This window comes from Veillonella montpellierensis (assembly GCF_947090115.1).
GTDB classification, from domain to species: domain Bacteria; phylum Bacillota; class Negativicutes; order Veillonellales; family Veillonellaceae; genus Veillonella; species Veillonella montpellierensis.
In genome coordinates this window covers 1-57,671 of sequence record NZ_CAMUMS010000005.1, presented here as the reverse complement: position 1 = coordinate 57,671, position 57,671 = coordinate 1, and the positions used below count along the sequence as shown (strand labels likewise).

General features: G+C 34.7%; 57 protein-coding genes (1 of these 57 running past the window's edge). 3 read left to right on the top strand and 54 right to left on the bottom strand.

Annotated elements, in window-relative coordinates:
• The 8 genes from ybaK to P6940_RS03595 form a co-directional block, all read right to left on the bottom strand.
• On the bottom strand, positions 1–293 hold the 5' portion of the coding sequence (gene ybaK / locus P6940_RS03630; protein WP_028256976.1) for a Cys-tRNA(Pro) deacylase. Its footprint begins 193 nt before the window's first position; the window shows 293 of its 486 coding nt (coding positions 1–293); it begins with the start codon at positions 291–293; its stop codon lies beyond the left edge, outside the window.
• Positions 294–373: 80 nt separating this feature from the next.
• Positions 374–1,372: a nucleoid-associated protein gene (locus P6940_RS03625; RefSeq protein WP_277293225.1), complete on the bottom strand. Its 999-nt coding sequence runs from the start codon at positions 1,370–1,372 to the stop codon at positions 374–376.
• A 10-nt stretch (positions 1,373–1,382) separates the two neighbouring features.
• The gene (locus P6940_RS03620) at positions 1,383–2,654 is read right to left on the bottom strand and encodes an AMP-binding protein (protein ID WP_277293224.1); all 1,272 of its coding nucleotides are present in this window, start codon (positions 2,652–2,654) and stop codon (positions 1,383–1,385) included.
• A gap of 129 nt (positions 2,655–2,783) precedes the next feature.
• On the bottom strand, positions 2,784–3,914 hold the full coding sequence (locus P6940_RS03615) for a thiolase family protein (protein WP_277293223.1): 1,131 nt from the start codon (positions 3,912–3,914) through the stop codon (positions 2,784–2,786).
• Between the two features lie 51 nt (positions 3,915–3,965).
• Positions 3,966–4,238 (bottom strand): DUF3343 domain-containing protein, encoded by a 273-nt coding sequence (locus P6940_RS03610; protein ID WP_051211928.1) that lies wholly within the window; start codon positions 4,236–4,238, stop codon positions 3,966–3,968.
• Positions 4,225–4,992 (bottom strand): sulfurtransferase-like selenium metabolism protein YedF, encoded by a 768-nt coding sequence (yedF, locus tag P6940_RS03605; protein ID WP_277293222.1) that lies wholly within the window; start codon positions 4,990–4,992, stop codon positions 4,225–4,227. Before yedF ends, P6940_RS03610 begins: the two co-directional genes overlap by 14 nt.
• A 415-nt stretch (positions 4,993–5,407) precedes the next feature.
• Positions 5,408–6,439, bottom strand: a complete 1,032-nt coding sequence (gene selD / locus P6940_RS03600) for a selenide, water dikinase SelD (RefSeq protein WP_277293221.1) — start codon at positions 6,437–6,439, stop codon at positions 5,408–5,410.
• 3 nt (positions 6,440–6,442) lie between these two features.
• Positions 6,443–6,646 (bottom strand): DUF951 domain-containing protein, encoded by a 204-nt coding sequence (locus P6940_RS03595; protein WP_028256983.1) that lies wholly within the window; start codon positions 6,644–6,646, stop codon positions 6,443–6,445.
• A gap of 1,054 nt (positions 6,647–7,700) precedes the next feature.
• On the opposite strand from P6940_RS03595, the gene rbr reads away from it, so the two are divergent.
• Positions 7,701–8,246 (top strand): rubrerythrin, encoded by a 546-nt coding sequence (gene rbr / locus P6940_RS03590; protein WP_038151249.1) that lies wholly within the window; start codon positions 7,701–7,703, stop codon positions 8,244–8,246.
• A gap of 345 nt (positions 8,247–8,591) precedes the next feature.
• Here the strand turns inward: rbr and P6940_RS03585 are convergent, their stop codons facing one another.
• The 3 genes from P6940_RS03585 to modA are packed head-to-tail and all read right to left on the bottom strand — an operon-like array spanning position 8,592 to position 10,727.
• Entirely contained in the window at positions 8,592–9,224 is a 633-nt protein-coding gene (locus P6940_RS03585) for an ATP-binding cassette domain-containing protein (protein WP_038151250.1), read from the bottom strand.
• 15 nt (positions 9,225–9,239) lie between these two features.
• On the bottom strand, positions 9,240–9,902 hold the full coding sequence (modB, locus tag P6940_RS03580; protein ID WP_277288140.1) for a molybdate ABC transporter permease subunit: 663 nt from the start codon (positions 9,900–9,902) through the stop codon (positions 9,240–9,242).
• 30 nt (positions 9,903–9,932) lie between these two features.
• Positions 9,933–10,727 (bottom strand): molybdate ABC transporter substrate-binding protein, encoded by a 795-nt coding sequence (gene modA / locus P6940_RS03575; RefSeq protein ID WP_028256987.1) that lies wholly within the window; start codon positions 10,725–10,727, stop codon positions 9,933–9,935.
• Between the two features lie 284 nt (positions 10,728–11,011).
• Here modA and P6940_RS03570 point away from each other — a divergent pair, with 284 nt between their 5' ends.
• The gene (locus tag P6940_RS03570; RefSeq protein WP_028256988.1) at positions 11,012–11,989 is read left to right on the top strand and encodes an AEC family transporter; all 978 of its coding nucleotides are present in this window, start codon (positions 11,012–11,014) and stop codon (positions 11,987–11,989) included.
• Between the two features lie 365 nt (positions 11,990–12,354).
• On the opposite strand, the gene P6940_RS03565 is transcribed toward P6940_RS03570, so the two are convergent.
• The 38 genes from P6940_RS03565 to P6940_RS03380 all read right to left on the bottom strand — a co-directional run bounded on the left by P6940_RS03565 (position 12,355) and on the right by P6940_RS03380 (position 51,085).
• Positions 12,355–12,651, bottom strand: coding sequence for an ArsR/SmtB family transcription factor (locus tag P6940_RS03565; protein WP_028256989.1), 297 nt, complete (start codon positions 12,649–12,651; stop codon positions 12,355–12,357).
• Between the two features lie 278 nt (positions 12,652–12,929).
• Positions 12,930–13,580, bottom strand: coding sequence for a hypothetical protein (locus P6940_RS03560; protein ID WP_277293220.1), 651 nt, complete (start codon positions 13,578–13,580; stop codon positions 12,930–12,932).
• The gene (locus tag P6940_RS03555) at positions 13,577–14,950 is read right to left on the bottom strand and encodes a DUF2157 domain-containing protein (protein ID WP_277293219.1); all 1,374 of its coding nucleotides are present in this window, start codon (positions 14,948–14,950) and stop codon (positions 13,577–13,579) included. The genes P6940_RS03560 and P6940_RS03555 overlap by 4 nt, the downstream gene beginning before the upstream one ends.
• A gap of 61 nt (positions 14,951–15,011) precedes the next feature.
• The gene (locus P6940_RS03550; RefSeq protein ID WP_028256991.1) at positions 15,012–15,458 is read right to left on the bottom strand and encodes a universal stress protein; all 447 of its coding nucleotides are present in this window, start codon (positions 15,456–15,458) and stop codon (positions 15,012–15,014) included.
• A gap of 202 nt (positions 15,459–15,660) precedes the next feature.
• Entirely contained in the window at positions 15,661–16,419 is a 759-nt protein-coding gene (locus P6940_RS03545) for an amino acid ABC transporter ATP-binding protein (RefSeq protein ID WP_028256992.1), read from the bottom strand.
• A 190-nt stretch (positions 16,420–16,609) separates the two neighbouring features.
• Positions 16,610–17,287: an amino acid ABC transporter permease gene (locus P6940_RS03540; protein ID WP_028256993.1), complete on the bottom strand. Its 678-nt coding sequence runs from the start codon at positions 17,285–17,287 to the stop codon at positions 16,610–16,612.
• 110 nt (positions 17,288–17,397) lie between these two features.
• Positions 17,398–18,192, bottom strand: coding sequence for an amino acid ABC transporter substrate-binding protein (locus P6940_RS03535; protein WP_038151261.1), 795 nt, complete (start codon positions 18,190–18,192; stop codon positions 17,398–17,400).
• Between the two features lie 163 nt (positions 18,193–18,355).
• Positions 18,356–18,841 (bottom strand): hypothetical protein, encoded by a 486-nt coding sequence (locus P6940_RS03530; protein ID WP_277288576.1) that lies wholly within the window; start codon positions 18,839–18,841, stop codon positions 18,356–18,358.
• A 475-nt stretch (positions 18,842–19,316) separates the two neighbouring features.
• On the bottom strand, positions 19,317–20,306 hold the full coding sequence (gene trpS, locus P6940_RS03525) for a tryptophan--tRNA ligase (protein ID WP_038151264.1): 990 nt from the start codon (positions 20,304–20,306) through the stop codon (positions 19,317–19,319).
• Positions 20,307–20,504: 198 nt separating this feature from the next.
• The gene (gene glmS / locus P6940_RS03520) at positions 20,505–22,337 is read right to left on the bottom strand and encodes a glutamine--fructose-6-phosphate transaminase (isomerizing) (protein WP_277293218.1); all 1,833 of its coding nucleotides are present in this window, start codon (positions 22,335–22,337) and stop codon (positions 20,505–20,507) included.
• Positions 22,338–23,476: 1,139 nt separating this feature from the next.
• Positions 23,477–24,208: a YebC/PmpR family DNA-binding transcriptional regulator gene (locus tag P6940_RS03515; RefSeq protein WP_277293217.1), complete on the bottom strand. Its 732-nt coding sequence runs from the start codon at positions 24,206–24,208 to the stop codon at positions 23,477–23,479.
• 10 nt (positions 24,209–24,218) lie between these two features.
• Positions 24,219–24,794, bottom strand: a complete 576-nt coding sequence (locus P6940_RS03510; RefSeq protein WP_277293216.1) for an RNA methyltransferase — start codon at positions 24,792–24,794, stop codon at positions 24,219–24,221.
• A 146-nt stretch (positions 24,795–24,940) separates the two neighbouring features.
• Positions 24,941–25,672 carry a tRNA (guanosine(37)-N1)-methyltransferase TrmD gene (trmD, locus tag P6940_RS03505; RefSeq protein ID WP_277293215.1) on the bottom strand — a complete coding sequence of 244 codons (732 nt, stop codon included), beginning with the start codon at positions 25,670–25,672 and terminating at the stop codon, positions 24,941–24,943.
• A 180-nt stretch (positions 25,673–25,852) separates the two neighbouring features.
• On the bottom strand, positions 25,853–26,347 hold the full coding sequence (gene rimM, locus P6940_RS03500; protein WP_028257002.1) for a ribosome maturation factor RimM: 495 nt from the start codon (positions 26,345–26,347) through the stop codon (positions 25,853–25,855).
• Positions 26,348–26,349: 2 nt separating this feature from the next.
• On the bottom strand, positions 26,350–26,757 hold the full coding sequence (locus P6940_RS03495; protein ID WP_028257003.1) for a YlqD family protein: 408 nt from the start codon (positions 26,755–26,757) through the stop codon (positions 26,350–26,352).
• A gap of 12 nt (positions 26,758–26,769) precedes the next feature.
• The gene (locus tag P6940_RS03490) at positions 26,770–26,997 is read right to left on the bottom strand and encodes a KH domain-containing protein (RefSeq protein ID WP_028257004.1); all 228 of its coding nucleotides are present in this window, start codon (positions 26,995–26,997) and stop codon (positions 26,770–26,772) included.
• Between the two features lie 22 nt (positions 26,998–27,019).
• Entirely contained in the window at positions 27,020–27,283 is a 264-nt protein-coding gene (gene rpsP / locus P6940_RS03485; RefSeq protein ID WP_028257005.1) for a 30S ribosomal protein S16, read from the bottom strand.
• A gap of 56 nt (positions 27,284–27,339) precedes the next feature.
• Positions 27,340–28,695, bottom strand: coding sequence for a signal recognition particle protein (gene ffh, locus P6940_RS03480; protein ID WP_028257006.1), 1,356 nt, complete (start codon positions 28,693–28,695; stop codon positions 27,340–27,342).
• 1 nt (position 28,696) lies between these two features.
• A complete protein-coding gene (gene ylxM, locus P6940_RS03475) occupies positions 28,697–29,020 on the bottom strand; it encodes a YlxM family DNA-binding protein (protein ID WP_277288345.1) in 324 nt (107 codons plus the stop codon).
• A 148-nt stretch (positions 29,021–29,168) separates the two neighbouring features.
• Complete coding sequence (locus tag P6940_RS03470) at positions 29,169–29,963, bottom strand: ABC transporter ATP-binding protein (protein WP_028257008.1); 795 nt, start codon at positions 29,961–29,963, stop codon at positions 29,169–29,171.
• Between the two features lie 11 nt (positions 29,964–29,974).
• On the bottom strand, positions 29,975–30,844 hold the full coding sequence (locus P6940_RS03465) for an ABC transporter permease (protein ID WP_028257009.1): 870 nt from the start codon (positions 30,842–30,844) through the stop codon (positions 29,975–29,977).
• A 109-nt stretch (positions 30,845–30,953) separates the two neighbouring features.
• The gene (locus P6940_RS03460; protein ID WP_038151280.1) at positions 30,954–31,928 is read right to left on the bottom strand and encodes an ABC transporter substrate-binding protein; all 975 of its coding nucleotides are present in this window, start codon (positions 31,926–31,928) and stop codon (positions 30,954–30,956) included.
• Positions 31,929–32,085: 157 nt separating this feature from the next.
• Entirely contained in the window at positions 32,086–32,454 is a 369-nt protein-coding gene (locus P6940_RS03455) for a Spx/MgsR family RNA polymerase-binding regulatory protein (protein ID WP_028257011.1), read from the bottom strand.
• A 13-nt stretch (positions 32,455–32,467) separates the two neighbouring features.
• Complete coding sequence (locus P6940_RS03450) at positions 32,468–32,815, bottom strand: hypothetical protein (RefSeq protein WP_277293214.1); 348 nt, start codon at positions 32,813–32,815, stop codon at positions 32,468–32,470.
• Positions 32,815–34,212: an aminopeptidase gene (locus P6940_RS03445; RefSeq protein WP_277293213.1), complete on the bottom strand. Its 1,398-nt coding sequence runs from the start codon at positions 34,210–34,212 to the stop codon at positions 32,815–32,817. The genes P6940_RS03450 and P6940_RS03445 overlap by 1 nt, the downstream gene beginning before the upstream one ends.
• Before the next feature lie 15 nt (positions 34,213–34,227).
• The gene (locus tag P6940_RS03440; RefSeq protein ID WP_277293212.1) at positions 34,228–35,202 is read right to left on the bottom strand and encodes a 3'-5' exonuclease; all 975 of its coding nucleotides are present in this window, start codon (positions 35,200–35,202) and stop codon (positions 34,228–34,230) included.
• Complete coding sequence (locus P6940_RS03435; protein WP_277293269.1) at positions 35,202–36,242, bottom strand: glycosyltransferase family 9 protein; 1,041 nt, start codon at positions 36,240–36,242, stop codon at positions 35,202–35,204. The genes P6940_RS03440 and P6940_RS03435 overlap by 1 nt, the downstream gene beginning before the upstream one ends.
• Before the next feature lie 112 nt (positions 36,243–36,354).
• Positions 36,355–37,365, bottom strand: a complete 1,011-nt coding sequence (locus tag P6940_RS03430; RefSeq protein ID WP_277293211.1) for a glycosyltransferase family 9 protein — start codon at positions 37,363–37,365, stop codon at positions 36,355–36,357.
• Positions 37,352–37,873, bottom strand: coding sequence for a D-glycero-alpha-D-manno-heptose-1,7-bisphosphate 7-phosphatase (locus tag P6940_RS03425; RefSeq protein WP_277293210.1), 522 nt, complete (start codon positions 37,871–37,873; stop codon positions 37,352–37,354). The genes P6940_RS03430 and P6940_RS03425 overlap by 14 nt, the downstream gene beginning before the upstream one ends.
• Positions 37,874–38,038: 165 nt before the next feature.
• Positions 38,039–39,004 (bottom strand): ADP-glyceromanno-heptose 6-epimerase, encoded by a 966-nt coding sequence (gene rfaD, locus P6940_RS03420; RefSeq protein WP_277293209.1) that lies wholly within the window; start codon positions 39,002–39,004, stop codon positions 38,039–38,041.
• A complete protein-coding gene (gene rfaE1, locus P6940_RS03415) occupies positions 39,001–40,482 on the bottom strand; it encodes a D-glycero-beta-D-manno-heptose-7-phosphate kinase (RefSeq protein ID WP_277293208.1) in 1,482 nt (493 codons plus the stop codon). Before rfaE1 ends, rfaD begins: the two co-directional genes overlap by 4 nt.
• Positions 40,475–41,050, bottom strand: coding sequence for a D-sedoheptulose 7-phosphate isomerase (gene gmhA, locus P6940_RS03410; protein ID WP_028257020.1), 576 nt, complete (start codon positions 41,048–41,050; stop codon positions 40,475–40,477). Before gmhA ends, rfaE1 begins: the two co-directional genes overlap by 8 nt.
• 121 nt (positions 41,051–41,171) lie before the next feature.
• Entirely contained in the window at positions 41,172–41,630 is a 459-nt protein-coding gene (gene nrdR, locus P6940_RS03405) for a transcriptional regulator NrdR (RefSeq protein ID WP_028257021.1), read from the bottom strand.
• Positions 41,631–41,862: 232 nt separating this feature from the next.
• A complete protein-coding gene (locus P6940_RS03400; RefSeq protein ID WP_277293207.1) occupies positions 41,863–45,312 on the bottom strand; it encodes a pyruvate carboxylase in 3,450 nt (1,149 codons plus the stop codon).
• Positions 45,313–46,206: 894 nt separating this feature from the next.
• Positions 46,207–47,535 carry a M18 family aminopeptidase gene (locus P6940_RS03395; RefSeq protein ID WP_277293206.1) on the bottom strand — a complete coding sequence of 443 codons (1,329 nt, stop codon included), beginning with the start codon at positions 47,533–47,535 and terminating at the stop codon, positions 46,207–46,209.
• Positions 47,536–48,120: 585 nt separating this feature from the next.
• The gene (locus tag P6940_RS03390; RefSeq protein ID WP_038151301.1) at positions 48,121–48,960 is read right to left on the bottom strand and encodes an Mrp/NBP35 family ATP-binding protein; all 840 of its coding nucleotides are present in this window, start codon (positions 48,958–48,960) and stop codon (positions 48,121–48,123) included.
• Positions 48,961–49,112: 152 nt separating this feature from the next.
• Entirely contained in the window at positions 49,113–50,306 is a 1,194-nt protein-coding gene (locus P6940_RS03385; protein ID WP_277293205.1) for a PLP-dependent aminotransferase family protein, read from the bottom strand.
• 62 nt (positions 50,307–50,368) lie between these two features.
• Complete coding sequence (locus tag P6940_RS03380; protein ID WP_277293204.1) at positions 50,369–51,085, bottom strand: TVP38/TMEM64 family protein; 717 nt, start codon at positions 51,083–51,085, stop codon at positions 50,369–50,371.
• Positions 51,086–51,188: 103 nt separating this feature from the next.
• On the opposite strand from P6940_RS03380, the gene P6940_RS03375 reads away from it, so the two are divergent.
• Positions 51,189–51,578, top strand: coding sequence for a thioesterase family protein (locus tag P6940_RS03375; RefSeq protein ID WP_277293203.1), 390 nt, complete (start codon positions 51,189–51,191; stop codon positions 51,576–51,578).
• Positions 51,579–51,745: 167 nt separating this feature from the next.
• On the opposite strand, the gene P6940_RS03370 is transcribed toward P6940_RS03375, so the two are convergent.
• The 5 genes from P6940_RS03370 to nhaA all read right to left on the bottom strand — a co-directional run bounded on the left by P6940_RS03370 (position 51,746) and on the right by nhaA (position 57,073).
• Positions 51,746–52,771, bottom strand: coding sequence for a branched-chain amino acid aminotransferase (locus P6940_RS03370; RefSeq protein ID WP_277293202.1), 1,026 nt, complete (start codon positions 52,769–52,771; stop codon positions 51,746–51,748).
• Positions 52,772–53,002: 231 nt separating this feature from the next.
• Positions 53,003–53,929 (bottom strand): AEC family transporter, encoded by a 927-nt coding sequence (locus P6940_RS03365; RefSeq protein WP_277293201.1) that lies wholly within the window; start codon positions 53,927–53,929, stop codon positions 53,003–53,005.
• A 532-nt stretch (positions 53,930–54,461) separates the two neighbouring features.
• The gene (gene rpsO / locus P6940_RS03360) at positions 54,462–54,728 is read right to left on the bottom strand and encodes a 30S ribosomal protein S15 (RefSeq protein ID WP_038151311.1); all 267 of its coding nucleotides are present in this window, start codon (positions 54,726–54,728) and stop codon (positions 54,462–54,464) included.
• A 191-nt stretch (positions 54,729–54,919) separates the two neighbouring features.
• Complete coding sequence (locus tag P6940_RS03355) at positions 54,920–55,498, bottom strand: 3D domain-containing protein (RefSeq protein ID WP_028257032.1); 579 nt, start codon at positions 55,496–55,498, stop codon at positions 54,920–54,922.
• A 423-nt stretch (positions 55,499–55,921) separates the two neighbouring features.
• Entirely contained in the window at positions 55,922–57,073 is a 1,152-nt protein-coding gene (nhaA, locus tag P6940_RS03350; protein ID WP_038151313.1) for a Na+/H+ antiporter NhaA, read from the bottom strand.
• Positions 57,074–57,671: the final 598 nt, after the last annotated feature.

The window sequence follows — 57,671 nt, the reverse complement described above, 5'->3', positions numbered from 1 at the left end:
TTTTCTAGATCTTTAACATGCACTAAATCAATGGATTTATTACCACTCACACGAGCCGCATGTTTTAGATTCAGTTCTTCTGCTACAGGAATACAAAATACGACGGGCCCCGTTGTAGTGCCTATAGCTACTAACGTTTTAAATACTTGTTCCGTACGTAGTCCCAATGCTTCTGCTGCATGAACGCCTGTACCGTGTCCTTCTTCCCACTCATATTCTAATACTTCATAGGCAATGCCCTGTGTATCTAATATGCGCATGGCATTGGTTTTTTTATGTTTTTCCTTCTTCATACTTCTAACCTCACTTATCCAAAGTATACCGCTTCATTTCTATGAATGTATACAGTGTATACTGCTACTACCATATATAGCTATTTATTAATGATTTTATTAATATGTTTCAGCTCAATTCGTAACGTACCATCATCATTTGTCAAAATTTCAATAAATTCCTTATCCTGCATATAGCAAACAGGGAATGTAATCTCAATACCTGTATCTGTTTTTATTTTCTGATACGCTCCCTCTTTCGTGGCAAATTCTCTAGCTACAGGCAAAGGTCGCATCATATCGTGTTTTTCTAGTTCTGCTTTAGCTTCTGCTTGCTCCATTGGATGGTGAGCAAATACTCTATCAATAATATGTTCTGGTTGTAACGTATCAGATACTTCTGCATTTTTAGCAATCAATGTTTTAGCCATAGCCAAGGCTTCTACACCATCAGATTCATGAGCTTCACAAACTTTACCAATAATATGTTTTACTTTTTTTACCGTATCTTTCGTTGATTGATTCGTTCCAATCTGTAATAGCTTATCAGATAATAGATAACAAGATTCTCCATCATATGTGCCTTTAGGCTCAAAAATACGAACAGATAAATCAGCACGATCAATCGCCATAAAGGCTTGTAGTTTCTGTGATGGTGTTGGTAGCATAGCTTTATATAATACTAACTCTGCTCCTGTTTTACCATTTTCATCAGCGCGACGAATATGCGTATAGGCCGCATGCGCTTGACATACTAATACGCAAAAATAAGATTTTTCACCTTCCACTTCACATACAATAATATCTACTATGCTAGATTCTGTAGCCTGCTTCATATACTCAAACAACTGTTGTGATAGTTGATTCGACATTTCTAAAAATGACACTCGTCCCTCATTATAAGAAGACAATACTTGTGCCACACAGTTATGCATAGACAAAGACCCTGTTCTAACTGCAGGGTCTTTTAATGCTTTTACAACATGTGATGAAATATAATCTTGTATCTGTGTATCACTTATATCTAATTCTTTATCCGAATAGGCTGCCATCGATGCATGAAAATCAAAAATTTCTAATACAGCTTTATTAATTTGCATAACTATACTCCTACTTATGTTTTTTCTTTTCATTATACCATGATTGTAATGTTACTTTATCTATTTTGGCACAATCTGTTAAAGGAATATAAGGAACTATGTATATCGCCTGTGGTCGCTCAATAGGCGTTAATACGTCTTTGATACCTGTTTCTATTTCTTTTTGGGTAAATCCTTTTTTAATAACAATATATAAGACATACGTATCGCCTCGCAACGAATCATCGACGCGAATAGCAGCTGCTTGCTCTACCCCTAATACCTCATGAACCACCTGTTCAATAGAATCTATAAATAATTTATAGCCACCACGATTGATCATCGTTTCTTTACGTCCTTGCAAAATAATGCGACCACTGTTAGAAATAGTCCCCTTATCCCCTACTGTGTAAGGCATCGTAAGTCCTTCAACACCATAGGGAGTATCTATATATAGCAATCCTTCTCGCACCGTTACTGTCACTTGAGGAAATGGCTTGCCTACTGTACCAGGTTCATTTATCCAATCTTCATAATTGCACCAACTAATATAATTTAATTCTGACGCACCATAATATAAAATCCACTGTGCGTTAGGGTACAAAATAGTAATTTCTTTCATTAAATTAGAATCTAACATTTGTGACCCCGTTATAATCCAATGAACAGAGTCTAATGGATCATGTATATGTCGCACTAACAACTTAATCTTAGTCGGCAACATATACATGTGAGACACTTGATGCAATTTCATTAGGTAGTGCCACTGTTTTACCAAAGAACTATCAGAACTGATGATCATACCGCCCATCCAAAGGACTGACAAAATCATATTTGTATTGCCGGTAAAACTAAAACTACCTTGTACAAATATTTTTGTATAGTGATTTATATGAAAGACAGTATTTTGTGTGAAGAAATAATCTACCCAACTACGTTCCGATCGCCATAATACTTTAGGAATTCCTGTCGTTCCAGATGAAAGCACGGCAAAATCAGCTTCTTTAGGGATTTTCGTAATACTATGTTTCATCTGTTCTAACCGTTCTCTATTTAATTCTTTATGGCATACAACTGGATAGGCTCCCACTTTCAACAAGGCCAACCAATGAACTAGTTGTGACCATAGTTTTCGTTCTACTATAAGCGTTACTTCGCCTTTATTACTTATATATTGTTTAGCTAATGTATCAACTGCGTTAACAAGATCTTGATAGGTATACTTTCTATCATCAATGATACATGCATACGATGTAGGAGATGTTGCAGCCAATCGTACTAAACGATCATACAATATACTCATAGTTATCACATCCTCTACCTATTACCTATATCATACTACCTTTATGTACATACACTACGATATATCTTCTTTACTGGGTAACTCTCTAGTATATGACAAAAGCTAATAAGCACTAGAACTATCTATCAGTCATAGTATACTTATCTGCTCCATTCTCTCTAACAATATAGCAACACCTGTACCACCAGCACCTGCGATGGCACAAATAGCATATTTACCTTGACACGCTTGTAACGCTGCCATAGCATGCAATAGAATAATGGCTCCAGAAGCACCATAAGGATGTCCATACGCCAACGCACCACCTAATCGGTTATATTTGTCTAACTGATTAGGATACGTTCTAGCAAATAACACATCAATAACAGCAAATGCTTCATTCCACTCAATTACGTCTATATCATCCATAGACAGCTGTGTCCGATTTAATAATAATTCCGTACTTAGCCAAGCACCTTCTGGACTATACAGAGGGTTTCCTGCCCACGATTCTATATGAGCGATTCTAAATTCACTAGGTGTATCTGTGACTACTAAAAAAGCCGCACCATCGTGTGTTAAACAAGCATTGCCTGCTGTTACCTGTGTACCTTCACCTAATATAGGTTTCATACGATGTAAGAGCGATGCGCTCATGGTTTTTCTAATACATTCATCTATGCAATAACGTTGGTGTACAATCACTGGCAACACATACGGCTCTAATACACGTTTTTCTTTCGCCTCTTGTGCTAATCTATGCGATCGTAGCACGTGATACTTCATCTCTTCATCACTCACTGCATGCTTTTTTATTGTCCGTTCTGCGCCCCACAACATAGCATCTGAACTAATCTCATGCGGTGAAAATTGTGCCACATAATAATCTCCTTCACGTCTATCTAGTGCCGCATACGATCGTTTAGGTTGTAAAGAAGCACTTTCAATCCCTCCTGCTATCACCGTATGAGATATTCCTGCCTTTATTTGTGCATAAGCCCATGCAACAGACATACCGCCTGATGCACATTGTGTATCTACTGTCATAGCTGGCACTGTATCTGGAAATCGACTCATCAGTGTCATAAGGCGGCCTATATTTCCACCTGTACCAGTCGCATTACCACAAATAACGCTATCTACTGACTCCAATCGATAGGCATGACGCAATTGATTTAATATACGTGATCCTAGGACTTCTGGTAAAATCTCTTTGTATTGTCCATGAACAACACCAATAGGCGTACGTAAGCCGCCTTTAATATATACTTGTCTATCCATATAGCGCACCTACTACTTATACAATCAATACAATACGTATACTCTCCTTATTTATAAATCCCACCTAGTCCACTGATTTTCAACATATTTGTATATACCAGAATGACTAATTTTTTCTTCTTCTAATATGCCTATAACATACTCTATATCCAATGGGAAGATACGTATACATAAACCACAGTTACTATGCAACGCAGGTGGTGTCGCAATCAAATCATGCCTAATATGTCTATTATCTAAAATACTATCTGTTTTAGTAGCAAAATAATAAGAAGTAAACATAATTAGATAGGTGCCAATTTTCTGTTTATCACAATGTAACAATATCTTCTCCCACAATAGATTCCGTAATGGTGTACATATTAGTAATAGTTCCTACAGCCACACAATCCGTTAATCCATAATAATTTAAGCAAATGCCACAAGCCGCAATATCAACCCCTGCTGTTACTAGTTGTTTGAGTACGTCTATATAATCTGATGTAACACAAACCATTTTAACAGCACTATTAATAAAATAAATCGCTTTAGGATACGTATCTGCTTCTACTAAACAATTCCAAAATGTTTTCATCAATGTACGTCCTAGATCTTCACTGCCTTCACCTAAATAATCTTTTGTTACTAAAATAATCCTATGCCTACTAAGGGACGCATCCTGAAAACTATGACTATTCTCAGTAATATCTGGTATAACTATTTCATCATCCCTAACGATTCCTAGCGTATGAGACTCTACGGTCTGTCCTCTTTCCGGTGTACTCGTGGTACGCTCTTTTGGCTCATCTAGCTTGTGATTATTTTCACCTACATGCTTAGTTAAAATTCTTTGCAATGCCTCTTCATCTGTTCCAGGCAATCTAGGCGTCAACACGATAAAATAATCACGCCCTTGTTTATTAGTAATAACAGCATATCCTTTTGATTTGCCAAATTTTTCAACATTTTCTTTACTAATATCATTATCTACAATCGTAATAATTTCCTCATAAGGATAGGCATCCGATATTTTTTTAGTTTCTATCACTGGTGTAGGGCATAACTCACCTCTCACATCAATAATAATTTGGTCATCCATCTTGGTTATATTCACTGTATTTTCCTTTCTTATAGTACATCGTGAAAGTCTCATTATATATACTCGTACAATCTAGTACTACAACAAATTATCCATCGCCAATAATTTAATACTATCAATCATGCTATAGAAAAGTCCATAATCATCACAGAATATACTCATTATATAATTATCATCTAAAAATAACCCGACTAATCACACTAGTAAAACAGGGTATAAATTATCTAGAAAAAGTTGTATCCTAATAAATTAAAGAATCCTACTTCAACAATAATTTTCTACTAATTACTATTTTCTTTCTATCTAATCATTCCTTTATAAAACCATACTTCTATACTTTCATACCAATATATACCAATTTCATGTTTATAATCTATAACACCATAAATACGTACTAATTGGCAAGTAGTAACATCTATTCTACAATAACTAAATTCTTACCTTGTCGCTGTATAACATCGCCAATATAAGCTGCATGTATAACTCCCGATTGATGTAAGCTTTTCACGCACGAATCCACTTCATTTCTAGGGATAGCGATTAATAGTCCGCCTGACGTTTGTGGGTCAAAACAAATATCCCCCCATGTAGGTTCCATATCATTCTTAATAAAAATACCAGAGCTTGCTTTTCTATTTCCATATGTAGCAGCTGGTACTAGTCCCATGCGAGCTGCTTTTACCACATCAGAAAATAAGGGAATACACGAAAAACGTAATTGCAATGATACACTCGAATTATACGCCATTTCATAGGCATGTCCCATCAATCCAAAGCCCGTAATATCTGTACAAGCATGTACTGTGTAATGACTCATTACTTCTGTTGCAGTTTGATTCAATGTACACATACTATGAATCGCTTCCTCTGTTCCTTTCGTAAACAAGTTTCCTTTTAAAGCTGTACTCATAATGCCAGTGCCTATTGGTTTCGTCAGAATTAATGCATCGCCCACCATTGCACCGCTATTTTTCCAAATAGAACGAGGATTAACAACTCCTGTAACCGATAACCCGAAAACAGGTATAGGATTTTCAATACTATGCCCACCAATAGCAACCGCTCCTGCTTGTTTAACTACTGCCATAGCACCATTTAATATACGCTCTACTTGTTTTTCTGCCATCAGCACCATAGGAACTGCAAGAACATTCATTGTTGTAAGAGGTTTACCTCCCATCGCATAAATATCGCTTAAACTATTAGCTGCGGCAATAGTGCCAAATATATACGGGTCATCTACAATAGGGGTGAAAAAATCAATAGTTTGTACTAATGCCATATCAGGTGCAATTCGATAAACACCTGCATCATCTGATCCAGTCATGTCTGTTAATACATCACTATTAGTTACACCTTCTACTTGACTTAGCATAGAGGCCAACAGATGTGGTCCAATTTTACAAGCACACCCTCCTTGACCTACCAATGATGTTAATCGTACCATGTATCACTTATCTCCCTCTACACGAGATATAATTTTTTTAACGGCTTTTTCAAATTTAGGTCTAGGAATCAACACTTGATGTCCACATCCATTGCACAGTATCGAAAAATCAGTGCCAATTCGTTTTACAGTCCACGTGTCACTACCACATGGATGTTTTTTCTTCATCTGTACTATATCACCTACATAATATCGTATAAATGCCATATCTATTCCCTCTTTTATATCTAAAATTCAACACTATATCATATACAAACTGTCTGTAGCACTATAAAATTATTTATAACAACAATACAATAACACATGTATTAATGCTAGGCACTCTCACAAAATACTGCGATTTATATTTATTATACACGGTAACCAACATAGTATCTAATAAAATATTACTTCTAACATAATCATACTACATCATCAATATAATCTATTCACTATATAATCTACTAGATAAATCACGTCCAAGATAAAACAGATGTGACTTATAGTATAAACAATCTTTAAAAAATCTACAGAAATGATAGTATAAAAATATACCCCATTAATTACATTACCAACAATTATTCAATTATATTCACTATACAACACACCATTTCCTATCCTTTTTATATTGAAACTGTCAATGCCTACTCTATTCTAACTTAATAAATGATGCTATGAATATCCTTTGTAATATCATTCCAGTTCATTAGGAAATATATCCATAGAAAGTGAATGATTATCTGATGTATCAACTGTGAGTACCTTCGCATGAAACATAGGGAATTGACCTTCTTGCTGAAATAATACTCGGTAACTTGCTCATAAAGAATATCTGTTCCCCTTTCAAATATTTTCTAACAACTTACGCAAACTATATTGCTCTGCTATGTATTTGGTTATGAAATAATAAATATATATTTTATATCTAAAAAATCGATTATATTATTGATTATCATTTGCATATAATTTATTTTTAATATTCTCATTTTTATTTTTAGTTACTATAAAATACTTTATAGTACTATAATACTAATTTTTCTTCAAAGCACTTACTTGATATTTATTACTATTTAGTTTAATTTATATTTATTTATTTTAAATTTCACAATTTTGCCCTTGCTTTTCTCATTCTCATATACTATAATGTAATTAACAATGATTATTCTTTAAGAATTATTTGAAGAATAATCATAATGTAAGTTAACTACGTGTATGTACAATATATACACGAATAAGTAGGTTATTATAACCATATGTAAGTACATATTTAAGGAGAAAAACAATGGCAGAATTAAAAGGTACAAAAACAGAACAAAACTTAGCTGCAGCTTTTGCAGGTGAATCTCAAGCATTCCAAAAATACACCTATTATGCAAGTGCAGCTCGTAAAGCTGGAATGAATAAATTGGCTGACTATTTTGAAGAAACTGCTCGCAATGAAATGGCACATGCTAAGTTATGGTTCAAAGAATTACACGGTGGCGATGTTCCAGCTGATATGTTAGTAAATTTAGCTGATGCTGCTGCTGGTGAAAATTATGAACAAACTGAAATGTATCCTTCTTTCGCTGCACAAGCTAAAGAAGAAGGTTTCACTAAAATCGCTTATTTAATGGAACAAGTTGGTAAAATTGAAGCTCGTCATGAACAACGTTACAATGATTTAGCTGCTGCAGTTCGTGGTGAACGCGTTTTCAAATCTGAAGAACCAGTTGCTTGGATCTGTGCAAATTGTGGTTACATTCATGTTAGCACTGAAGCTCCAAAGGTTTGCCCAGTATGTGCACATCCACAAGCATTCTTCTCCAGACATAACGAAGTTATCTAATAAATATACTAGACTATATACGTCAATATATTTATTGTGATATGCTCCTATCATAACAAATAATATACAGAGAAGATGTACTTGAATACACTCTCAATACAATAGAGGAAAGTTGATTAAATGACATCAACTTTCCTCTATTGTATATTTTACTAATAAAAGGGATCTAAAAGGCCTTTTTATTAGTAGTATATAATTATAGATAATCTTACTATTAATGCATTAAACGATACCACATGAGTGTAATCGCGCCATTAATTTTCCATTGAATAGTAACATTTCCTCTAAAAGAATAACGACTATAAGAGAACTACTTTATATCACTTTATCTAATTATAATACTAATTAGATATCCGTAACTTCTAACTTTCCCTTCTCGCAATACCATTGTCTTTCGCCTACTAACTGAGCCTCTTCTTTATCATGAGTTACCCATAAACAAGGAATTTCCCATTCCTTGATGGTATTTACTAAATCTTGACGAACTCGATCTCTCAAATTCCAATCAAGCGCTGATAAAGGTTCATCTAATAGGAGAATCACAGGTTTTGCATATAATGCACGACCTAACGCAACACGTTGTTGTTCTCCACCTGACAAGCACCCTGCTTTTGTATCTTTATAACTAGTAAGATGCAAAGACTCAAAAATTTTCTTTAATAGTATCCTATCTCCTCGTTGACTATAGGTAATATTACGAAGCACTGATAAGTGAGGAAATACAATATTTCCTTGTGGCATATATCCTACATATCGTTTTTGTGACGGGAGCCAAATTTTATGATCTCTATCAAACCATGCTATGGTATCCGAATAAATAAAACCATCATTCGGCTTTACAAGTCCAGCAATACTTTTAATAATAGTGGATTTACCGCTACCTGACTGTCCTGTCAACACAGTAATTCCTGAGGCTAGTGTGCCTTTCCCTTCTACGGTCATAGATGGACGTTTTACAGTAATATCGAATGTAATCATACCTACTAACTCCTATTACTCATGAGCACTAAACAGTTTTCCTTTTGTTACAATATGGATTCCCCATAGTAATGATAATGTTAAGATACAAATATATCCAACAATGGTAAAAGCATCTGTATAATTTCCTTCTTCGACTAATGAATAGATAGCTAGTGGCATAGTACGTGTTATCCCCGGCATATTACCAGCAATTAAAATAGTTGCGCCAAACTCACCCATGGCACGGCAAAAGGAGAGGATGATACCCGTTAATAGACCTTTCCATGCTAATGGTATGGAAATCGTAAAAAATATGCGTAACTCCGATGCTCCAAGTGTACGAGCTACGTCTTCCATATCATGATCAACCGACTCAATAGAAGCACGTACTGTCTGATAAAACAATGGAAATGCAATAACAGTAGATGCTAAAATAGCTCCTACTACAGAAAAAACAATCCCCGTCCCATGTGTATCTAGCCAACGACCTAAGCTATTACCTGGTGAAAAAATCATTAATAATATAAATCCTACAACAACTGGTGGTAACACTAACGGCAATGTTACTATAGCATCAATAACCCCCCGTACTTGACGCGGACATTGTTTCATAAAAAAACATAATGCTAATCCTGTTACTATAATAATACTAACAGCTATAGAAGCTACATAAATTGATAACCAAAATGGACTCATAATGCATTCCTACCTACTTAATCCTATCTATTATTGAGGCATAGTAAATCCGTATTTTTCTAAAATAGCTTTACCCTTAGGACCAGTCGCATAATCGTAAAAATCCTTGGCAAAATCTGTTGTATTCTTAGTAATTAAGGCAATCGGATACACTACCGCATCATGACTATCTGCAGGTGTTTCGGCCGCAATAGTAACAGTGTCTTTTGCCGCCAATGCATCTGTTTTATAAATGAACCCCCCATCAACAGCACCTTGAGATACATAAGCAGTTACTGCTTTTACATCTTTAGCAAATACAATTTTATCTTGCATAGTATCCCATAGATTCATGTGATCCAAGACTTGTTTACCATATCTACCAGCAGGTACAGTAGCTACTTCCCCCAAAGCGAAACGATTCATAGTAGGAATATCTTGCAGAGAACTAGCTTTGCTGGATTTAGGAACGACTAATACTAACTCGTTAAGTACAAATGGTTTAACATCACTAACCAATTGTTTTTCTTCCAACATTTTCATATTTTTTTCGTCTGCGGAAATGAATATACTAGCCGGTGCACCTTGTTCAATTTGTTGTCGTAATGTACCAGAACCGGCAAAGTTAATGACAATTTGATTGTCAGATAAGTTCTTTTCTTTTTTATATTCATCAGCAATTTCTGTCAAAGCACCTTTTAAACTAGCAGCTCCGGAAATTGTCAATGTTTGATTAGCAAATGTTTGATTCTTACTATCCCCCATTGTAGGATTAGTATTGCCACAACCAACTAACAATCCACACACAAACAATCCTACTATGATTCCTACAATACGCTTCTTCATAGTACTACTCCTTTTCTATAACTAACACATTCGTCAATACTATACTTCCTTTTTTACTACTATGAGCGCTAACTATGATTATCCTTTATACTGATATCTTTTCTACCATACTATCTTTATATAATTAGATAATACACGCGCTCTTAGTAGTTCAAATTTTCATCTATATTTTATTATATGTATAGAAACTGTGCAATCTGTGAACTTTATCACTTTTTTGCTATCTTATTACACCTTATATGTGTATAATAAGTATATAACTATTTAGAAATTTAGGTGATCCAATGAACTTATTAACTCATATTTTTATTAACACAATGATTCCTATTTTTATGTTATTAGGAACAGGTGTTCTATTAGACAAAAAATTTAAACTCGATTTATATACATTAAGTAAATTAAATTTTTATATATTCTTGCCTACTTTTATCTTTCGTTCCCTTTATGAAGCAAAGTTCACATGGAGTAATTTGGAAATTGTCCTATGTGCAATTACAGTGGTAATTGCCAATTTTATCATCGCTAGTATTGCTGGTAAAATAGCACATTATGATACACAAAAACTAGGTACACTGCGCAATGTAACCATGTTCAATAATTGTGGCAATATGGGTATTGCCTTAGCTGTATTTGTATTTTCTAATGTTCCTTATATTGTAGACGGACAAACACCCTATTTAGATATAGCCCTCTTGTCAGTTGTATCCATCATGGTCATCCAAGCCATTTCTAGTAATACCTTTGGATTTTATCAGGCAGGTATAGGTAAATTAACTCCTCTAGATGCCTTGCGCGTCGTATTTCACATGCCACTAGTATATGTCGTACCGGCAGCACTATTACTAAAACTAGCCCCCTTTGACTTACACGGTTTCTTTTTCTATGCACCAATCAGTCTTTTTGCTAAAGCTTTCGTTGGCGTAGCTATGATTGCCTTAGGTGTTCAAATTAATCGAACTCCTATGAATTTTTTTAAACGCGATGTAATTCTAGCTGCTTTTTTACGGCTGATCATAGGGCCTATCCTAGCCCTATTAGTGACATTATCTTTTATCCATTTCTATGGTCCTTTAAACCCTATTTCAGCACAAGCTATTGTTATTACCTATAGTGTACCAACTTCTATTAATATGGCTCTCGTTGCCGTAGAAATGAAAAATAATCCTGAATATGCTACGCAATGTGTCATGGCTAGCACCATACTATCAGCACTTACTATGCCTCTATTTATTATGCTAGCCTACTATGCATTTCCTCTATAAGAACGATCAATAAAACAACCAAGTAGATATGTAAATACTGTGCCGTACAAATCAATCTTATGTGCCCACATACCAATCTCTTTCTTATTGATTATACAACAATTCAAATACCTATATATTAAATGGATTGTATATACAACACTTTTTGCACACCCATAGCCGACAAATTATGACGTTATTTCTCAACTACACCTAAATCTTTTAAAAACACATAAAAAGCTGTGACATTTACAGTATCAATAATCTGTAAATATCACAGCTTTTTTTATATTTTATGGTTCTATTCACAACTATAAAGTATCACTGCTAGTTAATACCTATAGTAATGACATATCTTCAAAAGCTTTATAACGTATAATTACTATTTATTTATGCCCCACATGTTCAAGACCTTGGTTTACCAAAGTAACTACATGATCATCATTTAAAGAATACCATGCCGTTTTACCATCTTTTCTGAAGGTCACTAATCGAGCTTGTCGTAACACGCGAAGCTGATGTGAAATCGCTGATTGCCCCATATTCATATGTTCTGCAATATCAGATACGCACATTTCATGTTGTAACAATAAATGAACAATGCGTAATCGTGTAGGATCTCCTAAAATTTTAAATAATTCTGCTAGTAATTGTAATGACTCTTGGTCATATTGAAATTCCATTATACACTCCTTATACATCCACTATATTATGAAACGTCTTTTATCTCTTGCTTATCATTATACCATAAAATATGAGAATGAAAGTATTCCCTCGCTAATTAGAAAGAATCATTTTTTACTTTCTCTGCTAACTATAAAATGTTTTATAGTATCACATTATGTATTCTCTATGCTAATGTTTACTTTCATCTTCTAGTATACAATACCATATATCATACTAAATAATAATTCATTCTACGACAGAAGGTATACAATATCATAGATTATACTCGATAAAATCATTCTTCCCTAGCAGGACCATTTTCAGTATCTGTTACATTCGTAAATGCCTTATTGTTTTCTAGATACTCCAAGACTGCATCGGTAGGTATTACTAACTTTTTACTTTGTTCTGCCAAACTATCTGGATTGGCATTCTCTATGGCTACACCTTTATCATAAATACCAGTAACAACGCCATATCCATCACTGATTTTTATCGTAGCTAGCAAAACTCCCTTATAGGAATGATAAAATTGAGGATTCACTTTTGATAAGTCTAGTTGCACTCTATGAAATGGAATTTCAAATTCTACTATCTCTTGATTGATTCGTGTTATGCGCGCTCGAATATATACATCAGTGTTAGGTTTCTCATAAGAAGCTTCTTTAGCAGCTACTAATCCATTCTGTTTAACATCTAATGTGACATATACACTATCTCCTATTTTAGGCGTAGTATTACTCTTCCATTTGGCAATATTTCCCAAAAAATGAACATCTAAATAATCTGTAGGAATCCATTCAACCGACTTACAGAGCATAACAGGCCATTGATATTCTGCACCGCCTTGTAAAATATGAGTATATCGTTGTTGTACATAAACCTGACTAATGAGTGTAGACAAAATGATTATGCCAAAAACAATGATTTTTTTATAGGATATCATTCATTACTCCCCCCCTCATTTTCAGAAGAAGCATTATCTACCACAGACATGGTATCACTATGCCGATCCCTTCGCCTACCTCTACTTCGTTTTATATGTTTTCTCCATACATAGACTCCATTAATAAGTAAAATAAATATTCCTATGATTAAAAAGGCTAACCCTCTTTCAATGAATGAGAAACTAGGATCAAAAAATCTTGCCCCCACAATACCAAAAATAGCAATAATAGATCCATTAATATAGCCAATATGTTTCTCAATCGTTCCATGCACAAACATAAAAATGGCCAATACCATAACATATACATTTAAAAGTAATGACACAGTAAGAGGAGAAAAATTTTGATTTGCTAGTATATATAGTAAGCCTATAAGCCAAGGTAAGCAACCGATAAAAATTGGTATGCGTAGTTTTGCTTTTATTAATTGCCACAAACATACGCCTACTGCGATTGCTAAAAATATACAAGCCACTATTTCTGATGCTGATATAGCTATCTGATTAGCTTCTAACCAAGTAGATAGTAACGTTCCTTTGACGATAGTATATAATAGCCCTAGCAATCCTACTGTCCTAAATGGCAATGTCCAAATTCCTTTTGTTTGAATACATAATCCCAAACTATAGGTAATCATAGATAAAGCAGCTATCACATATACATCTAACTGTATTTTATATACTTCAACAGTTGTAAAGAATGCTGAAAAAATGGCAATAATATATAACCATGACACACACAATAAAGATGTATATCTATGATGATGTGTAACGGATTTAATATAAAATGGACTAGCCGCTAACAATAAAATCCATAGCATATAAGATTCACTATACTGACTAATACTAGATGGTGCAAAACAACATAAAATAATGCCTAATAAATAAACTATCATGCCTAAATCCGATTGCAGTAAATAGATGGCAGGTAAAGATATAACCATACTAATCAATAGATAAAAAGCATATGATTCCCCTAAATAGTATGTATCGGCTACTGACAATAAACCAGTGGTAAATATACCCATATATAGTAATGTACATACGTCAGCCATCATAGAAGCCGGCGTTGTTTTCCATATTCCTGCACCTAACACAGTAAGTGCAATTACCATTAGGACAATAATCCAATCAAATCTTCCATTAGGAGAAAAACTATACCAATAACCAGCAAATAGCAAAAAAATTCCAGCCATAATAAGAAGAATAGATAATGCTATAACTAATAGTCGCCCCCAAGAAGGTGATGTATTCGCTATATGAGGTCGATAATAGGCTTCTAATTCTTTAGCATTCTCATCTGTCATCCATCCTTTAGCTTTCCACAGAGGAAGTTCATCCGCAAGCCAACGCACTATTTTTTTATTCATACCGTCCCCCTTATGATAAAAAAAGGCTTTGCCATCAGACAAAGCCTTTTTTATAAATTCTTTATTTTACAATAAGTACGGGGCAAGAAGAATGGCTAGTAACATAACTACTTACACTACCCATAAATAACCCTTTCAATGGGCCAAGGCCACGACTCCCCATAACAATTAAATCAGCATCATATTTTTTAGCAATTGCTAGTAAGGCAGGTCCAGGAGATCCTACTTCAAACACGCTCTTTACATTTACATCTTGCGGTACTGCTTTTAATACATCCGCTAAAATTTCTTTACCTGTTTCTTCCATATCTTCAGCGATTTGCTCAGATACATAACCACCACTAATAGAAGTTTGGTCAAAGTTAGAAATTGCAGAAACTATATTCGCCACATGCACAACAATTAATTGAGCTTTATTGCGACTAGCTACTGCTAAAGCATGTTCTAATGCACGTTTAGAGTTATCAGAACCATCAGTTGGTACGAGAATAGTTTTATATTCAACCATATTAATCCCTCCTATACGGGCATACTTATGAGTATGTCAACGCTTCATATCTTCTTTATACTGTTATTATAGCACATTTATATAAATCCAGTAATACAAGTTTAATATATTTATACAATTTATGCATATCAAGTATGAATACATGTTTATGTATATTTAATATATATATCTTTACTAAATCTAAAATAATATCACATTTTAATTATAACATAGATTCCAAAAATGATTTTGTTCGTTCATTAGTAGGATGTACAAATATACTTTCTGGATCCCCTTCTTCTTGAATGAATCCATCGGCCATAAAAATAACACGATCAGATACTTCTCTAGCAAATGCCATTTCATGCGTAACAATAATCATAGTCATATGTTCTTCTGCTAATTGTTTAATCGTTCGCAAAACTTCCCCTGTCAATTCTGGATCTAAAGCAGAAGTAGGTTCATCAAATAACATGATACTAGGATTCATTGCCAATGCCCGTGCAATTGCTACACGTTGTTTCTGTCCCCCAGATAATTTTGATGGATATACATCTCGTTTATCCCATAATCCAACACGTTTTAATAATCGTTCAGCAATAGGTAGTACATCAACTCTTTCCATTTTTTTTACCATCACTGGAGCAATCATAATATTATCAAGTACTGTCATATGAGGAAATAAGTTAAACGACTGAAACACCATGCCCATACGTGAACAAAATTGATGTGCTGCTGTATCAGATACATATTCAGCTATACCAGAACTATTATTTTTAACTAAGTACTCATCTTCTATAAAAATATTTCCCTTATCAATTGTTTCTAAGTGGCACAAACATCTAAGAAATGTAGATTTACCAGAACCAGAAGGGCCTATAATTGATACTACTTCTCCTTTTTCCATATGCAAAGATACATCGTTTAAGACCATATTTTTACCAAAACTTTTTTCTATATGTTCCATATTTATAAAACTCATAGATAACTCCTTTACGATTTCTTCATTACATGACTCTATGATTTCATCTCATCTGCGTATCAATCACATAGGTCTTAAAGAAAGATCAGTAATAATATCCATCACCTCTAGTGATATATAAATTATTATTAAATGGCCCATCACCTACATAGTGATACGTTTATCCTACGCATTAGATGAAATGAATATACTAATCCTCGTAGACAGCATATAATCGTTCTAAATAATCAAATATTTTGGTTAATACATAGGTCATTAATAAATAAAAGACACCAGCTACTACAAAGGCGGTTAAATCAAAATCACGTTGTACAATCCCTCTCGTAATACGCAATACGTCATTCATTGCTAAAATATAAACAAGAGAAGTATCTTTTAATAAGTTAATGGTTTCATTCGCCAACGGTGGTAATACACGTTTTACCATTTGTGGCAAAATAATTTTGATCATAGTTTGTTTATAAGTAAATCCAAGTACACGTGCCCCTTCATATTGGCCTTTGGAAATAGATTGAATACCTGAGCGGAAAATTTCACATAAATAAGCAGAATAATTAAGTACAAAGGCAACCACAGCTACTGTTGTATCATCAAAGATAAATAATGATGTGGAATTAGGAAATAAAAATTTCATAATAGCTGGTAATCCATAATACATAACTAAGATTTGTAGCATGAGTGGTGTGCCCCTCATTAAATAGACAAACCATCCCACTAATTGTGAGGCCCACCTAACCTTAGAAATTCGTACTAAAGCTAATAAAATACCTCCTGGTATAGACAATATAGCAACAATAAAAAATAAAGAAATAGTTACTTTTAATCCTTCTGCTATATTAGGAATAATCGTCAATAAGTAATCCATCATAGGCCTCTCTTCAAAATATCAAGAGAAGGTACCTATGTACCTTCTCCTGTACTATTTTATATCTACACACTATATCTAGTATCAACTATGCTCATGTATGGTAAAATCTACTATTTTACCACCATTTCTGTTGTACCAAACCACTTTTCTGCTAATTTATCAACAGTACCATCTTTTTTCATGTCTGCAAGAATACTATTAATTTTATTCCGCAATGCTTCATCGTCTTTACGAAGCCCTACTCCAATTACGTCTTTATCAAAGATAGTGTCTACCATTCTAAAAGAGCCTGGTTTTTGTTTCATAATATAAGCAGCATTAATTTCATCAACAATCAATGCATCTACTCGACCTAATTCTAAATCAGAAAAAGCGTTTGTGAAATCTGGATATGTTTTCATTTCTTTAATAGTTTTTTTATTTTCTTCCTTTTCATACATAAAATCGCCTGTACTTGCTTGTTGTGTACCTAACACCTTGCCATTTAAGTCAGCTTTTGATTGAATCGGTGAATCATTACGAACAACAATCATTTGACTATCGGTTAAATAAGGATCCGAAAAGGAAATTTTATCTGCCCGGTTTTCCATAATGGTTAAACCATTCCACAAAATATCAATATGTCCACTTTTTAATTCAGCTTCTTTACTATCCCAATCAATTGGTTTAAATTCAACTTCCATACCAGCTCGTTTAGCAAATTCTTTTGCCATATCAATATCAAATCCAACAATTTCATTCGTATTAGGATCACGAAAACCCATTGGAGCAAATGCGTCATCTAAGCCAACCACAATTTTTTTAGGTAATTCTTTTTGTCCTGATTGTGTACTACCACAACCACTAACGCATATAAGTAATGATATAAAAGCCATGCCAACTGCTACTATTTTTTTGATACCCATAGTAAATCCCCCTCTACAAAATGTACCATATAATTATGTTATGATGTTATTATACTTTAGTTTGCTAAATTTGTAAAGGAATAAATTGTTGTTATTTTTTATTATGTTATGATATCAGTTAATAGAGTGACAAACTGAATTCTAATATTCATACTGCCCCTTACTAAGATTCACTTTTATATGTTGCTACTACAGATAATAATTCGTTCTTGTCTTTAGTGGACACAAATACTAAATCAACAGAAATTGTCATAATAGCCCCTGTAGATGTAGTCATCTGTAACTCTTTCCAGTCTGCTGTAAAACCAATGATATTTTCATAAGCCACATAGTAATAAAAGTCTATAGGATTAATAATTCTATCAATATACTCTTGTGTGCTCATAGGTCTACGTTGTATTACAATGCCTTCTGTTCCTATATAGAGCAACGGTTCTCCCATATGTGACAATTTCCAGATAACGATAGCCACTATGCCATAGTATATCATTTTTAGTCCTATAAAGCCTGTATGTCCACTGAGCCACACCATTAACACACTAATGCCAATATAGATAATATACCATAACCATCGTATCACATAATATTCAGATACAGCTTTTTTCACCTTACCAATAGGAAAGTGAGTTTGTACATACTCTTGACTCATAATGACCTCTGTTTACAAGGAACGACTTTCTTCAATGATAAAACTAATCTCTAGCATAATCATATCACAACTATAAAATAATTCACTAGTCTATCGGACAGTGCCTAATAAGAAAGTATCTATTACACAGTAACACACATTCGCAATAACGATTAATTTACTAACAATAGCATACAGCAGTCAGGGAATTTTATCTACTTCACGATATGAATCCATGTAATACATAATAACCTTCGTAATATACCTATCTATATAGACGTCACAATCATATATCCTACATTTACTACATAAATTCTTATAGTACATTGCTGTATTTCGTGCTATAGAAATTATACCTTATACAAGGAATCGTTTACTCAAACATTTCCTTGCATAAGGTATACACATTACTAGGTATAAAATTTTCCTATCCATAAGTATATCAATGTAAAAGAAGTGCATATAAACTTATAGATATACTCTACTATATAGTCTCTTAATTACGACATAACCCCATAGCTTGTTCTACTTTTCGATACATAGCACTTGCTTTTTTATGTGCTTTTTCAGCACCTTCATCGAGAATAGCATCTAATTGATCTCTATCTTCAATCAATTCATAATACCGTTGTTGAATTGGTTCAAGGGCAGAAATCACTAATTCTGCAACATCTTTTTTGAAATCACCATAGCCTTTGCCTTCATATAATGCTTCAATATGTTCATAACTATCATTAGTAATAGCTCGATAAATGCCCATTAAATTAGAAATACCTGGTTTATTATCTTTATCATAATATACACGATTATCAGAATCAGTTTGTGCTCGTTTTAACTTTTTCAAAATTACATCTGGTGCATCTAATAGACGAATCGTCGCATTTTGATTATCATCAGATTTACTCATTTTCTTAGTTGGTTCTTGCAAACTCATAACACGTGCTCCACCTTCTACCAGTTGAATCGAAGGTATAACAAATGTTTCACCATATATACGGTTAAAGCGTTGTGCTAAATCACGAGTCAACTCCATATGTTGCCGTTGATCTTCACCTACAGGCACTAATTCTGTGCCATATAATAAAATATCCGCTGCCATCAATGGTGGATATGTCAAAAGTCCTGCTGGAATAGAGTCTCCTCGTTTTTGTGATTTATCTTTATACTGTGTCATCCGTTCCAATTCGCCTACATAACTAATTGTTGTCATAACCCAACCTAATTTAACATGTTCCGGCACTTCTGATTGCACAAATAGTATACTTTTTTCTGGGTCAAGACCTGCTGCTAGATACAATGCTGCTAAACTACGCGTTCTTTGAAATAATTCCTTTGGATCTTGTGGCACTGTAATAGCATGTTGATTAACAATACAGTAATATGCTTCATTATGATCCTGTAAATTAACAAAATTTCTTAATGCCCCTAAATAATTACCTAATGTTAATTCTCCACTAGGTTGAATGCCAGAAAAAATAACAGCCATTCCTATGCCTCCTATAAATGAATAAATAGAAGTGGTTAGCAATGTAACCACCTCTATCATAAATATATAAATAATATATTCCTATATATCAACGATTAGCTATATGGTAAATACATATTGATTATTATACACCTTACGCTAAAAGTAAGAAACGCCGATTAATACGAAATGGATACTATGGACATCCTATGAAAATATCTATTCTACAGTAACCGACTTAGCTAAATTACGTGGCTTATCTACATCAGTACCACGAGTAATAGCCGCATAATATGATAATAATTGTAATGGTATAACCGTCAAAATAGGAAGTGTAAAGCGATCTGCTGCTGGTACATAAATAGTGTGGTCTACAAATTTAGCAAGTTCTACGTCTCCTTGTATACCTACACCAATAACAATAGCATCACGAGCCTTTACTTCTTTGATGTTACTCAACATTTTATCTCGCACATCATCTTGCGTTGCCAATCCAATAACAGGAACACCTTCTTCAATCAATGCTAATGTTCCATGTTTTAACTCACCACCAGCATATGCTTCTGCGTGAATATAAGAAATTTCTTTTAATTTTAAAGCCCCTTCCATAGCTACTGCGTAATCCATAGAGCGACCTAAGAAAAATGCATCTTCTTTAAATCCATAATGACGAGCAAATTCTTTAATGTCATCTACATTTTCAAAAATTTTATGACATAACTCTGGTAATCTATGTAAGTCTGTCAAAATAGTTTCTGCTAATGCAGGGGATAATTGTCCATTAAGTTGCCCCAAATAGATAGCCAACAATAATAATGCGGCCAGTTGTGTCGTATATGCCTTTGTAGAAGCCACTGCAATTTCTGGGCCAGCCCATGTATGAATCGTCTGATCTGCTTCACGAGCAATTGAGGACCCCACCACATTCGTAACTGCTAAAGAGCGTGCACCTAATCGTTTTGCTTCTTTTAATGCTGCCAAGGTATCAGACGTTTCTCCTGATTGGCTAACCACAATGGCTAATGTTTTATTATTCGTTAACGGGTTGCGATATCTATATTCTGAAGCAATATCTACTTCCACTGGAATACGCGCCAATTGCTCAATATAATATTTAGCCATTAATCCTGCATGATAAGCTGTACCACAGGCAGTAATGAGGATTTTATCGATAGATGCCACATCGGCTGCATCCCAATTAAGTTCTTCAAAAATAACTTGTTTATTATCTTTTGAAATACGACCTGTCAAAGTGTCTCGAATAGCCTTTGGTTGCTCATGAATTTCTTTTAACATGAAATGCTCATAACCGCCTTTTTCAGCCGCTTCTGCATTCCAATTAACATGAAATACTTTTTTATTGATTGGATTCCCATCACGATCTGATACAGACACAGAATCCTTCGTAATAACAGCAAACTCTCCGTCATTTAAAATATATGTATCACGCGTATATTTAATAATAGCAGGAATATCAGAGGCAACAAAGTTTTCTCCGTCACCTAATCCAATGACTAAAGGATTTTCTTTTTTCGTAGCAATAATTGTATCTGGATAGTCCGCACAAATGATTGCTAGTGCATAGGCACCTTCTACTTGTTGTAGCATGCGTCGAACTGTACTTTCAAAGTTACCATCATATAAATCAGATAATAAATGAGCTACTACTTCTGTATCTGTTTCAGACGTAAATTTATATCCTTTGGCAATCAATTTTTCCTTAATAGGCATATAATTTTCAATAATACCATTATGCACAACAGCAAATTTACCATCTGCCGAAGCATGTGGGTGAGAATTCATATCCGATGGTCGTCCATGCGTCGCCCAACGGGTATGACCAATGCCCAATGTTCCTTCATTAGGTTCTCTCTGTACCATCGCCTCTAAATTAGCTAACCGTCCTACTTTTTTTTGAATTTTAATAATGTGATTCGGCCCTAGTACAGCAATACCCGCTGAATCATAACCTCTATATTCTAGTTTCGACATGCCTTCAATCAAAAAATCTGTTGCTTGTCGATGTCCAATATATCCAACAATACCACACATAATATTTCCTCCATCTATTAGAAATCCCATATATGCATATGAGAAATATTCAGTTTTCAGTTACAAGTCCTTTGTTCTATTATTCCTAATAGTTTTTACTACTTGTATAACGATGTGAAATCACCGAGAAAGCATCCGCTGATCATTCGACAACTTTCTACCTCGTCGGCCCCTACGTCTGTCTACGCGTGGCACTTGCGCTATTCGTATATACGAATTAAAAACTCCTTTCTCATTGATACGACAGTCTCTCGTATGCATCCTATATATCAGTACGTGTACATACTATTAAATATTATATATGATATAAGCTAGCTTTGTAAAGAATTGGCTAATGCCCCATAAAAGCCTAGTAAAAACACTGAATAAATGCATTTTTTCTATTGACAATATATATAATTGATGTAAAATTATGCGTTATTTTGCGTCCATTTTATGTATAGGAGTGTTACTATGAGTGCAAAATTGAAACGAATTATAAACTATACTATTTTTGGTCTCTCTCCATCGTATTATTTTAGAAATTTCCTATTTGGTTTAATCCCCGTCTATATGAATATTTTCTTCATGTTCAGTAACAATGCAAAATTTGATAGTGTAATGCTACTATTCATATTATTGGCTGCTTGTTTTCCATACACCAGATTGGTATATGATGAAATCACTAATTTCTTAATACGTGATACATGGTTTATCAATGGTTTTCTATACTTATTTTTCTGCTTATTTAGAAATATGTTTTTACTAGCAATTACACCTTTTGTTACCCCTTTTTCACTACTATTTTTATATTTCTATCATACACGTCAAGAAAAGAAATTAAATGCCTACTATGACATAATGGATCAGGATTTTTAAGTATATGATAGAATATGATTGTATACATAACTCTATCATATTCCCCTATTAAGATAGACTATTTTAACAGTAACTAAAAAACTACTTTATATGTTATGAAAGTTTCTAAAATTCTTACACCTATGGTCCACATACACAGTAATTACAAAATCAATGATTAGAACATCTACAAATAATCTACTATATTCATAACAATGATATAGTATGATTTACATCGTATCATTAGAAAGAGCGTATTTTCTATATTCTAAGAATCTAGAAAATACGCTCTTTTATTACAATTATTCTTCCTCTGGAAGAATAGCATTATGATACACATCTTGTACATCATCTAAATCATCTAACGCATCAAGCATTTTTTGCATTTTTACTGCATCGTCTCCAGATAATTCAATATAATTATCTGGCATCATAGTGATTTTAGCCACTTCAGTTTCAATGTTTACCTCTGCTAATGCTGCTTCTACAGCATCAAATTCTTCTGGAGTAGTATAAATCTCAAAAGCATCATCTTCTACTTTCAAATCTTCTGCTCCAGCATCTAGAGCTAATAAAGTTAATTCATCTTCATCATGCCCCTCTTTAGATACCACAAAAATCCCTTTCGAAGTAAACATCCATGCTACACAACCAGATTCACCCATATTACCGCCTTGCTTAGTGAATGCATGGCGTACATCTGCCGCCGCACGGTTTTTATTATCTGTCATAGCTTCTACACGAACAGCCACACCGCCTGGTCCATATCCTTCATACGTAATTTCAACATAATTACTTGTATCAGAAGCACCAGCCCCTTTTTGGATTGCTCGTTGAATATTATCTTTCGTAATATTATTTTCACGAGCTTTTTGTAAAGCTAATTTCAATCGCATATTGCCAGTAGGGTCACTGCCTCCCATACGAACAGCTACTGTAATTTCACGGCTAATCTTAGTTGTCACTTTTGCTTTCAATGCATCCGTTTTTCCTTTTTTATGTTTAATATTAGCCCATTTTGAATGTCCAGACATATTATACCTCCTAGTGTTTTTTCCACCAAAGTTCACCGCGTAAACGGTCTAAAACAATTGAAACAGCACTGCGTACAGACAAATGGTTATAGGCACCATGTCCATAAATTGGCTCTAAAATATAATCAAATTTTTTCATAGTTTCTTGCGTCATACCATAACCAGTACCAAATAATACTAACACAGGACGTGTTCCTGTTTCAAGTTTTTTACGCAGTGAAGCATAGGTTATTGTATTTTCATAGGTTCTGGCATCTGTTGTTACCACGATTGGCATTTCATTTTCTTTTTCTTTAATCCGCTCCAACGCCATTCGAATCGAATTAACTACCTCTACTCCAGAAAAAGCTTCTTTTCGATCTGGATTATATACACTACCAAAACCAGTTTTCCAATGTTCCATTATTGATGTCACCATATCACGTTGTGCTGGTATGGTGTGAATCACAAAATAATTAGATACATCATAAGTAATAGCTGCTCTTGCAATATCATGAATATCATAATTAGTAATTGCCGTAGTAATGATTTCACCATGCTTATTCATAATAGGGTAATGTACTAAACCAATGTATAAATTAGCCATTCATATCCTCCTGAATATATCGTATACCATAATAATTTTGAGAAATACAGAAAAGTTTCACGCCTATATGCCACCTCTACCGTATAAGAACAATTACCTCTATACATAGAATCGATGGATATATCACAACTATACAGTAGAATCAACTATTTCTTTTCCCGTAATCGTTTAACTATCTTATATTCCTCGTTAGATAATTCCCGTTCTAATAAATCAGGTCGTAATTGTATGGTTCGCTTAATCGCTTCTTCTAAGCGCCATGTAGCAATATTGGCATGATGTCCACTGCGCAATACGTCTGGGACGGTCCAGCCTCTGTATTCAGGTGGCTTTGTATATTGTGGGCATTCTAATATAGGTTTATAAAAAGAATCTTCCGCACTTCCCGTTGGTGCTCCTAGCACACCAGGAATCATACGAGCCACTGCATCAGCTACAACCATCGCGGGCAATTCGCCTCCAGTAACAACAAAATCACCAATAGAAATCGTTTCATCCACTAAATGCTCTTCTACTCGATAATCGATTCCTTCATAATGACCACACACTAATACAAGTTGATCATATGTAGCCAACTCTTTCGCTTTATTTTGCGTAAATCTTTCTCCCGCAGGACCTAAAAAAACAATTCTTCGATGAGTCGCCTTATGCGTAATAACATGTTCCACTGCTTCAAAAATAGGTGGGGCCATCATAAGCATCCCCGATCCTCCACCATAAGGTGTATCATCAACTTGTTGGTGCTTATTATGAGAAAAGTTACGAGGGTTTGTAACAGCCATATCTAATAATCCAGAGGAAATCGCTCTTTTTATAATCGAATGAGAAAAAAAAGCATCAAAAAACTCTGGAAATAAAGAAATAAAGTCGATTCTCATAGATTGTACCTTTCCATACTACATAGGTTTATAATAGTAAGCGTATGTCTTGCATAGTATAAAACATATTCCATTTTCTTGCGTAGAAACAATACTATCTCATATACATGAATAACACTCTCCTCTAAGCAGTACACTGATATGGAATATCTTTTATAATATACGAAAACCGCCTAAGAATTAAATCCACTCAGGCGGGTCAACAATCATAGTTCTATTATTCATATCAATATCTATAATGACACCATCAATAGCAGCAAGTAATAAATCTGGCTCACCTGGTTTTGTGACAACATAAACATCATTGGCACCAGGTTGCAACACATCTGACAACGTGCCAAGTAAGACACCTTCTTTGTTATATACAGATAAACCAATCATATCAAATATATAATAGCGTCCTTCTTCTAATGGCACCAATTGCTCTCTAGTAATTTGAATATCCTTCTTGCTAATTAGCTCTGCAGCATTTCTATCAACAATCTCATCAAGTGTAATTAATACAAATTGCTTATGAAAACGAGCCGATGAAAGATGATAAAGTTTACCATCAATATAACAGTCATCCATCGTTAGAAACCGATCAGGAAAATCGGTTTGCGGTATAACTTTAAGTTCGCCCCGCACACCGTGCGGGGCAACAATTACACCTATAGTAATTAAATCATGCTGCATTATTAAGAACGGAATGCAATAATTTTGCCATCTTCTAGCAAAATTTCTGATTTCATACAATCATCTAAATTATCGCCGACTTTAACAGTAATAGTCTGTTCGATAGTTCCTTGTGCGATTTCAGAACCGATTTCAAGCTGCTCTGCTTCTTCCAATTTAGCTGTTACTTCTACCTTGAATTGTAAGCGTTTTTGTTTTTCATCTTCAATCTGTTGACGTAATTCAATTAAACCTTGTGCATCAATTTTAGCTTGTTCTGTTAACATTCGTTTTGCTTGCACTTCGATTTGTTCTAATTCTTGTTCAACCATAGTAAGACGAGTTTTCAAATCAGATAAAATATTGTTTTTCAAAGTTTCTGTAACTTTTGCTTTCACTGTCACAGGAACACGTAATGTCATTTCTTCCATCTATTCATCCTCTTAGACAATATCAACGGATATCTTTTTATTCTCTTTAATAGCCGCCGCTTTAATAACAACACGAATTGCTTTAGCAATCCTGCCTTGTTTTCCGATTACTTTTCCCATGTCTTCTGGTGCTACATGAAGTTTATATACTTCAACGGCACCTTCTTGAACCATGGTAACAGAAACGGCATCAGGCTGTTTAACTAATGACTTAGCAATTAATATAATTAATTCTTTCATCATAGATATGCCTTTCTATTAATTACTTTTTAGCGTCAGCAAATTTTTGCATAATGCCTTGTTTTTTGAACAAAGAGCGAACTGTATCAGTAGGTTGTGCACCTTTCCCCAACCAAGATAATGCTTTTTCTTCATCAACGTTTATGATAGCAGGATCTTTCGTTGCATCATATTGACCGATTGTATCAACAGGACGACCTTCACGTGGAGCGCGAGCATCTGCTACTACGATACGATAAAAAGGAGCTTTTTTAGCACCTAAACGAGTTAAACGAATTTTTAACATGTATTTCACCTCCTTAACAATATAGCTTGACCATATCTAAATTATACGGTCAAGATTTATCCCATAAACGGAAACTTAGGTAATTTAGGCATTTTGCCTCCTTTGCCTCCGCGGAATGCTTGCATTTGTTTCATCATTTTACGCGCTTCATCAAATTGCTTGATGAGACGATTTACCGATTGTACATCCGTACCTGAACCCATGGCGATACGTTTACGTCGAGAACCATTTAATATGTTAGGATTCTCGCGTTCTTGTGACGTCATTGATGTTATAATAGCCTCGATATGTCGTATTTCTTTACTATCCATATCAATATTTTTCAATTGTTCTTTAAACTGGCCCATACCTGGTAACATACCAATAATATTTTGTAAAGGCCCTAATTTACGCACTTGATTCATTTGCTTTAGAAAATCATCCAAGGTGAAATTATTTTTAGCCATTTTTTTAGCCATTTCTCGAGCTTCTTCTTCATCAATAGCACCTTGTACATTTTCAATCAAGGTTTTAAAATCACCTAAATCCAAAATGCGTGATGCCATACGATCAGGATAAAACACATCGAGCCCATCCATTTTTTCACTGACCCCAGTGAATTTAATTGGCAAACCAGTAACAGCTTTTATAGAAAGAGCTGCCCCACCACGAGCATCGCCATCTAGTTTCGTTAAAATAACGCCATCAATACCGAGCTTTTCATTAAATGTTTGCGCCGTAGTAACCGCATCTTGCCCAATCATAGAATCCACTACTAATAAAATTTCATGTGGTTTAACCGCCTGTTTTATATTGACTAATTCATTCATTAACGCTTCATCAATAGCTAAACGACCGGCCGTATCGATAATAACAACGTCTTTTAACATAGAGGTACTAGCCATAATAGCTTCACGAGCAATATCAACAGGGTTAGCTTGATCTTCTTTAGCAAATACAGGTACATCTATTTGTTTGCCTAATACTTGTAACTGTTTTATAGCCGCTGGTCTATACACGTCAGCCGCTACCATCATAGGATGTTTGCCTTGCTTGCGTAAATATACCGCTAGTTTACCTGCTGTGGTTGTCTTACCAGCACCTTGTAGGCCTACTAGCATAATAATAGTAGGCGGCTTCGAAGCAATCATAATGCGACTTTGCGTGCCACCCAATAAGTCAGTTAATTCATCATTAACAATCTTAATAACCGTCTGCGTTGGATTCATCGATCCAAACACATTTTCACCTAAAGCCTTTTCTTTAACATTATTGATAAAATCTTTAGCTACTTTAAAGTTTACATCTGCTTCTAGTAGCGCTGTACGAACTTGTCGCAAAGCTAGATTGACATCATCCTCTGTAATTTTACCTTTACCTTTTAAAGAAGCAAAGGCTTCTTGAAGTCTATCTGACAAACTATCAAAAGCCATTCTACCCCTCCATTTGCATCAATAATTTCTGCACATTTGATACAGAGATAATTTCCTTTGATAGTTCACTTTTCATGGCCGCTACAAGTGCTTTACGTCTTTCATATTGAGCTATCAAATGTAATTTTTCTTCATAACCAGTTAATAGTTGCATTGCTTTTTTTAAATTGTCATATACCGCTTGACGAGATACTCCTAACTCTTCAGCAATTTCGCCCAACGACATATCATCTTCATGATGTAACTGCAAACAATGCTTTTGTTTATCTGTTAGCAACATCCCATAGAAGTCAAGTAGTAGACTCACTAACACTCTTTCTTCCATATGTTGTCACCTTATTAAACTTATGTAAAGTAAATTTACTTTACGACTTATTTTAGCAATACCATAAATGGTTGTCAAGTATTTTTACTTGTCTTTCATTTTCTTTTACAAGTCATCTACACAGCTAACTGTATCATTTCACAATTAATTATTTTGTTAACGCCATGCGATCACTAATAGCGCCTTCACTAGCCACTTCAAATCGTTCCAACAAATCTTTCACTGTTAAACGTGCCTTGTCGTCTCCTTTGACATCAAAGATAATCTTACCACTATCCATCATAATAAGACGATTACCAAAACGTAATGCATCACGCATATTATGTGTGATCATAAGTGTTGTTAATTGATTATCGGTAACTAGTTTTTCTGTCAATTGCAATACATTTTCTGCTGTTTTAGGATCAAGTGCCGCTGTATGTTCATCCAATAATAACAATTCTGGTTTCAGCATAGTTGCCATTAACAGTGTAATCGATTGTCTTTGACCTCCACTTAATAAGCCCATCCGTGCTGATAAACGGTCTTCCAAGCCAAGCCCGAGTAATGATAGCCGTTCTTTGAAAAACTCTCTTTCTTCTGGCACAAATGCCCATTTTAACCCCATTCGCTTACCACGACGCATAGCAAGTAATAAGTTTTCTTCAATTTGCATACTCCCCGCTGTTCCTAGCATAGGATCTTGAAAAACACGACCAATAAAAGCAGCTCGCTTATACTCTGGCATATTGGTCACATCGCATTCACCAATAGTAATAGATCCATCGTCTATAGGGAATACGCCAGCAATCGAGTTTAATAAGGTACTTTTCCCAGCACCATTGCCACCTATGATAGTGGCAAAATCACCAGGTTCTAATGTTAAATTAATGCCTTGTAAGGCTGTTTTCTCATTAATAGTGCCTTTAAAAAATGTTTTAACTAAATTATTAATAACTAACATAGGGCACCCTCCTAACGATTTAACCATTTTACTTTTAATGTAGGTAATGACAATGCAATCGCTACTAAAATTGCGGTAAATAATTTTAAATCATTTGGTGGCATTCCTAAATACAATACAACAGCGATAACAATTCGGTATACAACAGATCCAAGAATAACAGCTACTAAGTTACGTACAAATGACTTCACACCAAATAATACTTCTCCAATAATAACGGAGGCTAACCCAATAACAATAGTACCGACTCCCATACCAACATCAGCAAATCCATTGCCTTGCGCAATTAAAGCTCCTGAAATAGCTACAAATCCATTAGAAATTAATAAACCTAACACAATCATAGCATCTGTATTGACTCCTTGTGCACGAATCATTTGTGGATTAACACCTGTAGCACGTAGGGCTGCACCAATTTCGGTGCCAAAGAACCACATAAGTAGCAAACAACATAAAACAGCAATAATAAGTCCTACTACCGCTAATGCCCAAGTGTTCGATAGCCCTATTTGCATAAAAAAACTATAAATTGTATCAATACGCAATAGAGATACATTCGCTTTACCCATAATATGTAAATTAATTGAATATAAAGCAATCATTGTTAAAATCCCTGCCAATAGTGCTGGAATTTTTAATTTTGTATGGATTAATCCAGTGATTGCCCCTGCTATCATGCCACCTATAGCGGCTACAATAATAGATACCAATGGATGATATCCATTGACTAACATAATCGCCGAAATAGCAGCTCCCATAGGGAAACTGCCCTCAACAGTTAAATCGGCTACATCTAATACACGGAATGTAATAAATACACCAATCGCCAACATAGACCACAATAAGCCTTGTGCCAATGTACCAATTACTAAATCTATCATAGTTCCTCCTTCTCTATAACAAAATGCGTATTGTAAATACATGATTATCTACAATACGCATTATTACTTATTTACTTACATACTATTCCTAATTATAACTATATAAATGCTATTTGTTAGCTTCATTTCGTAATTCTTCAGGAATAGTAAGTCCTAATGCAGCAGCAGCTTTTTCATTAATTTTTAATCGTAAATCATTTTGTATTTCGATTTTCATGTCTGCTGGTTTAGCTTCGCCTGCTAAAATCTTAGCAGCCATTTCTCCTGCTTGGAATCCTAACTGATAGTAATCTACAGAATATGTAGCAATCGCGCCAGATTTTAACAAGTTTTCTTCTGCTGGGAATACAGGTATCTTAGCTGCATCCGTAATACCAATTAAATTAGATATAGCAGATACTACAATATTGTCAGTCGGCACATAAATAGCCTGCACTCCTTGTGTTACTAAGTTTTGTGTTGATTGCTGTATATCATTAACATTCGATACAGTAGCTTCTTCTACAGTGATTCCCTTCGTAGCTGCATAGGCTTTCATTTTTTCAACTTGAACTTGTGAATTAACTTCACTAGACGTATAAACAACACCTATCTTTTTTAGATTTGGAATAAATTTCATCATCAAATCAATTTGTTTCTCTACAGGACTTAAATCGCTAGTACCAGTTACATTCGTACCTGGTTTATCATTAGACTTAACTAATTTAGCTAATTCATAATCAGTAATTGCAGTCCCCACAATAGGGATATCCTTGCTAGCATTCGCCATAGATTGTGCTGCTGGCGTAGCAATCGCTAAGACTAAATCTTTTCTGTCTGATACAAATCGTTGTGAAATACTATTTAAATTAGATTGATCGGCTTGCGCATTTTGTTGATCAATCTCTACATTATCCTTATAGCCCTTCGATGCTAATCCATCAATAAAGCCTTTATTCGCTGCATCCAATGCGGGATGTTCTACTAACTGAATGATTCCTACTTTGTAGTGATCTTTTTTGCCTTGATCATTACCACATCCTGCCATCACTCCAATTGTAAGTATGGCACCTACTGCTAAGGCTAATCCTTGCTTCCATTTCATAATAAAATCCTCCTCTACCTACTATTCTACAATTAACTTCTCCCAAGGAGATACTAATACAACGATTATAGACGTTTTTCCATAAAAGTTCAATAGATTTTACCAAAATACATACCCTATTCTTTTTTATAGTAATTAGTAATATGTCAAAGCTATCCTATTTAATATAGCCATGTTGCACTAATGTTTCATGCCACACGTCTTCTTTAAATCCTACCAACACTACATCATCAACTACTAAAATAGGACGTTTAACAAGCATACCATTCGATGCTAGTAATGCGATCTGCTCATCTTCTGTCATAGTAGTTAATTTATCTTTTATATTTTCATTGCGATATACTTGTCCTGACGTATTAAAAAACTTCTTAAGTGCAAGTCCACTATGACGATACCACTTTGTTAATTCAGTAATGTTAGGATTATCTAGTTTAATATCTCTCGCAACAAAATCAACGCCTTGGTCTAGTAAATATTTTTTAGCCCGTTTACAGGTCGTACATGTAGGATACTCTACTAATAACATGACTATCTCCTTATCATTTTTCAATCGTTGCTAACATGTCTTCTGTCAACTCATTAGCCGCCAAAATATATTCTCGTAACTTACCTCGTTGTAAAGCTATTTTCATAACAGGCACTTTAAAAGGATCTAATATAACAGCAAATAAAATATCTCCAGTGACAAAATAGCCGACTACTGCTTCCCCTTCTTGTTCATCCAAAGTTTCTCGTACTACTTTAACGCAATATGGCTGCATAATACGTGCCGCTTCAGTAGCTACTAATTCGCGATCAGCTATATATTCCTCTGCCTTTGCTTCTGGAATATCAAAAATATCAACTTTTACTGTTTTTATATTAGATTTCTCACCTAAAAAAGACATTAATTAGTCAACCCCTCCGCTGCCGCTGTCAAAAATGCAATATAACATTTTTTTGCTTCATAAATATCTGCCTTACTTGTAATTTCCCATGGTGCATGCATACTAAGAACAGCCACACCACAATCAATCACATTCATGCCGTATAGAGCCATAATATAAGCGATAGTACCGCCGCCACCTAAATCAACACGACCCAATTCAGCAGTCTGAAAGGCCACTTGATTATCATCCATAATGCGACGAATAAACCCCATATATTCAGCGTTAGCGTCATTGGATCCGGATTTACCACGAGATCCTGTGAATTTATTAAAGACTACCCCTTTACCCAAGAAAGAGGCATTTTTCTTTTCGAATGCCGATGCATATAAAGGATCATAACCAGCACTTACATCAGAAGAAAGCATGCGAGAATTTTCCAACGTGCGACGGATTGCTAAGGTACCTGTTTCGCCCATTAATTCTAACACTTCTGCAGCCGCATTTTCGAAAAATTTTGATTGCATACCTGTAGCACCTACAGAACCAATTTCCTCTTTGTCAACTAGTAAACAGCACGTCGTACGTTTCACTTGATCCACTTCAAGCATTGCTACCAACGACGTGAATGCACACACGCGGTCATCTTGTCCATAACCAATCACCATACTCCGATCAAAGCCTAACTCTCGAGCTTTGCCAGCAGGAACAATTTCTAATTCAGCAGATAATAAGTCTTCTTCTTCAAATCCATATTCCTTACTAAATATGACATTTAAAAATTTAGTAACACCCTCTTTTAATTCACCTTTTACTGGCTGACTACCAATTAATACATCGAGAGCTTCCCCTTCAATCACTTTAGAAGCCTTCTTTTCCATCTGCTCCTGCCCCAAGTGTGGTAACAAATCGGTAATGCAAAATACTGGATCACTATCCTTTTCACCAATTGTTATATGAATCGTAGTGCCATCCTTTTTTACGATTACTCCATGCAAAGCAAGTGGCATAGTTACCCACTGATATTTTTTTATTCCCCCATAGTAATGGGTGTCAAAAAATGCTAAATTGCTATCTTCATAGAGAGGATTTTGCTTAATATCAATACGCGGTGAATCAATATGAGCGCCTAATAAATTCATTCCTTTTTGAATATCATCTGTACCAATATTAAATAAAGCAATCGATTTTCCCATATGAACTTTATATACTTTATCACCTGGCTGTAAACTTTTGCCCGATTGTATGTAAGAATCTAAATCGCTATACCCAGCTTGCTTGGCTTGTTGTACAGCTTGGACAACACATTCTCGTTCTGTCTTACCATCATTTAAAAACTGTATATACTCTTGGCATAACAATTCCAACGCTTCTATATCTTTTTGTTCATACTCATGCCATGCAATTTTTCGTTCCATATAACTACTCCTTTTCTAACGATTTGCCATGCGTTTATGATAACGCTCTCTAGCTCGTTCTTCCTTTTCTTTATTAATCATACCACGTTGTGTATAAAATTGCTCAACATCTTTGTTACTAGCCCCGATAGACTTAGTAACATAAACACGTCTTTTACCTCTTCTGCTTATATATTTTCCTATTTTCCATTGTACTGAAAATGTTCCATGTGTATCACAATGAGCGATAGACATATATTTACCATGGCCTACTTTTTCTGGGCGAAGACATCTCATCTTAGCTTGACAATTAGGACAGTAAACGGTTCTAATCTTATTATCCGCCATGACCTTATCCGTCACAGAAAAATTCTCATACAAAAAGAAAGCCTTCACATCAATCCCTAATAGAGGATTTCTACTTCCTATATTGCTAGATGAGTATCTTTTAATACCTTCGAGCAAATTAATTTTTTGACAAATTTTAGCCGTAAAAATAGCATCATGTAAGGCATCATGAGCCTCTAATTGACCCGATTCTATATCCAATGAATCCATTGCTTTTTGTAATCCTACTTGTTGATATGTTCCTAAAACATGATAGGAATAAATTAATTGAGCATCATACCATACTGGTAGTTGAGGCGTAGAAAGACGATGTAACTGCATGTTATCACGGAGCATAGTAAAATCATCATGGCCCCAACTTAACAATACCGAATGAGCCCCACACCAATGAATAAACATAGTATAGGCCGTTTTAAACGAGACTCCTTTAGCTAAATCACTGGAAGAAATTCTTGTCAATGCCTCTACATGCGTATTCATCGTTTTTAAATACTTAGGTTTTACAAAAACTTTAAACCGGTCAATAATATGAAGTCTCCCATCTAATTTTATCGCACCAATTTCTATGATTTCTCCTGCTAAAGGAAATCCTGTATACTTTAAAAAAGAAATATCATTATGAAATGGCTGATTCCATTCTAAATCAAATACAATATATTCCATTATGCACCTGTACTAACAATGCTTTCTACCGCATGGATAACATCATCAGTTTTAATAACGCTTAGCCCTTTATAAGTGCCTTCACGAATAACTTGCTTCATATTTTTATGAATATCATAAGAATCCATAGATTCTAGCACAATAGCTTTGGACTTGTAAGGGCCGTAAAAGAAAGGATTAGATGGGCCATATAGAGCTACAATAGGTATACCTTGACTAACTGCCACATGCATAGGACCAGAATCATTTGTTACTAGTACTTGACATCGTCTCATTGCCGCCGCCAATTCACCAATAGAAAATTTACCAGTACCTATAATAGGAGAAGATTTCATTAATTGTTGTACATCACAGACCATATCTACATCCATCGGTCCACCGAAAAAAATAGTTTTATACCCTCTATTAGCAAAATAATCTGCTACTAACGCAAATCTCTCTTTAGGCCATCGTTTTTCGATAACAGCACTCCCAATATTAAAACCAATCACCTTATCACTATCTACCACGCCTGACTGGCGATAAAAATCATCTGCTATTTTATCCCACTCTGGACAAGTTTCGATATGCAAGCCATGATTTTCAATATTACTAACACCTAGCTCTTCTAGCACATGTAAATACATATCTGCTGCATGCCTAGTACGTCTATCAAGTCGAATATATTGACTCATAAAGGGGCGAAAGAGAAAATGACTCATCCCCGTCGTAAAATGGCCTCCAATTTTCCAAGCCAAATATGACGTTCGTTCATTAGGGTGCAAATTAATAACTATATCAGGAACTTTATCTTGCCTAATTTGCCTAGCAATCTCATTTAATCCTCTAATACTATTATGTTTTCCTTTTTTATCTACTACTACTAATCGATCAATATAGGGACTGTAACGCATAACATCCGCTAATTTTTCATCAATTACATACGTTATATGACTATTTGGTGCAACTCGTCTTAACACCTCTACAAAAGGAGATGTTAATATGACATCTCCCAAATGCATAAGAAATGTAACCACTATATGCTTATGATTTAATTCTATCATATGACATCTCCTTATTAATATCTATTTAAAGTTATGTAAAGTAAGCACTTATATAATCTGTTAACTATATCTACTACTTAGCAACTATACTCTCCCCTATTAATACGCTCTATAAGATATGTTTATACATATTCCATACATCATCTATCGTAATTTGTTTCATACATTCTGTATCATTAACTAATGGTTTTTTGGGGGTTGCTACTGATGTAGGAGATACAATTACATGAATATGATTACCTCCATATGGTCCTGTGCGTTCTGGAGAAGTAGTACCAAATAATGCAATCAATGGTTTTTTTAAAGCATTGGCAATATGCAATGGTCCTGTATCTGCACTAATATATAAATCACAGATACGAATTAGTTCAATTAATTCAGGCATTGTAGTTTGTCCAATCAAATTAATTAAATTGCTATGACACACTGCTTTTTCTATAATCGCTCCTTTAGGAATATCATCAGCTGCTCCAATCAATACTACTTTACGATTATCTAGACATAGGCGTTTACATAGTGCAGAGAATGAATCAACAGGCCACTCTTTGACGGTCCATCTAGCACCAGGAGCAACTACAATATATGAATCATGTTGACTACTACGAACAGAAAGCAGCTCATATACATGTTGAGCTGCTGCTTCATAATACGGTAATGGAAACTCGATATCATCAACTACACCACCCAATACGCGTACCGTATCTAAATAACGTTCAATAACATGATCATATTTATGTGGCCCTATCAATGGTGTATTGATGAAACGACTTCCTTCACGTAATTCCCAATAACCATATTTCTCCTTAGCACCCGAACACCAAGACACAATGGCGCTTTTAGCTAAGCATTGCAAGTCTAGTGTCATATCAAAGTGGCGAGCATGCAGATCGTTCCACAACGTTTTGATATACGAAATAGATGTTAATTTATGTTTATCAATAAAAATAACATCATCCAACCATGGTTTACCTGGCAATATATCAGCAAATTGTTTGTGAATAGCCCATGTTATGTTAGCTTGAGGGCAATTATGTCGCAATGCAGCTAATGTAGGTAATGCATGAACCACATCACCTAAAGAACTCATTTTTATGATTAGTATATTTTTATATTCCTTCATTAACTCGTTGCTCCCATACTTGTTTCATAAATAGATCGAGACGACCTCCAGAAAATAGGTACCCATCAATACCTGCATTATGAGCAGCTTCTACATCTCGAGTACTATCCCCTATTAAAAAACTAGATGCCATGTCTATATCATACTTTCTCATGGCTTGAAATAGCATGCCAGGTTTTGGCTTTCGACAATCACAGTCCTTCGTATACATAGGAATAATTCCATCTTTATGATGAGGACAATAAAAAATATCTAAAATAGGCACTCCATAACCACGTAATTCTTCTACCATATAGGCGTGTAAACGATTCATATCATCTACTGTATAGTACCCTCTTGCGATACCGCTTTGATTAGTGACAATAATAATTTCATAATTTCTGTGATAGGCTTCAATCAGTGCATCAATAGCCCCATCAATCCATTCAAATTCTTCAATTTTATATAAATAGGATACATCGCGATTGAGTACACCATCACGATCTAAAAATAAAATTTTCTTCTTCATGATTGTCTACTCCTTTTCTAGAATGTATTCTATATAGTACTATCTACCAATTCTTTATAAGAAATTATATATACATAGCCCTAATTAAATTTTCTTCTCCATAAAAGTATGCTCCTAGAATTCCTTTCTATACATTTATGATACTTCCACAGAAAAAATACTATTTTATCGCAAGTAGCCTTCATTATTATCTAATAACTCACAGTATTCATGAACTGCATCCGTCAACTTAGTAAAACCTTTATCATAACCTACTGCCATAAGTTTGGTTGTATCTGCCTCTGTATAACTTTGATATTTTCCTTTTAATACCTCTGGAAATGGAATATATCGTATCTGTCCACTACCATGATAATCAATGACAGCTTGCATAAATTCATTAAATGTATGTGCCTGACCTGTGCCACAATTAAAAATACCACTAATTTCAGGATGCTCCCAAAAAAATAAATTCACATTTACCACATCTTTTACGTAAATAAAATCACGTTTTTGTTCCCCGTCTGCATAGCCGTCAGTGCCTTTAAATAAAGTAATCTCACCGGTTTCACATAATTTATAAAACATTTGGCGAACTAAAGAAGCCATATTATCTTTATGTGATTCATTAGGCCCATACACATTAAAATAACGTAATCCCACTACTTGCGATTCTAGGCATCCTTCAAATTTTCGTAAATACCGATCAAAAAATAATTTAGAGTATGCATATGGATTTAAAGCTTCTTCACAACTAGGATTCTCAGTAAAGCCATTCTTCCCACTCCCATAGGTAGATGCAGATGAAGCATAAATCATTGGTACACGACGTTCTTGACAATAATGAAATAAATTTTTTGTGCCTTCAAAATTATTTTTCATCATATATTTTCCGTCATATTCCATTGTATCTGCACAAGCACCATCATGAAATACAACTTCTATCGATCCACAGTCAAACGTATTTAACGCCACCGCTTCATCAAAATCTTCACAATCAATATAATCATAAAAGTCAAGATTTTGTAAATTGCGAACTTTTCGTCCATCGGTCAAATCATCTACAACGAGTATATCATTACGACCTCTATTATTTAGTTCTTTCACAATATTACTGCCAATAAAGCCAGCTCCACCTGTTACGATAATCATAATTTATTCTCCTTCGCCAATGTAGCTATACGATTTATAATACTCGATGTAGAATATCCTTTCTTAAATGATAAGATTCTAACATCTTCTACAAATTCACGACCAATAACATCTTCCACTTCATAGTCGCCACCTTTAACGAGAATATTTGGTCGCAACTCAGCGAGTAACTCAGCTGGCGTATCTTCATTAAATATAACAACCCCATCAATGCAACCTAATGCTTGTAATACAGCTGCTCGATCATTTTCACTAACAATTGGCCTTGTTTCTCCTTTTAAACGTCGTACCGACTGATCGCTATTTAGGCCTATAATTAAATGATCTCCTAATGTAGCTGCTTCCTGTAAATAAGAAATATGACCCTTATGAAGAATATCGAAGCAACCATTGGTAAATACAACAGTGTCACCTTGTGCTTGCCAATGATCAATTAATTCTTTCATAGTCTCCCAAGAATATACAGATGTATGTAAAAGTTTATCTTTTTGTAAATCGTGCCATAATTCTTGTAATTCTTTACGATGAATTGGATAAGTACCAACTTTAGAAACTACAATACCTGCCGCGCCATTCGCAACATGTAAAGCGAGACGTAACGATAAATTGCCTGCCAGTGCTGTAATCATCATAGCCACTACTGTATCACCTGCACCGCTCACATCAAATACTTCTTGTTGTGTAGCCGGGTTATGCCATACCTTTCCTTCTTGACTGACAACAGTAATCCCCTCCGCAGAGCGAGTAACAATCATATAGGAAATATCTAAATTACCTAGAATCGATGTTGCTCCTTTTACAATCATCGTGTTCGTGTTTTCCAACTCATAGCCTACAACTTCACTTAATTCTTTTACATTCGGTGTAATACAAGTGGCACCTTCATACTTAGACCAATCAGAACCTTTAGGGTCAACAATAGTAATAATAGAGTGCTCCTTAGCAAGTGCCCATATTCTGTTTAACAGACTAGGTGTGCAAACACCTTTGCCGTAGTCTGATACAACAATTCCATCAATGCCTTGACGACATAATGCACTTAGCCATTGAATTAACTGTTCTTCTTCTTCTAAAGATGATGTTTGTACAGTCTCAAAATCAAGGCGCATCATTTGTTGTCGATTACCTAATACTCTCATTTTAGTAGTAGTACTATGAGATTTGCTATATAAAATACCATTTCCATCAATATTTTCATGGGCTAATAATTGTTGTAACATACTCCCATGATCGTCATCTCCTGCAATGCCCCCTAAGTACACATAACAGTCTAAATTTGCTAAGTTCGAAGCGACATTCGCAGCTCCACCTAACACTTCTTTAATCTGCGACACCTTATTAATAGGTACAGGTGCTTCTGGTGAAATGCGATTAACATTGCCATATATATAACGATCAAGCATAATATCACCAATAACAGCAATTTTTAAATTTGGTAATGTGTGATTTAAAAATTCATTAATTGTTGTGTTAATCATAATCTTCTTCCACCAACTCACATATAATATGCCCTGCTAAGATATGCATTTCTTGAATGCGTGCGGTTATACGGCTAGGCACAGTCAATGTTAAGTCACATATGGATTTTAATTTTCCACCATCTTCACCAGTGAGCCCAATCGTATGCATGCCTATATCACGAGCTTTTTTCATCGCGCGCAACACATTTTCACTATTTCCTGAAGTAGAAATACCAATCAATACATCTCCAGCACGCCCTAATCCTTCTACCTGTCGTTCAAAAACAGTATCATAACTATAGTCATTAGCTATAGATGTTAAAATAGAAGTATCTGTAGTCAACGCGACTGCTGCTAATGAGCGACGTTCTTTGACAAAACGCCCTATCAATTCAGCTGCTAAATGCTGTGCATCTGCAGCTGACCCGCCATTACCGCATAGCAGGATTTTATAGCCATCGGCCACTGCTTGTTTGCATCGCTCACCAATTTCACTAATAATAGATAAATAGTCATCTTCTATAAATTTACCAAACACATCTAAATGTTCAATGCATCTTTGTTTCACAATAGGATTAGTATCCATATGTCTCCTTTCTATATGATATGAGCATATTCTTGTTCATACTAAGATTATGTAATTCTACGATGTAACTATATGTATTATACGAATCAAAAACATATATCTTGTAATCTCATAATAATGATTAGCGATCACTATTTTTTAAATGTTTTAATTCTTCCATAAAACTATCGATATTATCAAATTTACGATATACAGAGGCAAATCGTACATACGCAATTTGATCAATTTCCTTTAATTGATTCAACACTAGTTCACCAATATGGTCCGTTGTAACCTCATCTTCTGATTCATTACGTATCTGATATTCTACATCATTAACAACTTGTTCCATCCTTGCCATAGGCACAGTTCGTTTATCACAAGAACGTAATAAACCATTGAGTAATTTACCACGATCAAATAACTCACGATGGCCACTTCGTTTTAATACCATCAAAGGTACTTCTTCAATAATTTCATATGTCGTAAATCGACGACCACACGCCATACATTCTCTACGTCGGCGAATGCTATTGCTATCATCCGTAGCACGTGAGTCTGTAACCTTAGTTTCTGTATGTTGGCAAAACGGACATCTCATAATGTTACTCCTATCTAATTTATATATACTATACAACATATTGTACTAAATAACGTTCAATATGTCATCTATCTTCCTTTCTTGAATAGATGACAATATGTATTCATGAACTCATATCGATTTTAACCTATCTATAGCAGAATCTTGTTCGCGCATCATAAAAAATCTCCTAAATAAGTATTATGAGTGAATTGTATTCACAAACTTACTTATTTAGGAGATTATATACCTACTATTTTTTATTTACACTATCTTGAATCTTAATCAAGCAATCGCCACTTTCAATACGACTACCTTCGCGAACAAAAATAGTTTCCACTATACCATCAATAGGAGATGTGATCGTAGTTTCCATTTTCATTGCTTCTGTAACAATAAGTGGTTCACCCTTCGCAACCGCCTGCCCGACTACAGCAATAATTTTAACAACTGATCCTGATAATGTAGCCCCTACTTCACCTGGTACAGTGTCATCAACTTTACGACGAGCCAATGCATTCGTTTTAACATGTTTATCATGAACCTTAATCGACCGTGGTTGTCCATTAAATTCAAATACTACAACGCGGTCACCATCTTCATTCGGTTCACTAATTAACAATAATTTAATAATTAAAGTTTTGCCTTTTTCAATCGTAACAGGTATAGTTTCACCTATATTCATACCAAAGAAGAAAGTTGGCGTATCAAGCACTGATACATCGCCAAATTGCTTTCTAAATTTAGACCAGTCTTCATATACTTTTGGATATAAGCAATAGGCACTAATATCTTCATCAGTTGTATTATATCCTTTTTCCTCTAATTCATGACGTACATGTTCAAAATCAACTGGTTGCAATACTGCACCTGGTCGTTTACTAATTGCTTTTAATCCTTTTAAAATAATTTTCTGAAGTTTTTCTGGAAATCCCTGATATGGTACACCTAAACGGCCTTCAAAGAATTCTACTACTGATTGAGGAAAGTCAAGTGTATCACCTTTATCATAAATGTCTTGCTCTGTTAGGTTATTTTGCACCATGAATAAAGTCATATCGCCTACTACTTTAGAAGATGGTGTAACTTTAACAATATCCCCAAACATCATATTAACTTGGTGATATACTTTTTTAATTTCAGACCACCGATCACCTAATCCTACACTTTTAGCTTGTTGTTGTAAGTTAGAATATTGTCCACCTGGCATTTCATGTTGATATACGCTTGTATTAGGATATGGTGCAGTATGATCAACGCCACGATAGTAAGGACGAATTGATCCAAAATAATCTGACATTTCTTGCATATACTCTGCATTCATACTTGGCTGACGACTATGTCCTGACAAACCATAATACATGGAATTCATGCTTGGTTGACTAGTGCCATTAGCAAAGGCGGAGTAAGCTAAATCAATAACGTCTACACTAGCATCAACCGCTCTGCCATAAGTATAAATAGCATTACCAGAACCTTCATGTGTATGTAAATGAATTGGTAATGATGTAGCATCTTTTAAAGCGGATACTAAATTATAAGCCGCTTGCGGTTTTAATAAGCCTGCCATATCTTTAATCGCAATAATATTAGCGCCCGCTTTTTGTAACTCTTTCGCCATAGTTACATAATATTGTAAATTATATTTAGGACGGGAACCATCTAAAATATCACCTGTATAACATACGGCTACTTCTGCTAATTTACCTTGATTACGAACTTCATCAATAGCTATATGCATATTATCCAAACTATTTAAGCTATCGAACACTCGGAATACATCAACACCATTTTTAGCCGCTAATTGAATAAAGTTACGTACTACATTATCAGGATAACTAGTATACCCAACTGCATTAGCACCACGCAACAGCATTTGTAATAACGTATTAGGTACTTCTTTTCTAAACATGCGCAATCGTTCCCATGGATCTTCATGTAAGAATCGATATGCTACATCAAACGTAGCCCCACCCCAACATTCTAAGGAGAATAAATTAGGTACACCACGTGCCGCCTTACCAGCAACTCGTGCCATATCAATGGTCCGCAAGCGAGTCGCAAATAAAGATTGATGTGCATCACGCCATGTAGTATCAGTAAACATAACTTTATCTTGTGCAGATACCCATTTTGAAAACTCTTCAGGTCCTAATTCATCGAATTTTTGTTTTGTCCCCTCTGCTAAAGAGCATTCTAAGGTAGAAGGTAATTCAATGGAATCAAAATTTGGCTTTGCTTCTGCGCCAGTACCCGTATATCCGTTAACTGTAATATCTGCGATGTAGTGTAACAACTTAGTGCCGCGGTCACGAGTTGCTTTAAACTTAAACAATTCTGGATGTTCATCAATAAAGTTTACATTACAATGTCCACTTACAAAATCAGGATGTTCTAATACATTCATTAAGAAACGAATATTCGTTTTTACTCCACGAATGCGGAATTCTCGCAAGCATCGTAACATTTTCCGAATGGTTTCTTCATGATTTAGCGCGTAAGCTGTTGCCTTCACTAATAAAGAATCATAATACGGTGTTACTACAGACCCAGTAAATGCATTGCCTGCATCTAAGCGAATACCAAAGCCACCACTACTGCGATATACAGACAATTTACCTGTATCTGGCATAAAATGGTTAGTAGGATCTTCTGTAGTAATGCGACACTGAATCGCCGTTCCTTCACAACGAATTTCATCTTGTGGCGGAATACCTACTTCTGGACTATGCAACTCATAGCCTTCCGCAATGCGAATTTGTGTATGTACAATGTCAATACCCGTAATCATTTCTGTTACAGTATGTTCTACTTGAATACGAGGATTAACTTCTATAAAATAAAAACTTCCATCTTGAGTTACTAGAAATTCTACTGTACCAGCACCTACATAATGTACATTATTCATGATTTTTACAGCCGCATCACAAATATTGCGACGAATTTCCTTTGATAATGCAAAAGCAGGCGCCATTTCAACAACTTTTTGATGACGACGTTGTACAGAACAATCGCGTTCATATAAATGAACTACATTACCATGAATATCTCCAATAATTTGTACTTCAATATGTTTTGGTTCTACAATTAACTTCTCTACATATACATCATCATCACCAAATGCACTTTTGGCTTCTGACTTGGCCCGATCATAGGCATCTCGTAAATCTTCCATGCAATCAACGGCACGCATGCCTCGACCACCGCCGCCATTTACAGCCTTAATCATTAATGGGAAACCATGGGTGTTAGCAAATGCTTCTAATTCTTCAAAGTTTTTAAGTGGTCCATCACTACCTGGAATCATTGGAATATTAGCTAACTTTGCTTGTTCACGTGCATTAACTTTATCACCAAACATTTGTAAATGCTCAAGGTTTGGTCCAATGAAAATAAGTCCTTCTTCACGGCACCGTTTAGCAAATTGTGCATTTTCGGATAAAAATCCATAGCCCGGATGAATAGCATCTACGTCATGTTCATGAGCAATGCGAATGATATCTTCAATATCCAAATAAGCATCAACTGGTTTTTTACCTTCTCCTACCAAGTAAGCTTCATCCGCTTCATTACGATGTAATGATAATGTATCTTCTTTAGAGAAAATGGCAACTGTGCGAATCCCCATTTCATTACATGCACGGAATACGCGAATAGCAATTTCTCCCCGATTAGCCACTAAGACCGACTTAATTTTTTTCATTAGAATTCCTCCTCAATTCTTTATCCATATACTACATATTGTAAATATATAGATAAAAGAATTCAACTCTACCATGTATGTATACATGTATACATACATCAATTTATCACTTTTATTGATAAACACCCTTTACATATTTAAGCGTATCTATAGTCTGTAAGTAATATGTATATCTTATATTTTACATCATTTTTCAAATATATAAAACACAAAAAAATATATAAAGTATTTCTATGCCTAGCACTAAAGAAATAATGTAAGGCCATATCAAACATAATCGCTGAAAATAGGCATACTGTAATACATGTTGGTACATGTGTCTATGTGTTAAAATGAGCGCTACGAGGCAAACAAAAATAACACTATATATACCATTGATACCAATATATAGAATCCATTGTCTTAACAACAAAATTATCGTTTCTAGGTAAGAATACATAACTATATAAAAGCATGCATTAATGCCTACCAAAACAGGTATCATAGATAGAACAATCCTCATCGCTACAGGATAATATTGATTTGTTCTGTAATTATCAACTCTAAATGGATGCCCTATTGCTACTAGCTCCATAACTTGCAACAAAGATAATACTAATACTACTATCCAATATAAGGAAAGGAAAAAATGACATACTGTATAGATATCATCAATTGCTTTGTAATATACAATAGCACACATGCAGCCTATAGGAAATAGCCATAATACCATTGAAACAGAAACAAGACCATACAATATCAGTCGCGAAAATTTCCAACTACCCACTGACTCATAGCAAGATTGTTCTTTATCGTTTACACACAACCATGCTAAAAGACGAACACAATTAGGTTGTATCAATCCACTAAGCAAGAAAAAAAGTAATCCTCCTAGAATACCTACGGACATTATCATCAGTTACCACCAATAAATAGTCGCATCAAGGACTCTAAACTATATTGATCTAAAGTACCCATAGTTTCTCTAGCAGAATGCATCGCCCATATAGGCACACCCACATCCATAGTCCTCATGGGTAACATAGTAGAAGAAATCGAGCCCACTGTAGAGCCACCAGGTATATCGGATCGATTGACAAAATATTGATACGGTATATCCTCTATTTCACATAAGGACTTAACAATCCCTATCGCCTTAGCATCATTAGCATAGGATTGACTAGCCGCTACTTTCAATACAATTCCTCTGTTTAATATAGGTTCATTCGTAATATCATTTTTTTCTGGATAATTAGGATGTAATCCATGAGCTACATCAGAAGAAATCATAAACCCTTCAGCCATATCCATATCTAATTCATCTTTAGCAAATCCTAAGGATCTATAAATACGTTCTAATACATTCGGTAGCATCATAGAAGCACCACCTTGTTTCGTACGGCTCCCAACTTCTTCATTATCGAATAAAGCAATCAAACGTATCCCATTCACATCATTTTCACTCGCTTCTAAAATACCCGATAAACAAGCTTTACAAGATGTTAGATTATCTAATCGAGGGGCACTAATAAACTCATCATACAAACCAACTGTAGTGCCATCTTCTGTAGGATATAAGGTCACTTCAAAAGAGAGAATATCATCAGGATTACATTGTGCTTCACCAGCCAAAAAATCTAACCATTGATCATATTCACTATCCTTAGTACTACCTTTCATCATAATGATAGGTAGCATTTCTTTTTGTCGCTGTAACGCAATTCCTTCATTTACATGGCGGTTCATATGAATTGCCAAGCTAGGAATAATCGCAATTGGTCGATTTGAGTCAATCGTAACTCCTCTTACATCAAAAGGATTTTCCCCCTTAAGAATAACCGTGCCTGATGCACCTAGTGGCCTATCTAGCCATGTGTGTAGAATTAATCCGCCATACATTTCCACATTCAATTTACCATATTCACTTACGATTACCAAAGGATTTGGTTTTACTCGAATGGCAGGAAAATCAGTATGAGCTGAAGCAATTCTCAAGTTATGCCTATATTGAGTACCAATATGAAAGGCTATCAAGGTAGTTCCATATACATTAATATAATAGTTTCCTGAAGTAAGATGCCATGATTCGCCTAACCCTAATTCAACGAATCCATTGGATTCTAATATAGAAATACTATGAGATACAGTTTGTTGTGGTGAGGTGCAATGTTTAACATAGCCTAACAATTCTTGTACTGTATCGAATACAACTTTTTCATCTTGTAACGATATAGGGGACTTCATAAAATAAGACCACACCTTTCTTATATAAACAACCACTACATCTACAACATATAGTGCAAATAATCATATGTTCTAATCTAATAATCGAAAAAACCATAGTGAAAATTACTAATCTATGAGGAGATAGAATCGTCATCAAATAATATCCATAATCTCTTTTTTATACTAACTAGAACTAACACAATCATACCATAGGAATAGACTAAGACAAATAGTTTCTAAATTAGCTTGCCTCTCATTTTCCTAAACTATAATTTCTTCTATTAATGTTATATCTATACACATGATACTAAATTACCTATTCCATATAGGGCAACTTTCTATAAAAATACTTTTAGTAAAAATAATATAGTAATGCCCTATTTCATCACCTATACATGATACATAAGTAACTTTGCTAGCTCATTTGCATATTCTGGCTGAAATATCTCTATCATATATAAATTAACCAGTAGTATATAACAACGCTTCTCAGTATATATTACAACGTTTTGCAGTTTCTCACTACACTAAGCAAATTAAGAAAAAACGTATATACTAAATATCTAATATATTCAGTATATACGTTTATTTTTATCTCAGGCCCTATTGTGGCAATTCTACCTGTTCTAAATTAGTTGTTTCAATCGCTTCAATGGCTCCTGCATCACATAATTTTGCAATTTCTGGATCAATTGGCAAACGCCCTAGTAATAACAATCCATATTTTTGAAGAATTTCTTCAATATGGCTATCACCAAAAATCTTATAGTCTTTTCCATTATCTGGGCAATGGAAATAAGAGAAGTTTTCTACTACACCAATAATTGGTACTTGCATCATATCAGCCATTTTTACGGCCTTTTCTACAATCATAGACACTAAATCTTGTGGAGATGTAACAACAATAATACCATCTAATTGTAGTGACTGATACACAGTGATTGCCACATCGCCAGTTCCTGGTGGCATATCAACAAACATGTAATCAATATCTTTCCAAACTACATCTGTATAAAATTGTTTTACCACATTGCCAAGAATCGGTCCGCGCCATAATACTGGATCAGTTTCATTTTCTAATAACAAGTTTACAGACATAATATCTACACCTTGTGCATCCTTAGATCCACGAGATGTAACTGGATGCATGCCAATTTCATCATAGCCTGCTTTTTCTTTTATGCCAAAAACTTTAGGAATACTTGGACCAGTAATATCTGCATCTAAAATCGCTGTTTTAAATCCTTTTCGCGCCATAGTAATTGCCATCAAGCTAGTTACCAAAGATTTACCTACGCCACCTTTACCACTAACGACACCAATTACGTGTTTAACATTACTTAACTCATGCATTTGTGCATGCATATCTTGAGGTTGTTGTTGTTGACCACAACCTGCAGAAGCTGATGGACATCCATCACAGCCACTTCCGCCACAAGCCATATAAGACACCTTCTTTCAACATACTAAAGACAAGTATACAATAGCATACTAACTCTTCTATACTTATATACCATAGAGCTCTACGGCTCTTTTATTTTCTATGACTATAGTATCATGATTATCCAATTTTTTCAATATAGTATCATCAAATACTATGCCTTGCAAAACTGTTTTGTCAATTCGCCAAGAATCGTCATACCTTTAACAATCTCTTCATGAGATGGTACCGTATAACTTAAGCGGAACGAATGACTATCTGTTACACCGTCCGCTGCAAAAGCAGCACCTGGTACAATGCCTACTTTATGATCCATACATGCTTCAAAAAAGGCATCACAATCAACATAATCAGGCATAGTCATCCACATAAACATACCGCCTGTTGGTCGCGTTAATTGAACATGATGGCTTCCTGTCTTATAAAAAGTATCGAGCATTAATTCACATTTCTTTTTATAAATATCCCTCACATGCTGAATTTGTGCATCATAATCAATCGTATCTAACAAGACAGACACAATGCGTTGCGTAATTAATGGCATTTGACCGTCACAATTATTTTTTAGTGACTGCATCGTATTAATTAATTTATCTGGTCCAAATAAAAATCCTACACGCAATCCAGCAGATATCGTTTTAGAATAGGATCCAGCATAAAATACACGATTATCTACATCAAAAGATTTAAAAGTTGGTACATCTTCGCCGGCAAACCGAATTTCTCCATATGGATCATCTTCAAAAATCATTAAGTCATAGGCTCGGCACACTTCATAGATATCTTTTCTTCTAGATAAAGGCATCGTAATTCCTGTAGGATTTTGAAAGTTAGGAATCACATATACATATTTTCCTTTTCCTTCTTTCGCCGCTGTTTCTAATGCTTCAGGCAACATACCATCTTCATCTGTAGCAATGCCTCTAGGCTTAGCACCTACATTTCGAATCGCATTAATAGCGCTAGTAAATGTATATGCATCGACAAATACTTCGTCCCCTTCTTCACAAAAAGTCCTAGGCATTAATCCTAATAACTGACCTGCTCCGATAGAAATAATAAGACCTTGTCCGTCTCTATTCATGCCCCGTTTCATAACAAGTCTTTCAATTGTTTGTTCCGCCAACTTTATATCGCCTTGCATAGGTCCATATTGTAATAACTCTAAGGCACTTGTGTCTATAATATGGCGAATTGTATCTTGTATAACTGCAACGGGGATTGCTTCGGCTGCAGGATTGCCAATACCAAAACTAATAAAGCCAGGAACACCGATACCACGTTCAAATACTTTACGAATAAAATTAGGTCCTTTTAATTGTGCTCGTTCTGGAATAGAAAAACTCATACATGAATACTCCCTTTCTTCTTACTTGGTATATAAGGATATATAGATCGCAGCTATTCTAGCTATTTTCTTGACTTCATATACCGTTTATATAATTTCCATAGTATATAATATGCTATAGCTGCCCCAATAATAATAATTCCCAAGCGTTCCATATGTGTCTGTAACATTACTACATCACGTCCCACAGTAACTTCTAACGCAGTGGAAGGAAATTTACCGATTAAATTTGCAATAATATAATCACGAGGTTTTATCTTACTAATCGCCCCAAGTGCTGTAATAATTCCTGATGGGAAATATGGTAATGCTCTAGCAAAAGTCATAATCACTAATCCATTTTTATCGCTAATATCATCCACTTTTACTAGAAACTTACTTTTAGAAATTAACTTAGTCGCTGTATCATGCAATAAAAATCGCATAATATAAAAACTAATCACAACACCAATTGTTTCAGCTAACCAAGAAATAATAATACCTGGTAATAAGCCGAAAACAACACCATTAGCAGTTGACAAAAAAATCGATGGTAAAAAGCCGACTGCGTTGATTAAAATATCGATAATCATACTGACTAGCATAGCCCAAGGGCCATAGCTACGAAGTACCTCTACAATTTCTTCCATATTGCCAGCGGTTGCTAAGTACCATATTTGACTATAGAAACCTGGTACAGCTAAATGAATAGCACCTAACAAGATTGCTAGTAAAATAACCGAAACTATTTTTATCTTAGTTTCACCTGAAACTATAGGTTTTTCTTGATTTTGATTCATACATGCCTCTTTAATTATTTCATCTACAATGAATATTATTATTATATCACAGGTCATGATATAATTATGATATATTGTTAATCATAGGAAAGGAGATTCTCTTATGAAAGAAATCACCATAGGTATGTCGGCCAGTACCACTACCACTGTAACCACTACTAACACTGCTAAAACCATGAAAAGTGGCGCCCTTGATGTATTTGCTACCCCTGCGATGTGTGCCTTAATGGAAGAAGCTGCTCAAGCTGCTGTATTACCTGCTCTCGACAGTAACGAAGGAACCGTAGGTACGCAACTGTCCATTACACATGATGCGCCATCACCAATTGGATCTACCATTACAGCCACTGCTACAGTAATCGCTGTCAATGGGCGTGATATTACTTTTTCAGTAGAAGCTCATGACGGTGTGGATACAATTGGAAAAGGTACCCATCATCGATTCGTTATCAATAACGAAAAATTCATGATGAAAGTGCAGAAAAAATTATAACTTAACTGTATTAGCTAATAACTCATTATCTAATACTACATAACCATATAAACATGAATCGCTTATGAGTAATATGTTCTTATATGAATACATTTATACTATACGCATAAAAAAGGATTACCAGCAAATGTTATATTGCTGGTAATCCTTTCTCATTATATAAATCACTATTTAATCGTAACAACCCAACCTTCTGGTGCTGTTAACTCACCATGTTGAATATCGAGTAATGTTTGACGTAATTTAGTTAATACAGGACCCATATCATCCATACCGGAAGGAACAAGAATATCCCCATCATTTGTATGAATACGTCCTACTGGGGAAATAACCGCAGCAGTACCACAAAGTCCAACTTCTGCAAAATCTTTTACTTCGCTTAATAACACTTCTCGATGTTCTACTTTCATACCGAGATAATGTTCCGCCACATACATCAATGAGCGACGAGTAATAGATGGCAAAATACTATCTGATTTTGGCGTAATTAATGTATGTCCATCAGAAGATACAAAAATAAAGTTAGCTCCACCAGTTTCCTCAACCTTTGTGCGTGTAGCTGGATCAAGATACATATTTTCCGCAAATCCTTCTCGATGTGCTTCTTGGATAGCATGTAAACTCATAGCATAATTCAAACCAGCTTTAATATGACCAGTACCATGTGGTGCTGCACGATCAAAATCAGAAATTTTAATAGAAATTGGTTTTGCTCCACCTTTAAAATAAGGACCCACAGGAGTAACAAATACACGGAATTGATATTCGTCCGCTGGTTTAACACCGATGACAGGATTTGTTCCCATCATATATGGGCGGACATATAAACTAGCCCCTGTTCCATATGGTGGTACGGAATCAATATTTGCTTCTACTACGCGTTTAACTGCTTCCACAAATTTATCTGCTGGATACACTGGCATTTCCAAACGACGCGCCGAATCTTCTAACCGCTGTCCATTTAAATCTGGTCGAAAACACACTACATGTCCATCTTTTGTATAATACGCTTTCAACCCTTCAAATACAGTTTGTGCATATTGAAAGACCCCAGCACATTCATTCAATACAATATTAGCGTCTGTTATTAATTGTCCTTCATCCCATGCACCATCTTTATAATTAGATACAAAACGGTAATCAGACTCTATATAACCAAACCCCAAATTTTTCCAATCAATGTTTTTTGCCATATCAATTTCCTCCAATAACTTGACCCTATGCAAACCACGCATCATATACGTGATAGCATATCGTCACTTGATAAATCTCATTATCATCAATGCATATATAAATTTTATCACTCTAACTCTATAGAATCAATATAGTGACCTATTTTTTAAAGAATCCCTTCTCCATTCACCACATCATCGTGAAATAGAAAATCCTATCTATACATTAATAATGTCGCTTCCCTCTATGCACTACATAATTACCATATATAAAAACGTCATAATAGGCATTGTAATCATCGAAATAATCGTCGTCATACTATTAATAGCCACAGCTTCCTTTTCCATTCCACTATATACTTGTGCCATATTAGTAATGGTCGTTGCTGCTGGTGTCATGGTTGCCAAAAAACTAATATAGAGCAAAGTATGACCATTTTCTACCCAATCAACAAGACCTACTAATTTCAATAGTACCAAAATCAGCAAGGGACCAATTACCATCGCCCACAAGGATACCAAATACACACGACGATTAAAAAAAATCTCTTTCATATCTGTTCCAGCAAACACCATGCCTAACAAAATCATACACACTGGACCAATCATAAGAGATATGGCATCCATAGCTTGATACATTACAACGGGCAAACGAATTTGCAAGATAGCTAATACGATGCCTATTATAATCGCCAGTAAATTATAATTCTTAATAATAGCTCTCCAACTACAATGAAATGCGCCTGTCATAAGAGAAAAGCCATGGGTCCACATAAATACCAATTGTACACACATATAAACGCTAGCATATATAACCCATTCATCCCCAAACATACTCATCACTAACGGAATAATAAGATTACCTGCATTAGAATAGACGATAGACGCCTCTTCTACATGATTCATACCGCATACCATATGTGCTATACGACCAATTATCACTAATCCCACATTGATCAATACAGCCGCTATTAAAGATACCATAACAGCATCCTTTACGGTATCCGTAAAATCAATTTGAAATGCTTTAATAATCACAAAAGGAATGATTAAATAAATCGACAAAATAGACAGCACTCGACTGTCTTTCGTTGTTAATAGTTTTGCTTTTACCAATCCATAACCACAGGCCATCATTAAAAATAACACTATAATTTGTTGCATTAAGATACTCGTCATATAATCACTCTCCCTTTCCATTCTATGAGTCATTATACTACATGTGAAAATAATCCAAAATATCGTTAATACTCATCATAATTTCAGATAGACTAGTAAAAACATATTCCTAGAAAGATAAAGCCCTATTTACACTAGTAAATATAAAGATTTTCATCATGTAGAACACATTTTGTCCGCCCTTTACAATTCAGTTAAAAAGATAAAATACCGATAGATTTAGGTATTTCCTAGTTCCATGGGCGTTTAAAACAACACGTTTTGTCCTATAACTCTATTTTTCGGGGTTGAAAATAGAATGTTTTTTTCTATAGCTCTAAAATAACATTCCTATCCATGAGAACATAGTTTGTTAGTAGATAGTATTAAACATTCCACCATCAAATCAATAGCAATGACATGTCACCATATACCAATTCTTTCATCCCTATAGATATATCTATCGATGACTACACATGCTAATGAACACAAAAAAGCCATGTAAAGTAAATTTCTACTTTACAATGGCTTTTTAATAAGTAAGAGTAAATTATTATTTACGTAAGTTCAATTTTTCAATAATCGCACGATAGCGTTCAATATTTTTACGGCGAAGATAATCTAACATATTACGACGTTGACCTACTAATTTTAATAAGCCACGACGAGAATGATGATCTTTTTTATGTTCTTTCAAATGTTCAGTTAAGTACACAATGCGGTTTGTTAAAATCGCAATTTGTACTTCTGGGGATCCAGTATCGCCTTCATGAACAGCAAATTGTTTAATAATTTCTTGTTTAGCTTCTGTAGTTAACATTATCGTTACCTCCTAAATACACATAACTCGTTAAGCTTAAGTAATCGTTGGAGAATCGAAGACTTAGCCTACGTTTCGTCTAATGACTTATTAAGTGTACTATATTTTTATAGGAAAGTAAAGTAATTCACTACATATACAGTAAATATAAAAAATCTTTAGTACCCTAAACGTACTAAAGATTTTTTATTTTATAATATGTATACGTTAACAGATTGACGGCCAAATTGGATAGCATCATAATGAGAGTTCATGGCTAAATCAATGCGATTTCCTACAATCGCTCCGCCAGTATCATCAGCTACGGCATATCCATAACCTTCAATATAAAGTTCTGTTCCTAACGGAATTACATTCGGATCAACAGATACATAACCATGTTGCAAATAGTGACCCATAGCTGTATAAGAAGAATTACCTGGATCATCTGCAGAATATGCACTAGCATCCATCGTAATAAGTTGTCGATAAGAACTTGGAACGCCACTCGCCACATTAGAAATTCCTAAAGCGTTCATAACCTGTGGGCCAGCTATTCCATCAACATCAAGACCTTTTTCTTGTTGAAATACACGTAACGCATACAATGTATTATTTCCAAAATAACCATCTGCCGCATCAATTAAATAACCTTGATTAATCAATGCTTGTTGCATCCGTCTAACAGATTGTCCTTGATCTCCAACATGTAAACTTGCTGCCATAGCAGAAGAAGAAATTACAAGGAACAAACTTAAAAATACCATTTTTAAAATATATTTTTTTAACATATTCACCTCATACCTTTCAACTGGTAATAATTTTACAGTATTTTTGGGAATTTGTCAAAAAAACGACCACTTTAAACGATATGACCCACCACTTTATTATATTTTTTTACCTTTTTTTCCCACTTTAATATTTTTGTCAACACTCTATAAGTCCCTCTATTATAAGCTTTACAAGGTATTACAAAAATACATAATAATTATCACAAAAAGGTCTTGCTATATAAAAATTAATATTTTTTTCTATAATTTCATTATCAATCATCATATAATTTTGAAAAAAAATAGCCTTATTTTCAAAATTATAATCATTTCTATGACCATTTAATATAAATAATGCCTATATATTTAAATAATTCGAAATGTAAACAGTTACTTATCTAATTTTTTCATTATCTGGTCATGAACAGGCTAATTTATACAACACTACTTTTCTAGAGAGGATTTGTTTCCACTGATTCGTAACACAATATACCCTAATACACCCGATATAATAGAGCCAATAAAAATACCAATTTTAGATTTTTCTTGGATATCACCTGGCTCAAAGGCTAATAAAGAAACAAATAAACTCATCGTAAATCCTATACCACAAACCAGAGAAATCCCATATACTTGTGGCCAAGTTGTATCCTTAGGCATATCTATTATTTTTGATTTTACTAAGAAGAATAATGTTGTAAAAATACCTAATTGTTTACCTAATACTAATCCTAGTGCTACGCCTAACACTACTGGATGTGCTAAATCAGCTATAGAAAATGCATAGAATGACACACCTGCATTAGCGAAGCCAAATAAAGGTGTAATAAAAAAGCTTACCCAATGGCTTAGTGCATGCTCCCACTCGGTGAGTGGAGATATATGACGTCCTTCCCTTACACCATGCAAAGGAATTGTTAATGCTAAAATAACACCTGCTAATGTGGCATGTAGCCCCGATTGCAATATGCAATACCATAAAGCAATACCTAGTACTATATAGGGTATTGGTCGCACATAATTTTTCTTATTGCAATATATTAGTAATAATACAATCATTGCGGCTATAAGTAAAAATAAAAACTTAATGCTAGTCGTGTAAAAAACGGCAATAATAATGATGGCCATTAAATCATCCATAACCGCTAACGCTGTCAAAAATACTTTCATAGCTGGCGGTACTCGTGATCCTAAAATGGCAACAATACCGATAGCAAAAGCAATATCTGTAGCTGTAGGTATAGCCCAGCCGGGAATAAAGGATTCTGTATGTCCTGCTATTAAGTAGTAAATAACCGCTGGTACTGACAAGCCAAAAAATGCGGCAATACCTGGCAATAAACGTTTTGCATTTGTATTTAGTTCACCAGAAATCATTTCTCGTTTAACTTCTAGTCCTACAAATAGAAAGAAAATGGCCATCAACGCATCATTAATCCAAAGTAAAATACTAAGTGGTCCAATTTTCATATCTAATAATGAAAAATATTGTGCAGCTACTGGTGAATTAGCCAAGAAAACACCTAACAAAGCAGCTAATAATAAGCATACGCCACTAGCGGACGCAGATTGAAAAAAAAATACAAGTCTACTCATTATACACCTCACATATTATATACTACCGATTTATCCATTATATATGTATCTTTAATAACTATTATATTATATAATAACTTTACCATATAATGAAAGATGTTATTAATTAGCTTTAATAGATTAGCTCTTATCTATACTTTCTTTGTGCATAACTACTGCTCTTACTAGTATATGCTATCCATGATGCATTATAATATTTACAGTAAAATAAGACATTTCTACATATCTATCATCTTTAAATGTAAGTAGATTAAATGGTATAACTATGCGTATTCTAGCCTATTGATCAACTAGCAATTTGTTAACGATATCTAATTTTTCTAACCATTCATCAACAATGTTAACTGATACAACTCACATTATACCTCATCCACTCAAGAATAATATTTTTACGACTCTTTATGCTATCAGTTCACATACATACTTTGTATCATAATATATATATATATATATGCTCAGTTAATAGGTTCCTATCAGAAGTACATTACCTATCCTGTCACCATATCATTGTAATGAATAAAATCATAACCACCCGTAGAACGAGTGGTTTGCTCTGACCCTATAAGGGTCTTTCTCTAGTGGTAGCCCTCTAAAGAGG

Bases quoted from the DNA above. Each gene is read 5' to 3' on its own strand.
- glmS (WP_277293218.1), bottom strand. From the start codon at position 22,337: ATGTGTGGTATTGTTGGATATATTGGACATCGACAAGCAACAGATTTT.
- P6940_RS03570 (WP_028256988.1), top strand. From the start codon at position 11,012: ATGAACTTATTAACTCATATTTTTATTAACACAATGATTCCTATTTTT.
- P6940_RS03430 (WP_277293211.1), bottom strand. From the start codon at position 37,365: ATGAAGGAATATAAAAATATACTAATCATAAAAATGAGTTCTTTAGGT.
- ylxM (WP_277288345.1), bottom strand. From the start codon at position 29,020: ATGGAAGAAAGAGTGTTAGTGAGTCTACTACTTGACTTCTATGGGATG.
- P6940_RS03365 (WP_277293201.1), bottom strand. From the start codon at position 53,929: ATGACGAGTATCTTAATGCAACAAATTATAGTGTTATTTTTAATGATG.
- modA (WP_028256987.1), bottom strand. From the start codon at position 10,727: ATGAAGAAGCGTATTGTAGGAATCATAGTAGGATTGTTTGTGTGTGGA.
- P6940_RS03555 (WP_277293219.1), bottom strand. From the start codon at position 14,950: ATGAATAAAAAAATAGTGCGTTGGCTTGCGGATGAACTTCCTCTGTGG.
- P6940_RS03455 (WP_028257011.1), bottom strand. From the start codon at position 32,454: ATGTTATTAGTAGAGTATCCTACATGTACGACCTGTAAACGGGCTAAA.
- P6940_RS03470 (WP_028257008.1), bottom strand. From the start codon at position 29,963: ATGTTAGTTATTAATAATTTAGTTAAAACATTTTTTAAAGGCACTATT.
- P6940_RS03440 (WP_277293212.1), bottom strand. From the start codon at position 35,202: ATGGAATATATTGTATTTGATTTAGAATGGAATCAGCCATTTCATAAT.
- rpsO (WP_038151311.1), bottom strand. From the start codon at position 54,728: ATGTTAACTACAGAAGCTAAACAAGAAATTATTAAACAATTTGCTGTT.
- rfaD (WP_277293209.1), bottom strand. From the start codon at position 39,004: ATGATTATCGTAACAGGTGGAGCTGGCTTTATTGGCAGTAATATTGTG.
- P6940_RS03385 (WP_277293205.1), bottom strand. From the start codon at position 50,306: ATGAGTTTTTCTATTCCAGAACGAGCACAATTAAAAGGACCTAATTTT.
- nhaA (WP_038151313.1), bottom strand. From the start codon at position 57,073: ATGAGTAGACTTGTATTTTTTTTTCAATCTGCGTCCGCTAGTGGCGTA.
- P6940_RS03535 (WP_038151261.1), bottom strand. From the start codon at position 18,192: ATGGGTATCAAAAAAATAGTAGCAGTTGGCATGGCTTTTATATCATTA.
- rfaE1 (WP_277293208.1), bottom strand. From the start codon at position 40,482: ATGATTAACACAACAATTAATGAATTTTTAAATCACACATTACCAAAT.
- P6940_RS03615 (WP_277293223.1), bottom strand. From the start codon at position 3,914: ATGGATAGACAAGTATATATTAAAGGCGGCTTACGTACGCCTATTGGT.
- selD (WP_277293221.1), bottom strand. From the start codon at position 6,439: ATGGTACGATTAACATCATTGGTAGGTCAAGGAGGGTGTGCTTGTAAA.
- gmhA (WP_028257020.1), bottom strand. From the start codon at position 41,050: ATGGATACTAATCCTATTGTGAAACAAAGATGCATTGAACATTTAGAT.
- P6940_RS03565 (WP_028256989.1), bottom strand. From the start codon at position 12,651: ATGGAATTTCAATATGACCAAGAGTCATTACAATTACTAGCAGAATTA.
- P6940_RS03550 (WP_028256991.1), bottom strand. From the start codon at position 15,458: ATGGTTGAATATAAAACTATTCTCGTACCAACTGATGGTTCTGATAAC.
- nrdR (WP_028257021.1), bottom strand. From the start codon at position 41,630: ATGAGATGTCCGTTTTGCCAACATACAGAAACTAAGGTTACAGACTCA.
- P6940_RS03465 (WP_028257009.1), bottom strand. From the start codon at position 30,844: ATGATAGATTTAGTAATTGGTACATTGGCACAAGGCTTATTGTGGTCT.
- P6940_RS03495 (WP_028257003.1), bottom strand. From the start codon at position 26,757: ATGGAAGAAATGACATTACGTGTTCCTGTGACAGTGAAAGCAAAAGTT.
- P6940_RS03515 (WP_277293217.1), bottom strand. From the start codon at position 24,208: ATGTCTGGACATTCAAAATGGGCTAATATTAAACATAAAAAAGGAAAA.
- P6940_RS03400 (WP_277293207.1), bottom strand. From the start codon at position 45,312: ATGAAAAAAATTAAGTCGGTCTTAGTGGCTAATCGGGGAGAAATTGCT.
- rpsP (WP_028257005.1), bottom strand. From the start codon at position 27,283: ATGTTAAAAATTCGTTTAACTCGTTTAGGTGCTAAAAAAGCTCCTTTT.
- P6940_RS03425 (WP_277293210.1), bottom strand. From the start codon at position 37,873: ATGAAGAAGAAAATTTTATTTTTAGATCGTGATGGTGTACTCAATCGC.
- P6940_RS03445 (WP_277293213.1), bottom strand. From the start codon at position 34,212: ATGGAACGAAAAATTGCATGGCATGAGTATGAACAAAAAGATATAGAA.
- P6940_RS03370 (WP_277293202.1), bottom strand. From the start codon at position 52,771: ATGGCAAAAAACATTGATTGGAAAAATTTGGGGTTTGGTTATATAGAG.
- ffh (WP_028257006.1), bottom strand. From the start codon at position 28,695: ATGGCTTTTGATAGTTTGTCAGATAGACTTCAAGAAGCCTTTGCTTCT.
- yedF (WP_277293222.1), bottom strand. From the start codon at position 4,992: ATGGATGACCAAATTATTATTGATGTGAGAGGTGAGTTATGCCCTACA.
- P6940_RS03395 (WP_277293206.1), bottom strand. From the start codon at position 47,535: ATGAAGTCCCCTATATCGTTACAAGATGAAAAAGTTGTATTCGATACA.
- rimM (WP_028257002.1), bottom strand. From the start codon at position 26,347: ATGCAGCATGATTTAATTACTATAGGTGTAATTGTTGCCCCGCACGGT.
- P6940_RS03625 (WP_277293225.1), bottom strand. From the start codon at position 1,372: ATGCAAATTAATAAAGCTGTATTAGAAATTTTTGATTTTCATGCATCG.
- modB (WP_277288140.1), bottom strand. From the start codon at position 9,902: ATGAGTCCATTTTGGTTATCAATTTATGTAGCTTCTATAGCTGTTAGT.
- P6940_RS03620 (WP_277293224.1), bottom strand. From the start codon at position 2,654: ATGAGTATATTGTATGATCGTTTAGTACGATTGGCTGCAACATCTCCT.
- P6940_RS03380 (WP_277293204.1), bottom strand. From the start codon at position 51,085: ATGAATCAAAATCAAGAAAAACCTATAGTTTCAGGTGAAACTAAGATA.
- P6940_RS03595 (WP_028256983.1), bottom strand. From the start codon at position 6,646: ATGGCATTTATACGATATTATGTAGGTGATATAGTACAGATGAAGAAA.
- P6940_RS03450 (WP_277293214.1), bottom strand. From the start codon at position 32,815: ATGTCTTTTTTAGGTGAGAAATCTAATATAAAAACAGTAAAAGTTGAT.
- P6940_RS03375 (WP_277293203.1), top strand. From the start codon at position 51,189: ATGAAAGAAATCACCATAGGTATGTCGGCCAGTACCACTACCACTGTA.
- P6940_RS03510 (WP_277293216.1), bottom strand. From the start codon at position 24,794: ATGGCTAATTTATACATTGGTTTAGTACATTACCCTATTATGAATAAG.
- P6940_RS03460 (WP_038151280.1), bottom strand. From the start codon at position 31,928: ATGAAATGGAAGCAAGGATTAGCCTTAGCAGTAGGTGCCATACTTACA.
- P6940_RS03585 (WP_038151250.1), bottom strand. From the start codon at position 9,224: ATGATTACATTCGATATTACTGTAAAACGTCCATCTATGACCGTAGAA.
- P6940_RS03390 (WP_038151301.1), bottom strand. From the start codon at position 48,960: ATGGCTTGTGGCGGAAGTGGCTGTGATGGATGTCCATCAGCTTCTGCA.
- trmD (WP_277293215.1), bottom strand. From the start codon at position 25,672: ATGAGAATCGACTTTATTTCTTTATTTCCAGAGTTTTTTGATGCTTTT.
- P6940_RS03530 (WP_277288576.1), bottom strand. From the start codon at position 18,841: ATGAGTCAAGAGTATGTACAAACTCACTTTCCTATTGGTAAGGTGAAA.
- P6940_RS03540 (WP_028256993.1), bottom strand. From the start codon at position 17,287: ATGATGGATTACTTATTGACGATTATTCCTAATATAGCAGAAGGATTA.
- P6940_RS03490 (WP_028257004.1), bottom strand. From the start codon at position 26,997: ATGAAAGAATTAATTATATTAATTGCTAAGTCATTAGTTAAACAGCCT.
- P6940_RS03560 (WP_277293220.1), bottom strand. From the start codon at position 13,580: ATGATATCCTATAAAAAAATCATTGTTTTTGGCATAATCATTTTGTCT.
- P6940_RS03355 (WP_028257032.1), bottom strand. From the start codon at position 55,498: ATGTTAAAAAAATATATTTTAAAAATGGTATTTTTAAGTTTGTTCCTT.
- rbr (WP_038151249.1), top strand. From the start codon at position 7,701: ATGGCAGAATTAAAAGGTACAAAAACAGAACAAAACTTAGCTGCAGCT.
- trpS (WP_038151264.1), bottom strand. From the start codon at position 20,306: ATGGCTGTTATTTTTTCTGGCATTCAACCTAGTGGAGAATTAACATTA.
- P6940_RS03545 (WP_028256992.1), bottom strand. From the start codon at position 16,419: ATGAGTTTTATAAATATGGAACATATAGAAAAAAGTTTTGGTAAAAAT.